This window comes from Pseudoselenomonas ruminantium, assembly GCF_900142515.1.
Taxonomy (GTDB): Bacteria; Bacillota; Negativicutes; order Selenomonadales; family Selenomonadaceae; genus Selenomonas_A; species Selenomonas_A ruminantium_D.
The window spans coordinates 1-44,458 of record NZ_FRBC01000025.1; the positions used below are offsets into that span (position 1 = coordinate 1).

At 50.0% G+C, this 44,458-nt stretch carries 47 protein-coding genes, 1 tRNA gene, 1 rRNA gene and 1 riboswitch; of the genes, 4 read left to right on the top strand and 45 right to left on the bottom strand.

Annotated features, from left to right (window positions below; translation table 11 throughout):
* Positions 1-123, bottom strand: a 16S ribosomal RNA gene (locus BUB68_RS15465); the annotation flags it as partial.
* Between the two features lie 540 nt (positions 124-663).
* On the opposite strand from BUB68_RS15465, the gene BUB68_RS11695 reads away from it, so the two are divergent.
* The gene (locus BUB68_RS11695; RefSeq protein ID WP_073091575.1) at positions 664-948 is read left to right on the top strand and encodes a hypothetical protein; all 285 of its coding nucleotides are present in this window, start codon (positions 664-666) and stop codon (positions 946-948) included.
* A 71-nt stretch (positions 949-1,019) separates the two neighbouring features.
* Here BUB68_RS11695 and BUB68_RS11700 read toward each other — a convergent pair.
* The 3 genes from BUB68_RS11700 to BUB68_RS11710 all read right to left on the bottom strand — a co-directional run bounded on the left by BUB68_RS11700 (position 1,020) and on the right by BUB68_RS11710 (position 5,525).
* Positions 1,020-1,096, bottom strand: a tRNA-Pro gene (locus BUB68_RS11700).
* A gap of 80 nt (positions 1,097-1,176) precedes the next feature.
* Positions 1,177-4,293 (bottom strand): efflux RND transporter permease subunit, encoded by a 3,117-nt coding sequence (locus tag BUB68_RS11705; protein WP_073091578.1) that lies wholly within the window; start codon positions 4,291-4,293, stop codon positions 1,177-1,179.
* A complete protein-coding gene (locus BUB68_RS11710) occupies positions 4,290-5,525 on the bottom strand; it encodes an efflux RND transporter periplasmic adaptor subunit (protein WP_073091581.1) in 1,236 nt (411 codons plus the stop codon). Before BUB68_RS11710 ends, BUB68_RS11705 begins: the two co-directional genes overlap by 4 nt.
* A gap of 178 nt (positions 5,526-5,703) precedes the next feature.
* On the opposite strand from BUB68_RS11710, the gene lgt reads away from it, so the two are divergent.
* A complete protein-coding gene (gene lgt / locus BUB68_RS11715) occupies positions 5,704-6,504 on the top strand; it encodes a prolipoprotein diacylglyceryl transferase (protein ID WP_073091584.1) in 801 nt (266 codons plus the stop codon).
* A 13-nt stretch (positions 6,505-6,517) separates the two neighbouring features.
* On the opposite strand, the gene BUB68_RS11720 is transcribed toward lgt, so the two are convergent.
* The 4 genes from BUB68_RS11720 to cobO all read right to left on the bottom strand — a co-directional run bounded on the left by BUB68_RS11720 (position 6,518) and on the right by cobO (position 10,746).
* The gene (locus tag BUB68_RS11720) at positions 6,518-6,883 is read right to left on the bottom strand and encodes a hypothetical protein (RefSeq protein ID WP_073091587.1); all 366 of its coding nucleotides are present in this window, start codon (positions 6,881-6,883) and stop codon (positions 6,518-6,520) included.
* A gap of 141 nt (positions 6,884-7,024) precedes the next feature.
* Complete coding sequence (gene metK / locus BUB68_RS11725) at positions 7,025-8,215, bottom strand: methionine adenosyltransferase (protein WP_073091590.1); 1,191 nt, start codon at positions 8,213-8,215, stop codon at positions 7,025-7,027.
* Positions 8,216-8,311: 96 nt separating this feature from the next.
* Positions 8,312-8,415, bottom strand: a riboswitch (SAM riboswitch).
* A gap of 63 nt (positions 8,416-8,478) precedes the next feature.
* Positions 8,479-10,131: a dihydroxy-acid dehydratase gene (gene ilvD / locus BUB68_RS11730; RefSeq protein ID WP_073091593.1), complete on the bottom strand. Its 1,653-nt coding sequence runs from the start codon at positions 10,129-10,131 to the stop codon at positions 8,479-8,481.
* A gap of 78 nt (positions 10,132-10,209) precedes the next feature.
* Positions 10,210-10,746 carry a cob(I)yrinic acid a,c-diamide adenosyltransferase gene (gene cobO, locus BUB68_RS11735; protein ID WP_073091596.1) on the bottom strand — a complete coding sequence of 179 codons (537 nt, stop codon included), beginning with the start codon at positions 10,744-10,746 and terminating at the stop codon, positions 10,210-10,212.
* An 85-nt stretch (positions 10,747-10,831) separates the two neighbouring features.
* Here cobO and BUB68_RS11740 point away from each other — a divergent pair, with 85 nt between their 5' ends.
* Entirely contained in the window at positions 10,832-12,451 is a 1,620-nt protein-coding gene (locus tag BUB68_RS11740) for an SGNH/GDSL hydrolase family protein (protein ID WP_073091599.1), read from the top strand.
* Positions 12,452-12,496: 45 nt separating this feature from the next.
* Here BUB68_RS11740 and BUB68_RS11745 read toward each other — a convergent pair whose 3' ends face one another.
* The 37 genes from BUB68_RS11745 to BUB68_RS11925 all read right to left on the bottom strand — a co-directional run bounded on the left by BUB68_RS11745 (position 12,497) and on the right by BUB68_RS11925 (position 43,549).
* Positions 12,497-14,206: a methyl-accepting chemotaxis protein gene (locus BUB68_RS11745; RefSeq protein ID WP_073091602.1), complete on the bottom strand. Its 1,710-nt coding sequence runs from the start codon at positions 14,204-14,206 to the stop codon at positions 12,497-12,499.
* A gap of 89 nt (positions 14,207-14,295) precedes the next feature.
* Positions 14,296-15,201, bottom strand: coding sequence for a LysR family transcriptional regulator (locus tag BUB68_RS11750; RefSeq protein WP_073091605.1), 906 nt, complete (start codon positions 15,199-15,201; stop codon positions 14,296-14,298).
* 143 nt (positions 15,202-15,344) lie between these two features.
* On the bottom strand, positions 15,345-16,316 hold the full coding sequence (locus BUB68_RS11755; RefSeq protein ID WP_073091608.1) for a tetratricopeptide repeat protein: 972 nt from the start codon (positions 16,314-16,316) through the stop codon (positions 15,345-15,347).
* Between the two features lie 21 nt (positions 16,317-16,337).
* On the bottom strand, positions 16,338-17,225 hold the full coding sequence (locus BUB68_RS11760; RefSeq protein WP_256625919.1) for an LPP20 family lipoprotein: 888 nt from the start codon (positions 17,223-17,225) through the stop codon (positions 16,338-16,340).
* A 143-nt stretch (positions 17,226-17,368) separates the two neighbouring features.
* Positions 17,369-18,454, bottom strand: coding sequence for a 3-dehydroquinate synthase (aroB, locus tag BUB68_RS11765; RefSeq protein ID WP_073091614.1), 1,086 nt, complete (start codon positions 18,452-18,454; stop codon positions 17,369-17,371).
* Entirely contained in the window at positions 18,447-18,977 is a 531-nt protein-coding gene (locus tag BUB68_RS11770) for a shikimate kinase (RefSeq protein WP_073091617.1), read from the bottom strand. The genes aroB and BUB68_RS11770 overlap by 8 nt, the downstream gene beginning before the upstream one ends.
* Positions 18,970-20,142, bottom strand: a complete 1,173-nt coding sequence (aroC, locus tag BUB68_RS11775) for a chorismate synthase (RefSeq protein ID WP_073091620.1) — start codon at positions 20,140-20,142, stop codon at positions 18,970-18,972. Before aroC ends, BUB68_RS11770 begins: the two co-directional genes overlap by 8 nt.
* A gap of 92 nt (positions 20,143-20,234) precedes the next feature.
* Complete coding sequence (gene pilO, locus BUB68_RS11780) at positions 20,235-20,804, bottom strand: type 4a pilus biogenesis protein PilO (protein ID WP_178139525.1); 570 nt, start codon at positions 20,802-20,804, stop codon at positions 20,235-20,237.
* Positions 20,767-21,879: a PilN domain-containing protein gene (locus tag BUB68_RS11785; RefSeq protein ID WP_143188162.1), complete on the bottom strand. Its 1,113-nt coding sequence runs from the start codon at positions 21,877-21,879 to the stop codon at positions 20,767-20,769. Before BUB68_RS11785 ends, pilO begins: the two co-directional genes overlap by 38 nt.
* A gap of 34 nt (positions 21,880-21,913) precedes the next feature.
* The gene (locus tag BUB68_RS11790; protein ID WP_073091628.1) at positions 21,914-22,354 is read right to left on the bottom strand and encodes a hypothetical protein; all 441 of its coding nucleotides are present in this window, start codon (positions 22,352-22,354) and stop codon (positions 21,914-21,916) included.
* Positions 22,347-22,895: a hypothetical protein gene (locus BUB68_RS11795; protein ID WP_073091631.1), complete on the bottom strand. Its 549-nt coding sequence runs from the start codon at positions 22,893-22,895 to the stop codon at positions 22,347-22,349. Before BUB68_RS11795 ends, BUB68_RS11790 begins: the two co-directional genes overlap by 8 nt.
* Complete coding sequence (locus tag BUB68_RS11800) at positions 22,858-23,280, bottom strand: hypothetical protein (protein ID WP_073091634.1); 423 nt, start codon at positions 23,278-23,280, stop codon at positions 22,858-22,860. The genes BUB68_RS11795 and BUB68_RS11800 overlap by 38 nt, the downstream gene beginning before the upstream one ends.
* On the bottom strand, positions 23,267-23,800 hold the full coding sequence (locus BUB68_RS11805) for a hypothetical protein (protein ID WP_073091637.1): 534 nt from the start codon (positions 23,798-23,800) through the stop codon (positions 23,267-23,269). The genes BUB68_RS11800 and BUB68_RS11805 overlap by 14 nt, the downstream gene beginning before the upstream one ends.
* Positions 23,791-24,402 carry a prepilin peptidase gene (locus BUB68_RS11810; protein WP_073091640.1) on the bottom strand — a complete coding sequence of 204 codons (612 nt, stop codon included), beginning with the start codon at positions 24,400-24,402 and terminating at the stop codon, positions 23,791-23,793. Before BUB68_RS11810 ends, BUB68_RS11805 begins: the two co-directional genes overlap by 10 nt.
* Positions 24,365-24,799 carry a competence type IV pilus major pilin ComGC gene (locus tag BUB68_RS11815; RefSeq protein WP_073091643.1) on the bottom strand — a complete coding sequence of 145 codons (435 nt, stop codon included), beginning with the start codon at positions 24,797-24,799 and terminating at the stop codon, positions 24,365-24,367. The genes BUB68_RS11810 and BUB68_RS11815 overlap by 38 nt, the downstream gene beginning before the upstream one ends.
* Before the next feature lie 210 nt (positions 24,800-25,009).
* Positions 25,010-26,731, bottom strand: coding sequence for a DNA repair protein RecN (gene recN, locus BUB68_RS11820; RefSeq protein ID WP_073091646.1), 1,722 nt, complete (start codon positions 26,729-26,731; stop codon positions 25,010-25,012).
* 15 nt (positions 26,732-26,746) lie between these two features.
* Positions 26,747-27,199 (bottom strand): arginine repressor, encoded by a 453-nt coding sequence (argR, locus tag BUB68_RS11825; RefSeq protein WP_073091689.1) that lies wholly within the window; start codon positions 27,197-27,199, stop codon positions 26,747-26,749.
* 35 nt (positions 27,200-27,234) lie between these two features.
* Complete coding sequence (locus tag BUB68_RS11830) at positions 27,235-28,104, bottom strand: NAD(+)/NADH kinase (RefSeq protein ID WP_256625920.1); 870 nt, start codon at positions 28,102-28,104, stop codon at positions 27,235-27,237.
* A 32-nt stretch (positions 28,105-28,136) separates the two neighbouring features.
* Positions 28,137-28,946 (bottom strand): TlyA family RNA methyltransferase, encoded by an 810-nt coding sequence (locus BUB68_RS11835; protein WP_073091650.1) that lies wholly within the window; start codon positions 28,944-28,946, stop codon positions 28,137-28,139.
* Positions 28,946-30,817: a 1-deoxy-D-xylulose-5-phosphate synthase gene (gene dxs, locus BUB68_RS11840; protein ID WP_073091693.1), complete on the bottom strand. Its 1,872-nt coding sequence runs from the start codon at positions 30,815-30,817 to the stop codon at positions 28,946-28,948. The genes BUB68_RS11835 and dxs overlap by 1 nt, the downstream gene beginning before the upstream one ends.
* Before the next feature lie 19 nt (positions 30,818-30,836).
* Complete coding sequence (locus BUB68_RS11845; RefSeq protein WP_073091653.1) at positions 30,837-31,724, bottom strand: polyprenyl synthetase family protein; 888 nt, start codon at positions 31,722-31,724, stop codon at positions 30,837-30,839.
* Positions 31,721-31,960 (bottom strand): exodeoxyribonuclease VII small subunit, encoded by a 240-nt coding sequence (xseB, locus tag BUB68_RS11850; protein ID WP_073091656.1) that lies wholly within the window; start codon positions 31,958-31,960, stop codon positions 31,721-31,723. The genes BUB68_RS11845 and xseB overlap by 4 nt, the downstream gene beginning before the upstream one ends.
* Positions 31,960-33,165: an exodeoxyribonuclease VII large subunit gene (xseA, locus tag BUB68_RS11855; protein WP_073091695.1), complete on the bottom strand. Its 1,206-nt coding sequence runs from the start codon at positions 33,163-33,165 to the stop codon at positions 31,960-31,962. The genes xseB and xseA overlap by 1 nt, the downstream gene beginning before the upstream one ends.
* A gap of 186 nt (positions 33,166-33,351) precedes the next feature.
* A complete protein-coding gene (gene nusB / locus BUB68_RS11860; RefSeq protein WP_073091659.1) occupies positions 33,352-33,777 on the bottom strand; it encodes a transcription antitermination factor NusB in 426 nt (141 codons plus the stop codon).
* Positions 33,778-33,818: 41 nt separating this feature from the next.
* Complete coding sequence (locus BUB68_RS11865) at positions 33,819-34,064, bottom strand: DUF2273 domain-containing protein (RefSeq protein WP_073091662.1); 246 nt, start codon at positions 34,062-34,064, stop codon at positions 33,819-33,821.
* A 14-nt stretch (positions 34,065-34,078) separates the two neighbouring features.
* Positions 34,079-34,654, bottom strand: coding sequence for an alkaline shock response membrane anchor protein AmaP (amaP, locus tag BUB68_RS11870; protein ID WP_073091665.1), 576 nt, complete (start codon positions 34,652-34,654; stop codon positions 34,079-34,081).
* 28 nt (positions 34,655-34,682) lie between these two features.
* A complete protein-coding gene (locus tag BUB68_RS11875; protein WP_073091667.1) occupies positions 34,683-35,099 on the bottom strand; it encodes an Asp23/Gls24 family envelope stress response protein in 417 nt (138 codons plus the stop codon).
* Positions 35,100-35,265: 166 nt separating this feature from the next.
* A complete protein-coding gene (gene efp, locus BUB68_RS11880) occupies positions 35,266-35,823 on the bottom strand; it encodes an elongation factor P (RefSeq protein WP_014424354.1) in 558 nt (185 codons plus the stop codon).
* A gap of 115 nt (positions 35,824-35,938) precedes the next feature.
* A complete protein-coding gene (locus tag BUB68_RS11885) occupies positions 35,939-37,549 on the bottom strand; it encodes a hypothetical protein (protein ID WP_073091669.1) in 1,611 nt (536 codons plus the stop codon).
* Between the two features lie 7 nt (positions 37,550-37,556).
* Positions 37,557-38,309 (bottom strand): ABC transporter permease, encoded by a 753-nt coding sequence (locus BUB68_RS11890; RefSeq protein WP_073091672.1) that lies wholly within the window; start codon positions 38,307-38,309, stop codon positions 37,557-37,559.
* Positions 38,306-39,064, bottom strand: coding sequence for an ABC transporter ATP-binding protein (locus BUB68_RS11895; protein ID WP_073091674.1), 759 nt, complete (start codon positions 39,062-39,064; stop codon positions 38,306-38,308). Before BUB68_RS11895 ends, BUB68_RS11890 begins: the two co-directional genes overlap by 4 nt.
* 1 nt (position 39,065) lies before the next feature.
* Entirely contained in the window at positions 39,066-40,004 is a 939-nt protein-coding gene (locus BUB68_RS11900; protein WP_073091676.1) for an ABC transporter substrate-binding protein, read from the bottom strand.
* 28 nt (positions 40,005-40,032) lie between these two features.
* On the bottom strand, positions 40,033-40,866 hold the full coding sequence (locus BUB68_RS11905) for a hypothetical protein (RefSeq protein ID WP_073091678.1): 834 nt from the start codon (positions 40,864-40,866) through the stop codon (positions 40,033-40,035).
* Positions 40,867-40,873: 7 nt separating this feature from the next.
* Positions 40,874-41,272: a DUF3783 domain-containing protein gene (locus tag BUB68_RS11910; protein WP_073091681.1), complete on the bottom strand. Its 399-nt coding sequence runs from the start codon at positions 41,270-41,272 to the stop codon at positions 40,874-40,876.
* Between the two features lie 4 nt (positions 41,273-41,276).
* The gene (locus BUB68_RS11915; RefSeq protein WP_073091683.1) at positions 41,277-42,071 is read right to left on the bottom strand and encodes an NYN domain-containing protein; all 795 of its coding nucleotides are present in this window, start codon (positions 42,069-42,071) and stop codon (positions 41,277-41,279) included.
* A 114-nt stretch (positions 42,072-42,185) separates the two neighbouring features.
* Entirely contained in the window at positions 42,186-42,368 is a 183-nt protein-coding gene (locus BUB68_RS11920; RefSeq protein ID WP_073091685.1) for a hypothetical protein, read from the bottom strand.
* The gene (locus BUB68_RS11925) at positions 42,368-43,549 is read right to left on the bottom strand and encodes a type III PLP-dependent enzyme (protein ID WP_073091688.1); all 1,182 of its coding nucleotides are present in this window, start codon (positions 43,547-43,549) and stop codon (positions 42,368-42,370) included. Before BUB68_RS11925 ends, BUB68_RS11920 begins: the two co-directional genes overlap by 1 nt.
* Before the next feature lie 266 nt (positions 43,550-43,815).
* Between BUB68_RS11925 and rpmB the strand changes: the two genes are divergently transcribed.
* On the top strand, positions 43,816-44,007 hold the full coding sequence (rpmB, locus tag BUB68_RS11930) for a 50S ribosomal protein L28 (protein ID WP_014424781.1): 192 nt from the start codon (positions 43,816-43,818) through the stop codon (positions 44,005-44,007).
* Positions 44,008-44,458 lie beyond the last annotated feature (451 nt).

Genomic DNA, 44,458 nt, shown 5'->3' on the forward strand with positions numbered 1-44,458 from the left:
CGCCATCACGACGCTAGAAGTTACGCCTTCAAGCATTCAGTGTTAAAATCCACCTCGTTCGACTTGCATGTGTTAAGCACGCCGCCAGCGTTCGTCCTGAGCCAGGATCAAACTCTCCATAAAATTTATGAAGAACTTAATCAAGCTCTCAATTATCTATTAAAGAAATTGCCGATTGCTATGTTGTTCATACCAATCGATGTTTATTAAGAAACTAAAAGTTTCTTCAAACATCTGGCTTAATCATGTTGCATGATTATTTTGCATTGTTTAGTTTTCAAAGAACAATCATTGTCGCACTCTTCAGAAGTGCCTGTCGCTTCAAGCGACTCATTTATCATATCGCATCGGGTCTGACTTGTCAAGAACTTTTTTAATTTTTCTTTTTTGTCTTGATTCGAAAGCAACCTGTTACAATCCCTTGCCAATCAAGGCTTGCTGAACTGTGTTTTTTTGCTCTCGCTCCCGGCGACTTGTATTATATTACACGACAAAGACGTCCCTGTCAACACCTTTTTTAAAAAAGTTGTAATTTCTGATGAGAACTTATTTGGATCACAGGAAGGATATTCACTCCCCCTGTCGAAGTATTGCAATAAATAATGGATTATCCTGCCGTAAGTAAATGGGATTTGCTAAATCAGTTGGGAGTGTGAGTCACGAATGATTAAGAACATCACCATCTATGTCATCCTCAAACTGGAATATGGCAAAGGTCAGGAAAATGTCTATTCCAGTATCCTCAATGTATCCTCCAGCAAAAGCACAGCGGAAACCTTCAAGGAGCATTATGAAGAATTATTCGCTGATGAAATCCAGAACGAACACGATGGCCGTTTTGTTTCTATCCATATGCACAAGGCTCTGATCCAATTAGACGATGAAATCATCGCGCCAGATATGTTTATCCGCTTTATTGGTGATAAAAAAATCAAAGATACATTCTAAGGTTCATATCCATACAACAAAAATTCCCCGCTGAAGATAAATCCTCAGCGGGGAATGCCATTTTCTAATAATGGTCGGGATGACAGGATTCGAACCTGCGGCCTCTTCGTCCCGAACGAAGCGCGCTACCAAACTGTGCCACATCCCGGCAACGAATAATAGTATAGCGCAGATTGAAACATAATGCAAGTACTTTTTTTCAATCTGCGCTATTTTTTTGCAAAAATTTTAAGAACCCGCTATGGACGGGCCATTTGACTGGTCAATACTGCGTCGTTTTTCCTTTCCCTGATAGAAATACAGGAAGATTATCGGAATCACCAACAGAGTAAACACGGTAGACGTCAAGAGCCCGCCGATAATCACCCAAGCCATCGATACACGCGTCTCTGCGCCATCCGTAAGCGCCAGTGCCATAGGCATCATCCCGACCATCATGGTAATGGTAGTCATGAATATGGGTTTCAAGCGCACACAGCCAGCTTCCACAATGGCTTCCAAAGCGGTATGCCCCCTGTCCATCAACGTCAGCGTATAATCAATCAGCAAAGTGCCATTCTTGGCCACGATACCGTCCATAACCAATATGCCGATCATGGAATAAAGATTCAGGGTATTATGTGTCAACAATAACAGCAGTACCGAGCCAATCAGCCCCAATGGCAGGGAGAACATGCGGATGAAAGGCGTCAGCACGGATTCGTAAAGCACTGACAATAACATATAGATCAGCACTAACGCCAGGAACAGCGCACTCAGCAATTCACTGAAGGTTTCATTCATGCGGCTGGCTTGGCCTTTGAAACGATACGTAATGCCTTCACCCAAATTCTCTGCCTGCAAAGCCTTACTGGCATCCCGCATGACATCTCCGACAGGGCGCCCCCGCAAATTGGCACCGATCTGGATAGAACGCTGCTTATCCACCCGCCGGATACTGACCGGCCCCCGGCCGTCTTTGATATCGGCCACATCTCCCAGATATGCCAATTTTCCATTGGCCCACACAGGAACGCGCGCTACATCCGAAGCCTTATATGCATCAGCATCTTTCAAACGGACTTTGATATTGGTATCCTGTCCACCATTCAGAGCATCATTTTTCAACTGCCCCGCTGATAATCCAGAGATAGCCGAAGAAAAAGCGGTATCGATATCGGCCAGGCTGGTGTTGAAGGCCTTGAGCTTATCCCGGTTGACAGTCAGCTGCAGTTCCGGCATGCCTTCTGTATAGGAACTGTTGACATCACTTACCCCTTTCACATCCCGTCGCAAAATCCGTTCTACTTTTCCCTCAGCTGCTATCAATTCCTGCATATTGTTGCCTCGGAGCTCGACCTGCAAGGCTCCACTGCCGCCACGGCCACCGCCGCCCCCGGAAATCCCTGCTACGTTGGACTGAGTTTCCGTCACCCGAATATCTGCGTTCTTGATCTCTCGGGCAAAATCCCGCACTTCTTTGGTAATCTCCCAGATTGTACGGCTGCGATCACGCCGCCCTACCAATTCCACCTTGATGCGGCCTTCATTGGCATTGCTTGCTCCTCCTGCCTGCGTCATATAATATTTCACTTCAGGAATTTCTGCCAATTTCTGTTCCAGCTGCAAAGCAACCTTATTGGTTTCCTCCGAAGCCGAACGCACCGGGCATTGAATGTTGATGGTGAAACTGGACTCATCCGTCTGCGGCATATATTCCATGCCCACAACGCCTAAGGGAACCAGCGCAATCGTCCCCACAAAAATAACCAGAATGGTCAAAAGAAGTTTTTTCTGATTTCCCAAACTCCAATAAAGTGTTTTACGGTATAATCCGATAGCCCGCTGTTCCATGTTGTCCATAAATGCCCACAAGGGACGATTCTCCACATGATAGCCTTTACGGTAGAACTTCGAGGCCAGCATAGGAGTCAGTGTAAATGACACAAACAGGGAAAAAGCCCCCGCAAAAACGATGGTCAGACCAAACTGCCGGAAAAACTGCCCTGTCATGCCTTCCATAAAGGCAATGGGCATGAATACGGCCGCATCGCAAAGTGTGATAGCAATGGCCGCCATCCCGATTTCCATGCGCCCCTTCTCTGCAGCCTCTTCCGGCGGAGCACCATTTTTCAGATAGCGGATGATGTTTTCCAGTACCACAATACTGTCATCCACCAGTATCCCCACACAGAGGGTCATCCCCATCAGGGACATCATATTGAACGTAAACCCCGCCAGATACATGACAAAGAATGTGGAAATCAGAGAGGTCGGAATGGCAATCATGACCGCTGCCGTGGAACGCCAGCCCCGCAAGAACAGGAACAACACCAATCCGGTGGTAATCAGCCCTTCAACTAATGTCCCCAAAGTATTATGCAGTGAAGTTTCCACATAATCGGCATCATTCGAGACTTCAATAAACTGATACTCCGGGTAATCCCGACGCAGCTTTTCTACAGCGGCTTTGATATTCTCCGCGGTTTCCACTACATTGGCGTCGCTGTTCTTGTAAATCAGCACATTGATGGCAGGTTCACCGTTGAGACGCCCGTAACGCAGCTGTTTCGCATCTTTTTCCCTGACTGTAGCTACCGCAATCAGGGGAATCATTTCCCCTGCGGCATTTGTCACCCGAACCTTTTCGATATCAGCTGCTGTCTTATACTCTGCTACCACCCGCACATCAGACTTTGTAGTCTCTGTGTAGATGGGGCCAGATGGCAGCAGCTGATTTTCGTTGCGAATGGCATTGGCTATTTTAGGCAGGGTCAATTTATAGGCGGCAAGTTTTTCCCGATCCACTTCCACGGCGACTTCCTTATCCCGCCCGCCATGCAGTTCGATTTCCGATACACCACCCGCCTGCTGCAACACATCCTGAAAGACATTTTCTGTCATAGAATATGTGCTCGCCAGGCTGTGCTGGCTCATGACCGCTAATTCCATGATGGGCTTGGCATTGATATCCCGCTTGATGACCACAGGCGCATCCGCTTCATCAGGCAGCCTGTTTTTTATAGCCTCCACTTTTTTAGTCGCTTCAATGGCCGCCATATCCGCATCCGCATCAAAGTTCAGTTCCATCATCACCCGGCCGCGCTCATAACCAGCAATAGATGTGATGGTCTTGACATTGGACACGGAGGACACCGCATCTTCCACCGGCTTGACGATTTCCTGCTCCACAGATTCTGCACTGGCCCCCGGATATTTGACGGTCACCGTCACATAGGGTGTATTAAGCGCCGGCAAGAGTTCTACACCGATACGATAATAGCTGTATAACCCCAATACCACAAAAAAAGCCACAATCATCGAAATCCCAACGGGACGCAGAATCGATAAACGGGTGATATTCATAATTCCGCCACCTTGACTTTCATGCCATTCTGCAATTTATCCTGATTGCTAAGAATAACCGTTTCACCCTCGTTTAATCCCTCTATGATCTCCTCACTATCATCATTCATAAGGCCGATCTTTACTAATCGCTGTTCTACCTTGTCTTCTTTTCCCAATACAAAAACATAGGTTTCGCCATTGCGGGTAACCACTGCTTCCTGAGGGACAAAGATCGTTTGGGGCCGCTGCAAAATATCCACCGCCGTATGGGCAAAAAGCCCGGCTTTTATCGCATCATCCATTTCATCCAAGACCAGACGCACCTGATAGCTCTTGCTATCCTCTCCCATAGCGGGGCTCACAAAAACGATCCGACCACTGAAATTCCTGCCCAGAGCATCGATTGCCACACTAACCACCATACCGGGCTGCAGCACAGCCGCATCATTTTCCGCAATGTTGCAATCGATATTGATATGACTGTTATCCACCAATGTGAATACTTTGCTGTTCGCAGCAGCCAGTGCCCCCACTTCTGCATTACGATAAGTGATAACGCCACTGCGCGGGGCTCTCAATACCATATCATCCCTCTGCTTTTTCAGGGCTTCTGTTGCATAATCCTGCTTGGCAGCGGTCAATTCCTTCGATTCAATCGCTGCTGCTGCCCCATCACTCACCTGATTGGCCAGGATTTCATAGGCAGCCTTGCTGGCTGTATATTCCTTCTCCGCACTATCTAATGTATCCTGAGAAATGGCACCAATGGAAAACAAGTATTGCTGCCGCTCATACTTTCCCTTAGCCAGATCATAGGCATTTTTCTTGCTGATGATGTTGGCATGATAAGAAGCCGAAGCTTCCCGTGCATCTGCCCAGGCAGCACCTGCCGCAGCGGTGTTCTGGGCAATGGAAATATCCAAGTCTCCCAGATCCTGTACCATAAGTACCTGGCCTTCCTCCACCTGATCACCTAAATCCACATTCACTGCTGTAATGCGGCCGCTATACTTAGGTGCCAGATTGATGCTGGCATTAGCTACAGTCTGCCCCGACAAGACAATATGGCGCAGCATATCACGCCGTTCTACTTCCATCACACGCACCTCCGGGATACTGCGGCGCACCTGTTGTCCAGTATCTTTTCCCAGTCCCATATAAAAGTATAAAGCCACTGCCAGCAGGCAGAAACACATTCCACCAGCCAACAATTTTTGCCTGTTTGTCAAGGTTGTAAATTTGTGGCGCATCTTTCTTCCTCATTTCCTTTTGTCTCTAAATTGTGTATCCTAAACTATATTCGTGCTCTTATTCCCAAAATCCTTTAGTACAATCAAAAAGAATTAGATTATTTCCGAAAAAAATGGAAAAAAAAAGTCCCTTACGCTATAATGTGAAGAGCAGATTAGATATTAGGAGTAGAATCATATGCATCAATATTTATTTTTCCTAGGGGATTTTCCTATCCGCTCTTACGGACTGGTGATCTCCCTATCCATTATCCTGGCCACTGGCGCAGGCTATTTCTTCGTCAAGCAAGAGCATACAGGCCAGGAAAAGCATATTGTCGATTTAGGAATTTACTGCGGGCTGGCTGGCCTTTTGGGTGCCAGGCTATGGGATGTTTTCTTTTTTGACTGGAATTATTACTCTCATCACCTTACCGAAATCTTAAATGTCTGGCAGGGCGGTATGGCCATTCAAGGCGGTGTATCACTCGGCGTGCTCACCGGTATCGCTTATTGCCGCTATCATAAACTGGATACCCTGCATCTGATGGATGTGCTGGCACCGGCAATCATCCTAGGTCAGGCCTTAGGACGCTGTGCCAACCTTTTAAACGGCGATGCCTTTGGAGCTCCCACTGGCAGCAGCTTCGGCATTGTCTATCCTGCCACAACACTGGCCGCCCACACCTATGGTGCCCAGCCCCTGTGGCCAGCAGAAATCTGGGAAGGTCAGCTGGATATGGTCATCTTCGCTCTACTGCTGATTTTCCGCGGAACCGTGAACCATGCCAAGGGTCAATGCTTCGCCCTCTATGTGATGCTATACTGTGCCGCCCGCTTCGCTTTGGAATTTCTACGCGGGGATTATGCAGAAAAGGTGCTGGGCTTTATGACCAGCGGCCAGACCACCAGCGCTTTTGGCTTTACGCTGGCCCTGCTCGCCTTTTTATACCTGCAGCACAAAAAGAATCCTGCCACCAAAAAAGGGACTGCATCTTGACAGTCCCTTTTTCTTATATCGCTACAGCCCACTCATCCTCCGGCACAGCTACAAAGCTGTCACCTTTCAATGGCAGATTCAACGGACGCAAATCCAACTCTCTGGGCCGCCATTTTCGGAGGGGCGCTTCGTCCTGTTCTACATAATGGGGTGCAGAAATGCAGGACAACTGGCAGTATCCCAGGTCACGAATCCACTCGTCAAGCCTGGTCTGCACGACTAACATCTGACTCTTTGACATAGCAGGGTTTTCCTTGCATATTCTGGTATTCCCCAATGGGTCGAGCAATATCTCCCCTTTAACCGCATCAGGAGACAAACCAAAGCCAAACAAATCCTCTTCTCCCATGCGCCCTAAACGCTCAATCCAAACCAGCATAGCAATCAACTCCTCTCATTTACGGAATATATGAAATAGTCCCCGTCTCAATGTATTATGATTAGACATTTTCCCTGAATATCCTTCATTTGCGTACAAAAAAACCTCCCCGCAGGGAGGTTTTTCCTATAGGCTTGAAAATCAAAGGCCAGCTTCCTGTTTCAGGACATCTGCCTTGTCCGTGTGTTCCCAAGGCAGGTCCACATCGGTACGGCCAAAATGGCCATAGGCAGCCGTCTGCTTGTAGATAGGACGACGCAAGTCGAGCATCTTGATGATGCCAGCAGGACGCAGGTCGAAGTGCTTGCTTACCAGTTCCTCGATCTTTTCCTCAGCGACCTTATGGGTGCCAAAGGTGTCAACCATGACAGAAACCGGATAAGCTACGCCAATTGCATAAGCCAGCTGGATTTCGCACTTATCGGCCAGACCGGCAGCCACGATATTCTTGGCCACATAACGGGCAGCATAAGCGGCACTGCGGTCAACCTTCGTGGGATCCTTGCCGGAGAAAGCACCGCCGCCATGGCGTGCCCAGCCGCCATAGGTATCCACGATGATCTTGCGGCCCGTAAGACCGGAGTCACCCTGCGGGCCGCCAATCACGAACTTGCCCGTGGGGTTGACGAAGATACGGGTTTCTTCCTTGAGCAGGTCAGCAGGTACAACCGGCTTGATGACATGCTCGATAAGGTCTTTGCGAATCTGTTCCAGCGTCACCTCTTCATCATGCTGGGTGGAGATAACAATGGTATCCACAGCCACAGCCTTACCATCTTCGTAGGCAATGGTAACCTGAGTCTTGCCATCCGGACGAAGGTACGGCAGGGTGCCATTCTTGCGGACTTCTGTCAGGCGGCGTGCCAGACGATGAGCCAAGGCAATGGGCAGGGGCATGAATTCCGGCGTCTCGTTCGTTGCATACCCGAACATCATGCCCTGGTCACCAGCACCGATAGCTTCAGCAGCATCCATCCCGCCTTCACGCGACTCAATGGCCTCATTGACCCCCTGCGCAATATCCGGCGACTGCTCGTCAAGGGATACGAGAATACCACAAGTAGCGGCATCAAAACCATATTTTGCACGCGTATAACCGATTTCCTTTACCGTATCACGGATAATCTTCGGAATATCGACATAACACTGCGTGGAAATCTCGCCAACGACATGAACCTGTCCCGTCGTTACCATCGTCTCGCAAGCAACACGGCCCATCGGATCCTCAGTCAGGATGGCGTCAAGTATGCTGTCGGAGATCTGGTCAGCCATTTTATCCGGGTGACCTTCCGTCACAGATTCCGACGTGAACAGCATGCGTTTCTTACTCATAAGCTTTCCTCCTTAAAGGTTACGTTATCTGCTGCGTTGAATCTCCCCATCGGCAAAAGGAAAAAGCCCTCATAAACATGAGAGCTTTTATCTTTACTCTCATCTTCTAGGACTTTGCCTAAAGGAATTGGCACCGTTTCACGTTCATGATGGTTGCCGCAGCTTCATCGGGCCTATCCCTCCACTGCTCTGGATGAGTTTCTATTCAGCTATGATTGATACTTCAATTTTACATAATTATTTTCCCAATGTCAAGGAAAAGATTATTTCACCACAGCGCCTGTGCTGGCGGATGTAGTCATGCGGGCATAACGAGCCAGATAGCCATGCTTGATTTTCGGTTCTGGCTTCTGCCAATTCTTGCGGCGCTCTGCCAATTCTTCATCACTGACATTAAGCTCCAGCTTGCGGTTGGGAATATCGATGGTGATTTCATCGCCGTCCTCAATCAAGGCAATGGGACCGCCCTCCATCGCTTCCGGAGAAACGTGGCCGACGCAGGCTCCCTGGCTGGCACCGCTGAAACGACCATCCGTAATCAGGCCGACTTTCAGACCACGTCCCGTGATGACTGCCGTCGGATTGAGCATTTCCTGCATGCCCGGGCCGCCCTTGGGACCTTCGTAGCGGATAACCACCACATCACCATCATGGATCTCACCGTTCATGATGGCATCGCAAGCTTCAGGTTCCGAATCATAGCACTTGGCCTTACCCGTATAGGTCAGCATATCCTCAGCCACAGCCGAAGCCTTGACCACAGCATAATCCGGTGCTAGATTACCCTTGAGCACGGCAATGCCGCCTTCCGGACGATAGGGCGTCTCAACAGAATGAATTACCGTGTTGTCCTCCACCGGCGTATTCTTGATGCGGTCGCCCATGGTGCCCGTTACCGTCAGGGCATCCAGATGGATGAGATCCTTCTTCGCCAATTCGTTCATGACAGCCGAAATGCCACCCGCTTCGTTGAGGTCCACCATATGATGCTTGCCGGCAGGGCTTAGTTTTGCGATATACGGCGTACGGCGGGAAATCTCGTCAAAGAGAGGTGCCGGAATCTCAATGCCTGCTTCATGGGCAATTGCCGTCAGATGCAGGACCGTATTAGAAGAACCGCCAATACCCATATCCACCGTAATGGCATTTTCAAAGGCCTTCTTGGTCAGGATATCGCGGGGACGGATATTGTTTTTGAGCAGTTCCATGACCACCGCACCGGCCCGCTTGGCCAGCAGACGGCGTGCCCCCGTGTAAGCGGCGGGAATCGTGCCATTGCCCGGCAGAGCCATGCCCAGCACTTCCGACAGGGAATTCATGGTATTGGCCGTGAAGAGGCCTGCACAGGAACCACAGCCCGGACAGCATTTTGCTTCCAGGTCTTCCATTTCCTCTGCGCTCATATCGCCAGCAGCGAATTTGCCTGCTGCCTCAAAAGCCTGACTGACGCTGACATCGCGGCCTTTGTAACGGCCGGGCAGCATCGGGCCGCCAGACACGACAACAGCCGGGATATTCAAGCGAGCCGCCGCCATCAGCATGCCGGGCACGACCTTGTCGCAGTTCGGGATCAGGATCAGTGCGTCGAAGCCGGAGGCCATGGTCACAGCTTCCACAGAATCAGCGATAAGTTCCCGGCTGGCCAGGGAATACTTCATGCCCGTATGCCCCATGGCAATGCCATCGCAGACGCCAATAGCCGGAAATTCAATGGGCGTACCACCGGCAGCAGCTACTCCCAGTTTCGCAGCCTCTGCGATTTCTCGCAGGTGGATATGGCCAGGAATGATCTCATTGAAGGAATTACAGATACCAATAAGCGGCTTGTTGAGATCCTCGGGACCATAGCCATTGGCATGGAACAGGGAACGGTGGGCGCAGCGGGTGGCACCTTTTTTTACATTATCGCTAATCATCTTTCCACTCTCCTAAGATATTGAATCTAAATATAGTTACAAGTTTACAACTTTACAAGCAAAAATGCAAGTAATGTGTTAAAATTCGATACCTTTTTGTGCCTTAATGCCTTTTTGATACGGATGCTTGATTTCCTTCATCTCCGTGACCAGATCCGCCCGCTCAATCAGAGCTTCACAAGCATCCCGGCCCGTCATGACCAGATGCAGTTCCTCCGGACGCAAGTCCAGAAGTTCCAGCATATCCGCTTCCGTGACCAGTTCATATTTTACCGCATAGTTGATTTCATCAAGAATGATCAAATCCCATTTGCCACTCTGGATTTCTTCCTTAGCGCGCTTTAAAGTTTCCTGCGCCGCCGCTTCATGTTCCTCCTTGGTCGTTGGCCCCTTGTTGGTAAAACCTAAGCCGCATTGGTCGATCTCTATGCGGTCATCGATGTTTTTCAGCGTTTCGATGGTCTTGAGCTCACCATAAGTACAGCCACCTTTGATAAACTGCAGGATCAGCACCCGGAAACCATCGCCCCATGCACGAACAGCCAGCCCTAACGCAGCTGTTGTCTTACCCTTGCCATTCCCCGTGTGCACAATTACTAAACCTTGCTTTTTCATTTTCACATCACCTCAAAAATATGCTATACTAATTATTATAATTATAGGTAATTAAAAAAAATCCTGTTAGTGTTGGTGTTATTTTATGAAGAAATTTTTGTTATTCACGCTTATTATTTTAAGCTTTACCATATTATCAGCCTTTGTAGCGGAAAAAACAGACGTGTTAGGCCTGCGCTCCATGACGCTTTCTTCCTCCTTCGATGAACAGGATGGCAAGCTTGTCCTCTCTTGGGACCCACTTCCTTACCCATGTATCTACAAAGTAGACACCTATAGTCCTACCACCGGACTTGTCGAGGGCGAACCCGCCCAGCATTTCTGGGGCAGTGAATATACTATGAACGCCTCTTATACGGTTCCTGGCGGAGCCATTCCCATGAATTACCGGGTAACAGCCTATGGTATGTTCGGCCAGTTGACGGAACCATCCGAACCAATCCTGAATCCCTTGCATAACAAGGAGCCCTTGAGCCCCAGCATAATCTATCATTACCGTGAGGATCAGCCGGCCAGCCTGATGCCTTTCCTGGTCTGGCATTCTGTCCCCAATGCCGTCTGCTATGAGGTGGAACTGTTAGCGGGCAAACCGGCTCAGGAAGGCGGCACAGCCCCGGACAAGAACAATCACCTGGAAAGTACGCAACAAATCTTCACCAATGGATGGCAGGCTGATTTAAAAAAATACGCGAATCGAAAGTTCATCTACTGGCGGGTACGGGCTTTGGACATCCACCATCAGCCCATTGGTGAATTCTCTCCAGCAGAGGAACTCTATATCGATCCAACCTTGCCCCAGCCTGACCACCCTCTGTTGAATGAATTCGATCAGATGCCAAACTTTACTATGCCCGTTTATCCTGTCTATCAGTGGATTCCCTTGCATAATGTGGAACGCTATGAAGTCGAAATGATGATTCATCCCCCTTCCAGGGAAAATGACAATCAGCCCACCGCTGATGCTGCCTGGCGTAATGTGACGAATTCGGCTACAGCCTGTTATGATGAATACCCCCGCCCCTATGCAGGCGATTATTACTGGCGGGTACGCGGCGTGGACAAGACCGGTAATCCCATCGGCGTCTGGTCCGATACCGCCCATTTTACAGTAAAGCAGCAACCAGAACGGGTGCCAGTAGCTGTTCTGGGCGACAGCATCACACATGGTGGCGGTGCCGTATCCAACTCTCCGGCTGCGCTCGAATACAGCTACACCACCTATTTTGATTTTCCCTGCCTGAATCTGGGTCGCAGCGGTGACACCTCCACCATGACCCTGCAGCGATTCGAACAGGATGTACTGCCTTTCAAACCACTAAACCTCATCATCCTTACGGGCACCAACAGCCTGCGTGCTTCAGACATCCAACCGGGAGTCATCATCAACGATTTGGAAGCAATCCGGCAAAAATGTGAAAGTAACGATATCCGGCCCATTTTCCTTACCCTGATGCCCATCAATCCTGCCAATATCCAATTTGCCTTCCATACCCCCACAGACAAGCAGTGGAATGTAAAACTGAACCAGGTCAATACCTGGATACGCAATCAGCCTTACCATATCGATCTGGAACCCTATTTCTATGATACCACCCATCAGGTCATGGATACCAGCTTCAGTATCGACGGCCTGCATCCGGACGTACGCGGCAAGATGCTGATGGGCGAAATCATCAATCAGCATAAAGATTTGTTCAAAAAATAAATTCTAAAAACAGGGCGTGTTGAGTATTTCAACACGCCCTGTTTTTTAGAATTTGAATTGTTTGAGTGCCTGCTGCTGTTCATGCGCCATGTTAGACAAAGTCTCACTGGCAGAAGCAATTTCCTCAGAGGAAGCAGACTGTTCTTCCGTTGCAGCTGATACCGACTCCATATGCTGGGAAATAACCTGTCCCTTGGCATTGATATCAGACACCGATTGGGATATGTTCTGTGCGTCTTCATCGACAACACTGATAGCCCGATCCATCTGCACCGTCTTTTCTGCACCATTTTCGACCAAATCGCGGATCTGGTCGAAGACCCGCTGCAAATCTTCCACAGATTGAGCACCAGCCACCACAGCTTCGCAGCCCTGATTCATAGACTTGACTGCCTCTTCCGTATCTTTTTGCATGGTCATGATCAGCTGGGAAATCTTTTCTGCAGCTTCTTCCGACTGTTCGGCCAGTTTCCGGACTTCTTCAGCCACAACCGAGAACCCTCTTCCCTGCTCTCCTGCCCGGGCAGCTTCTATGGCCGCATTCAAGGCCAAGAGATTCGTCTGGCTAGCAATATTGGAGATGGTATCCACAATCGCACCGATCTCTTCCGAACGAGCCCCCAGCTTGCCCACAATTTCTGAAGTATCACTGACTGTCTTTTCCACGCCACGGATTTCAGCTACGGATTTCTCCAATACATCATGCCCACGCTCTGCCTCTTCGGCAGCCTGTTTCGAATTCCGGGACACATCACCAGCATGAGAACGCATCTCCTGGATGGAGCCATTGATTTTCTCCAACAGTTCCTGGTTCTCATTGAGCGCCTGCTCCTGATTCATGACCAGCTGGGCGGATTCACCTACAGATTCTGCAGATTGGACCGCTGCCTGTGCCGACTGAAGCGAAGCTTCCTTCAGATTAGCAGATGCCTCATTGATATTCTGGACAGTCTTATAAATCCCTTTCATATAAGATGCCAGATTATCCTGCATTTCCATAAGCGTTCTGGCCAAATGACCGAATTCATCCTGACGTTCAAAACGCACGCCGCTGGACCGGAAATCACCATCGCGCAGCTTTTCACATCCAGATTCCATGAATTTCAAAGCGTTCGTGACACTGTTGGCAATAACCTGGCTGAAAACCGCCTGGATCAGCAATGCCGCAATCGTTACAATCAGGATGGTCATAGCAGCCGTGTTATTATCATCTGTGCTGATTGCATTCTTGGCAGCAGCCGCTTCATTGATCTTAGCCTGCTGTCCATGTAAAGCATCCCGTAATGCCACAGTCGCCGGAGAACCTTCTTTTTCATACACGACCATCGCTTCTTCAGAGTTACCTGCTGCCGACAACGTTATAACCTTATTCATAACGCCTTGATACTTCTGCCATTGGCTGTCAATCTCCGGTATATTAGCCAGTTCCGAATCTTTCATTGCGGTCTTATAATCGCTAATGGCCTTATCGAAATCCTGCTGGGCTTTCTGTTGCTGTTCCTTGACCCGCTGCAGATGTTCCGGATTATCCTTGAGCATCACAGCCTGCAAGGTCTTCACCATCATGACACGGCTCTGTTCCACCGCAGTCCCCAGATGCTGTACCCCTTGCATTTCCCGGTTATACATATTCTCCATGGCTTTATCCGCATTATCCAGAGACCGATAGCCCACCAGACTGATAACGATCATTGCCACCGCCGCCACTGCTACAATCAGCAATAACTTGATAGACACCCGGATATTATCAAACATATCCTATTCCCCCATTTCTTCACATAAAAATACAAAACACTAAGCCAGAATCCCCCTAGCCTCTATAATACGTTATTTCGTTAAATATCTCATTCTCCCTGCAACAACTCAATAAATTTTCGTGCTGCCTGGGATAGATGCTTATTTTTTCCATAAGCTGCCACCAGCTGCCGGTCCTCCACTTCTTCTTCCAGATAGAAGAAACGTGGCTGCTCTGACCAACGGCCATTATTCACAACCATGTCCGTAACCAGAGTAGCTCCCATTCCCGCTGCACAGAGTTCCGCTGCATCAATGATGCTATTAGCTTCGAAGACCACATCCGGACTGCATTGGGTTTCCATGCATAAATTGTTATACAGCTGCGACATCCGCCGGCTTTCCTGCAAGCGGATAAAGGGCTGGCCATGCATCCGCGCAAAAGACATGGTTGGATATGGTTCGCCATCGATATTGCCATATTTTTGCACAAAGGGATGATGAGCTGGCAACGCTAACAAGGTCCGTTCCCGCAACAAGGGAATCCGTTCATAAGCACCTTCCAATGGCTCGTAAAGCAAAGCAAAATCCACCTCGCCTGCCGCCACCGCCATTTTGAGCTCATTGACACTATGTTCCTTCACTATCAGGCGGATTCCCGGATATCGGCGATGAAATTCAATGATGGGCTTCGTCAGATAACAGGACGAGCGGGTACGGGAACTGCCAATGACCAGCGTTCCCGTCTTCAGCCCTGTAAGGTCAGCAGTTTCCTGCAACAATTCATGATAGATCCGTTGCAATTCCCTGGCCTTGCGCACATAGATTTCTCCTGCTGCCGTAAGCTGTAAAGGTGTCTGGCTGCGATCAAATAAAGTCAGCCCGATTTCTCCTTCAATTTTCTTTATCGATTGTGATAATGACGGCTGCGACACAAAAAGCCGCTTTGCCGCCGCCGAAAAAGTCCCTTCGCTGGCTGCCTGCAATACATATTTCCACTCATGCTCATCTATCAAGGCAATCCCTCCTCATTCCTCAACAATCCCTGTCTATATTTTACTCAATCTATCCCTTTCATGCAAATTTTTAATATAGGAAAAGACCAGCCCCAAACGGACTGGTCATCTCTCCTATTCGATATTGCACCAGCAAATTCGACTCAGCGGCGGCGTTCCTTGGCTGCATAAGCAGACTGGAGGCCTTCCAATGCCGGGCGGAAATTCTGGTTGATGGACAAAGCACAGGTGTAGGCATCTATCGCTTCATCATACTGCCCCACAGAATAATACGCTGTTCCCAAATTAGTATAAGTATACATTGAGCCATCACCGTTATCTATGGCCTTTTTAAAATCGCGAATTGCCCAATCATACTTTTCCTGATTCAGATAGATATGTCCCCTATTATTATAGGCTAATCCCTCATTTGGATTTATCTCTATAGCTTTATTGTAATCAGCCATTGCTAAATCATATTTCTCCAAAGCATCATAAGATGTCCCGCGGCTGACATACGCATCATAATTTGTCGGATCCAACTCTATTGTACGTGTATAATCAGAAATTGCCTCTTGCTCATGGTTGAAAATACTACGTAAACCACCACGATTAAGATAAGCTTCCTTATAATCCGGCTTTAATTCAATAGCCTTGCTGAAATCGCGTAATGCCTCTGCATAATATTTATCAGCATAAGCTTTTTGCTCACTATGATGATAATAATCTGCCAGATGTGCTTCTATATGACCACGATTATTGTAGGCCACAAAATTGTTAGGATCATATTGAATCGCCTTGTTATAATCAGCCATAGCCTGTTTATCTTCGCCCTTGTGCTGATAAGCATTGCCACGATTGTTATAAGCATCTGCATAATCCGGACGCAACTCTATAGCTCGACTCAAATCACTGATTGCCTTATCCAACTCCCCTTTGCGCAGGTACGCAGCACCACGATTCTGATAAGCCGTAGCATTATTTGCATCATTAGCTATTCTATTGGTATATTCCTGAATAACAGCATCTGCGTTCCAGTCCTGATTTGCCGCCATAGCCGTCATTGGCATCCCTGTAAGCACTGCGCCTACGATACCAGCCAAAAAGAGTTTACGCCATTTAAAATCATATTTCATTTCAAGATCCTCCTTTCGGCCTTAACGTAAAAATACCACACTCGTCTTATTCAGGAAGCCCGTTGAGCCATTTTCAATCAGGACGCGATTTGCATCAGCTACGGACAATACCGGATTAGCACCATTATCGCTAAGAGAAACAGCCTTCAATACCAGCGGATGGCCGCCAGCACGACCAGCACGGCTCATATCAGAAGCATAATCCACCATACCATCACGAACCACTAAATCATAATTGAGATTTTCATGTCCATAAATGGAAATCCCACGCTCATTCTTGATAACCGGTGACATAACAGACTTTAAGCCCAAGCCACGACAGTCAACAATCAAACCAGTGTAGCCACCAATCGGAGACATCGATGACGACATATTGTTATCTACAGTTGAAAATCTTGCTACATTAGATGCTGCACTATCTGCCGGCAAGGATGGAATCACTTCCGGAACCGGCTGCGGGAATTCCACCGGCTGTGCAGGCGGTTCGATTACCGCACCTGCCAGCGAATTGCTGATACCAAACAGCGGAGCCTCCAAAACGACTTCGTAGCCGCCACCGGGGATCTCTCTTTCGCTGACGACACGTGCACCACGGACGACAGCACTTACCTTCGTCTTCACCACATCGCTAGTGACTTCCAGCATCCCAACATTGGATTCACCAGTAACATCTACACCGCTGATCGTTTCGGCCAACATACGATAACCATCGACGATTGCAGCCCGGCGAGCCAGCATACGTCCCTGAACCGGAGTCCTGGCCGTAGCAGGTGGAACCCCCGTACCAGTCACACGAATGACCTTGTTTTCCCAGTCCACATTCTCCGCAGCAAAAACGGATACCGTCATTGCCAGCAACATCATGCAGACAGTCAAACACACTGTTAATTTCCTGCAAATTTTCTTCATTACATTCATCCTCCCCAAATCTAATCTTCCTATAATTTTTCTAAAAATTATCTTATTTTATTATACAATATGTTCTTTTTACTGACAAGCATTATTAATCTGTATCTGAAGTAATTTGGGTATGGATTTTGTATTGATTGGGACTAAACGCTTATTGCCTGCATAGCCTGTTTTACGATCTCTTCCGGCACATCATTTTTACAGCAAACTCCACCGATGCTCTCCATCAGCACCCAGTTCACTTTACCGCCAATGGTCTTTTTGTCATGAAAGATATCCGCATACATGGCATCCACTGTCACGCCAGCAGCCTGCAAGGGCAGATTGTAGGCTGCCACCAGTTCCTTCACCCGGCCATAGGCAGCCTCATCAATCAAGCCCAAAGCCTTGCTGATATACGCTGCCCCCACCATGCCAGTTGCTACTGCTTCACCATGATTATACCGGATATAAGCGGTTTCTTTTTCGATAGCGTGCCCAATGGTATGACCGAAGTTCAGGATTCGACGCAGGCCAGCCTCTTTTTCATCCTGACTGACCACAGCAGCCTTGATCTCACAGGAGCGGGCAATCATATGCGTCAGCTTTTCCGGTTCCAAAGACAGCACATCTGCCTGATGCTCCTCCAAAAACGCAAAGAATTCTGCATCATAGATAATACCGTATTTGATGATTTCCCCTAAGCCTGTGTAAATTTCCCGCTTGGGCAAGGTCTGCATACAATCAAGGTCCATGAAAACAGCCTGTGGCTGATAGAAGGCACCGATGAGATTCTTGCCCAGTTCATGATTCACCGCAACCTTGCCGCCCACGCTGGAATCCACCTGCGCCAACAGGCTGGTCGGAATCTGCACAAAGGGGACTCCCCGCATATAAGTTGCCGCCACGAAACCAGCCAGATCTCCAACTACACCGCCCCCCAAGGCGAAAACAGGCGACTTTCGGTCAAGTCCCCACTCAATAGCCTTGGTGAAAGCCTCATTGGCTACTTCCAGAGTCTTCGACTGTTCTCCGGCTTTTATCTGCACAACGGCAATATCCAGCCCAGCCTGGGTCAATATATCCTGCATCTTCCTGCTATACAAAGGCCCCACATTGGTATCCGTAACCAACAACCCTTTAGCTGAATAATCCTTTTGTTGGATAAAATCGATGATTTCCTGTTCAATATTATAACCGATCACAATATCATAACTATCCGATCCTAAATCCACCCGTACCTTACGCATGCAATACTCCCCTTGTCTTAAGCGCCTTCACGATGATTTCCACCACCTGCAGTGGCGACAGATCACTAGTATCCACGGCAAAATCCGCCTGAGCATAAAATTGCTCCCGTTCAGCCAATAACTTAGCCACAGCCTGCCGCCGGTCTCCCTTATCCTCTTTATCCAGCACAGGACGGGTTCCCCTGCAGCTCGTACGTTCCAGCACTGTATCAACGTCAGCCTTCAGGCACACCACCGTGCCACCAGTCTTAAGCGCTTCGATATTGGCAGGATTCTTCACCGTGCCGCCCCCCGTGGCAATCACTGCATTGCGGCGCTTTCCCAGACGCACTGCCCATTCATGTTCTAATCTGCGGAAGTGCTCTTCACCAAATCGAGCAAAAATCTGGGGTATGGTCAATCCCGTATCTTCCTCAATCTTCGCATCCATATCAATAAAAGCACAGCCTAATCTTTGCGCCAGCATCTTGCCCGTGCTGGTTTTACCCGTGCCCATGAAACCAATCAATACCACATTACGCATGGAGCCACCAAACCTTCCCCAAGCGTTCATTATATGCCTGCAATGATGCCTTGACATCCGTCAAAGCATCAGCACCGAATTTCTCACACAACGCCTGCGCGATGACAAACGCCGTCATCGCCTCTCCCACAACAGAAGCTGCTGAAACGGCACAGGTATCACTGCGCTCCTTGCAGGCCAAAACGGCTTCCCGGCTGGCAATATCAATGGATTTCAGTGGTGTCATCAAGGTGGGAATAGGTTTCATCGCGGCCCGCACGACCAATTCTTCCCCATTCGTCATACCACCTTCCAGTCCACCAGCCCGATTGGTTGTACGGTAGATCCTGCCATCATCATCCGTAAAAACTTCATCATGGATCTGGCTGCCAGGCAAGTGTGCGCAGGCAAAACCTGCGCCGATTTCCACCCCCTTGATTGCCTGTATGGACATCATAGCAGCAGACAGACGGGCATCCAGCCGCTTATCCCACTGGATATGGCTGCCCAAACCAATTGGCAGGCCCCGCACCAGCACTTCGAAGATCCCGCCCAACGTATCACCTGCTTTTTTGGCCTCGTCAATACGTTGCTTCATTTGACATTCTGCATCTGCATCATAACAATTGAGTTCTGAATCTGTGGGCGTACCGATTTTTGACCGGTCAATATTGGCTGGATCAACCTTTATACCGCCAATATTGGTCACATGAGAGACCACCTCTATCCCCAGCTCCCGCAGGAAAGACTTGCAGACAGCGCCTACAGCCACTCTCATGGTCGTTTCCCGGGCACTGGAGCGTTCCAATATATCCCGCACATCCTGCCGGTCATATTTCATCACACCAGTCAGATCCGCATGGCCGGGACGAGCCGCCGTTACTTTTTCTCCCTCCGGATTGCCAAAGGCAGCCATACGCCCATTCCAATTGGCAAAATCCTTGTTGATGACCTGCAAGGTGATGGGGCCGCCCAAGGTCTCATTAAAGCGTACGCCGGACAAGACTTCTATTTTATCCGTTTCAATCTTCATGCGTCCGCCACGGCCATACCCCTGCTGTCTCCTAGCCAATTCTTTATCTATCGCAGCTTTTTCCAATCGCAAGCCTGCAGGTATCCCTTCCAAAATAGCTGTAAGTCTGGGACCGTGGGATTCTCCTGCCGTCATAAAACGCAATTCACTCATAAACACACCTCAATTAGTATCAAATTTAAACCGTTATTACTAGTTTAGATTATCATAGTGTATAAATCAAGCCTCCAAATACGTATTTTTGTCTATTTTTCGGGTACAGCATAAATATTCAGCGCTAAATCCGTCGACAATTGGTCGTTTTCCACTTTAACGCCCAGCTCCCGCACAGATGCCAGCCGTTCCCCCGCTTGCAATTCCCGCATGAATTTCAACAACGCGAAGTAACTTCCCTGCACGCGGATATGAATCGTCAACGACTGCCACCCCTCATGTTGTACCAAAGCTCCCGGCTTTATCTGTTTCAGCTGCAACTGAGACTGTCTGGCCAACCGTTCCAATTCCAGCAAAAAAGAGGCCTGCCCCATTGTTTCCGGCAGTGCGCGGAATACTCTCTCCTTACGCTCATCCATTTCCTTGCGAAACGATTTCTGATCGAGATGGGCATTATGAAAATTAACCACATCATTGATCTCGCTTCTTGCCTGCTCAGCTTCCCTGCGATATCCATCAGCCGCCCGCTGTAAGGGAATATGAACGGTCACCACAAACAGCAGGTACAAAAAGCCACATCCGGCCGCTCCTGCCGCAGCCAGTTGCCACATCTTCATCCTGCCATTACAGGCTCTTAGTTTCGCGATTATCGTCTGCCCCATCGTTTTCCTGCCCCTCATTGGCTACCAAAGAAAAATCTATCCTTTCCCTCTTCTCATCTGTCCCCTTGCGCAAAGCCGAATCTTCCAATCTCACCCCATGCGGAAAAATATCCGGATCTTTTTCAATACATCCGATAAACTCAGCCAGAGCATCATACGTGACAGCCTGCCCATTAAGCCGCAGGCACCTGCCATCATCCGTAACCGTAAATCCCGTAAGGAACACGCCTTCGCAAGTATCCATTCCCAAATGCACCAACAGACTATACCAGGATGTCGATGTGTCCTGCAAGCTTCGCCATAATTGCTCCCGCTCTTCCACACAACGGCGCTGCGCTACCGCCTCTTCCATCTCCTGTTTTTCCGGTCTCAAGCGGTTGAGTTCCTCCCTCTGCATACACGCTGCATTTTGCGCCTGTTCATAATCATAAACATCAAAAGCCAGCCATAGCAGCAAAGGGAAAAACAACAACAATAAGCAACCGCTCACCAGACGTCCTGCAGCTAATGACCTTGCCGGATGATGACAAAAGCCCTGCTGCCGTTGAGGATCTGCTAAATACGCAGCCACCCCCTGTCCTGCACCACCCGTCTTTTCGCCAGCAGCAGTTCCTCCGGCAATCACATCTGCAATGGTCAGTTCCACTGAAGCAAAGTCATTCTTTATCTCCTGCAGATATTCCCGACGCACTCCCCAAATCACACAGCGCGTTCCCTCTGCCAGTTCCGCCAATGGCATACATATACAAGCAAAATCTGTTGCGCTGAGCCCTTTGTCCGCCAACCTGTCATCCAATTCCCAAAAAGCCGCCTCAGTCTGCTGTTCTGCATTCAAATGTGGCGGCAGATTAAACACATAGCCCAGCAAATCATCTTCCGGTATCACATATAGGAGTGGTACATCCTGCCAGCCTCTTTTTGCCAGTTCCAACGCTGCCAGATCTGCCAGCTGCGCCCTGGAAATCTCTGCCTCACTCCCTGTCAGGCTGCAAGCTTCATCCATCTGCTGCCAGCTGTTCTCCTGCCAAATAAAATGCAGCAAGCGCCAAGGACCATCTCCTTCTTGTTCAATCACCGTATATTCTCTATCCTGTGGATAAAAAAATGTCTTAATCCGTCCACCCCAGCCACTTATAATGTTCCTTGTCATTTACTTTTTCTATAACTCCCTTAGCAAAACGATGTGATTCCAAGATATCGTTTTCTTCTGTGCCGCGCTGAAACGCACAAGCTATCAGATACACCTTTTTCACTTTCCGCAAAGCGTATACCCGCGTTTCGATATCGGCATCACGGACAGCGACTTGCTCAGACAGATCAATCTTCTGCCCATCTGACAAAGAATCAAACCTGCTTTCATAATCCGTTATATCTCCCCATACCGTCTCTACGGCACTCTCCGCTGCAAGCCGCAAGCGCATTTCTTCCCTATATTGCCGAAGGTTTTCCCCTTCCTGCCAGCCAAAATTACATAATCCCCGCCCCATAAACAGCAGTGCCATAAGCAGGCATAACATGATGACAGACACCGTGCCCCTCTGCCTATTCACGCTTTTCACCTGTTTCACTGCAACCTGCCGGCAGGTAAACGCAGCTGGATAATCTGTATTCATGTTGAGTCACCATACTTTGCGCTGCTATCTCCAAATGATAGATCCCAGGATTTTCTATATCCTCATCAATGTCAAACGCTATGATTTTCACGCCAGCTAATGCATGATCTCCGGTCATAGGTGCATCATCCGTGCCAGCCACCAGCTTATCCAGACCATACATGGAATGCAGCCAATAACTGCTCTCAAAAGTAGGTTTATCCTCTTTGGATCTTTTCAATGGATCCTGTTTTTTCACGAAGGCATACCCCTGCCAATAGATCAGTTTCCGGATTCTCTCAGACTCCAATGCCTCTTCCATGATCCGCTGAAAGGCCATCTGCACTTCCTGCTCCATCTCCATATCTGCCAGCTGGACAAAATAGAAATGCACCGTCCAGGAAAATATGGTCACAGCTGTCATCATAAGCAAAGCCAGCAAGGGAATGGATACCGCTGCCTCAAGCAGGACGGTTCCCCGTTCCCGCTTGGACTTCATGTCTTGACAAAACTCGCTTAAACGCCACGTTCTTGTCACAGCCTTGCACCTCCCATCTGACAGTCACCTGCAATTCATAATGCCTGCCTTTCTGTGAGATATGGCTCTCGATTTGATAGGTACGATTGTTCTGCCTCAAATCCTGCTCATTCCCCAGATAAGGCAAATCCGGCGGCAATATTCCATCCCGGTCCAGCCTGCACTGAGCATACGAAATCTGTGCCCGAGCCAAAAACACAGCAGCCGTCTGCTCTGCTGCAGTATTCTTTACCGACACCGCTTTGGCATAGAGTCCCAAGGAACTGGCCATCAGCAACAGAAACACGCCCGTCAGCAGAGTCTCCAACATAAAATAGCCTTCCTGAGCCTGGCTACTTTTTTTCATGATTGTCACGCTCCATTCTGATACGCCCCCCTTTACTGACCATGATCCTGCATCCTTCCTGTTCATAACCGCCAAAAAAAATCAACAGCGTGATCATACCTTCCGTAAGCTGCGGACTGCCATCAGCCCTGAAACCAACCTGTATCTTATCATCACCTGCAATATAATCCTGCTGCTCATCTAATTTTGCCACCTGTATGCCAGGCAAATATAGATGACGCTCAATGATATAGGCCCCGCCTGCCGTGATCCTATTGCCCCCAGGAAAAAGGTCCAGCCGGGCATACCTGCGCCGAAGGTCCTTAGCACCATACCCCCATGCCGGTTCTGCAATCGTCCGACTAAGTGACTGGCAACGGCGAATATCCGTCAACAGGTATTCCGCCTCAAATTCCACCGCCACCTGCCGATAGAATTTGAACATAGCAGGCAATGCCTGTGCGGAAAACAGCAGGATCAATGCGAGGAAAAGCAATAATTCCAGCATGATAAAGCCTTTCTGCTTTTCTCTTACCACCATAACCACAACCTTACGACTTCCCCGCAGCGATCAGCCAGTGCAAACGCAACAATCGCGCCAAGGGCCAGGAACGGTCCAAAGGGTACTACAGACTCTTTGCTGAGTCTGTGCCGTAGAAGCAAATATACACTGCAAAGCCCGCCACTCATAAAAGCAACATAAAGCGCTACGCATACACCCATGCCCCCCAGCCACCAGCCGAGAAGCATGGCCAGCTTTATATCGCCCCATCCCATGCCTTTGGGAACCAACCAGCGCAAAAATCCCAATACCCCGCCTCCCAGCACCACTCCCAGACCAGCATCCATCCAGCTCAGCCTGCCTGTCAGCAACGGAATCCCTCCTAAGATCAATAGACCAGCCAGCAATCTGTCATAAATAAGCAGATAACGGAAATCCAGGATGGCCAGCAGCAGCAGCCAGGCAGCGAACAAAAGCCCTAACAGTATTTCCTGACGATTGAATCCGTATAATAATCCGCCAGAAATCAGCATTCCCGCTAACCAGGGCCATTGCATCCCCCGGCACAAGGACCAGGAAAAGACCTCGGGAACTTCATGAAGATCATGGCTGGCTTGATTGTCCATTTTTAGCACTCCCATAGCCAAACTCTCCTGCAGTATGCCCTTCACAAGTTGCCCGCATACTGCTCAGCGCAATCCCTTCTTCATTCACGGATTTCAATATATAGGAAGTGCTGTTCACGGTCAATTCCGTACCATCGGACAGCTTGCATTTACCATGAGGAGGTTTCAGCTTATCAGCATCATTGATATATTCTTTCAAATCCGATACAGTCTGTGGATTTCTTCCCATTTCCAATTGATAAACTGCAATCGCTGCGTCCAGTGTTGACAGATCGCTCTGCACTTTAGCCGTATTAGCCGTAATCATAGTCGATGCAAACCTCGGTACAGCCATAGAGGCCATCACACCTACAATCATCACGGCAATCAACATGCCTAAAAGCGAAAAACCTGATTGTCCATTGATACGCATACAAATACCTCCTTAACTAGTCATTTTGTGTATCTTTTTATTAAGCTTTTCTACGTGAGCCAAAATTATCCTGCATTTTTGAAAAATATTAAAGATTTTTCTGCCAAAATACGTGCTTCCCTGCATCATATCTGTGATCATCCGGAACCTTTCGCCAAAAAGGGCCTTACATTCCTCTCACGAGTTATGTAAGGCCCATCGGCTATGCTATTATTGTCCCTTCGTCTCTGCCACAAAGTTCTTTTTGATCAATTTCGCATGGCTGACCATTTCCTTGGCATTATCCAAAGATGCCGTGGTTACGTCCACGCCTGAGGCCATGCGGGCAATCTCGCTGATGCGTTCGCGTTCCGTCAGCGGGCGCACCTGTGTGACGGTTGATTCGCCAGCGCTGGTCTTAGCAATATAAAGATGATTGTCGGCCATGCAGGCAATCTGCGGCAAGTGCGTGATACAAAGCACCTGCTTATACTGCGCCACCAACGCAATGCGCTCAGCCACCATCTGAGCCGTACGGCCACCGATGCCTGTATCGATCTCGTCAAAGACCATACTGGGAACAGAAGAATCCCGCGAAGCCGCCACCGTCTTGATAGCCAGCGCAATACGGGAAAGTTCACCGCCGGAGGCTACCTTGGATAAAAGCTTTTCTTCCTCACCCGGGTTGGCTGAGAAATACATCGCCACATTATCAGCACCGTTAGCCAGGTACCTTTCCGCAGGTGTAACCCTTATATGGAAAGCCGCCTGCAGCATGCCCAGCGCTGTCAGCTGGCTGCCAATAGCAGCAGCCAGTTCTCCTGCCGCCCGCTGGCGCATCTTGGTCAGATTGTCCGCCTTGGCCCGCAGTTTTTCTTCCAAAGCCGCAATCTCTTTTTCCAGTCTGGCCATATCGTCATCATAATTTTCGATGTCGAGCAATTCCTGCTGTACTTTCTGCTGGTGATCCAGCACGTCAGCTATCGTAGCACCATATTTCCGGCAGAGCCGGTCAATCACGTCCATACGATTCTGCAGACGGTCGAGTTTGGCCGGCTGGAATTCCAGCGACTCGCCATAATCCCGTAAATCCGAAGCTGCTTCCTGCAAGGAAATATACGCTTCTTCCACCATCGAGTAAGTATTTTCCAAGGAATCATCATAGCGGCTCATATCCTCAAGATTTTTCTTGACCCTGGCTACTGCCGCCAGAACGGCCTGTCCTCCGCCCGCTCCCACATCCAGAAGATTATAGGATTCCTCCACGAAACCGGCAATCTTTTCAGCATGGGAAAGCTTACGGATTTCAGCATCCAACTCCTCATCCTCATTTTCCCTGAGTTCCGCTTCACTGATTTCCTTGTCCTGCCAGCGCAGCATATCGAGCCGCTGAGCATATTCCCGGGCGGCCTGCTCCTTTTCCCTGTGTTCCTGCTGCTTGTCCCGCCAAGCGGTATAGATTTGCTTATAACCTGCCAGTGCTTCGGTCAGGTCCGGATCATATTCATCCAGCAGGGCAAACTGGCTTTCTTCCTTCAACAAGGCCAGATTCTCATTCTGTCCATGAATATCGACCAGGAACGCGCCGATCTGTTTCAGTATGGTCAGGGTCACGTGACAGCCATTGACCAATACCATGCTGCGCCCCCCTCGGGTCACCTGGCGGGTGATGATCAGCATGCCCTCCGAATCATCAATAGCCTGCCCGGAAAGCAATTCATGGAGACCCAAGGATTCATCATCCAGCGTAAAAACCGCTTCCACCCGCAGCCAATCACAGCCAGTACGGATTGCATCCGAAGACACCCGCTGTCCCAGGATTGCTCCCAGCGCATCAATCAGGATAGATTTGCCAGCACCGGTTTCTCCCGTGAGGATGTTAAGCCCTTCACCGAATTCCACCTGCACATGTTCCAATAGTGCAAAATTCCAAACCGTTAATGTTTTCAGCATTGCTCAGCTGCTCCTTTACTGCAAAAAAGATAAGAGCCTTTCGGTAACAATAGCAGCGGCACTTTTCGGTTTGACGATAATGAAAATATTGTCATCTCCAGCCACCGTTCCCAGTACTTCCGGCCAGTTGGCATGATCCAGAGCAGAAGCCACCGTATTGGCTCCACCGGGCAATGTCTTGACCACCACGATATTCTCACTGTAATCACAATTCACTACTGTATCCTGAAAGAGCCGCTGCATGCGTTCTTCCGTAAAGATAACTGTATTTTTCATGGGATAGGCATAACGATACCGCCCATCACCACTGGGAACCTTTATCAGCATCATTTCCTTGATATCCCGTGACACCGTGGCCTGAGTTACCTTGATGCGCTGCTGACGCAGAGCATCGGCCAGTTCCTCCTGTGTTTCGATGATCTGAGTCTCGATGATATTTTTTATCACCGCCTGACGCACACTTTTCACGCTTTCACCCTCCCGTCTGTTCATCTTTATCCGACTCATGATTCCACCCCATAATTTTTCCATAGTTTGGTTCTTAGAATCTGATAATAGTCTTTATCCTCAAATTTGATAATCCCGGCCCGGGCCGTAGACTTCATTACCGTCACTTCATCTCCTGGAAGCAGCCGAAAACTCTCCTGCCCATCAAAGGTCACGAGGATATCCTGATGGATGGCTGCAATCTTGATATGCACCACATCATCTTCCCCCACCACCAGCGGACGCATATTAAACGTATGCGCACAAATCGGCGTTACCAGCAATGCCTGAATGGACGGACTCATGATAGGGCCGCCTGCGGACAGGGAATAGGCCGTGGAGCCGGTGGGCGAGGATATGATAACGCCATCTGCCTTGTAATCCATCAGATGGGATTCATTGATGGACAGTCCCAGATGCAGCATGCGCGCCACACCGCCCTTGGTCACCACCACATCATTGATGGCATGGCCAAGGAAGCGCTCCTCCCCATCGGACTTGGCAAAGCCAGCCAAAAGCAGGCGATGTTCAATGCGGTAATCGCCATCCAGCAGCTTTTGCAGTTTCGTTTCCAGCTCGCCCAGCTCGATATCGGCCATAAAGCCCAGTGTGCCGATGTTGATGCCGCAGACAGGTACCGCGCTGGCACCATAGCGGCGGCAGACCCCCAGCAATGTGCCATCACCGCCAATGGACAGGGCAATATCCGCCTGCTGTTTTTCGATATCCGGCACCCCTAAATATTCCAGTTCAAAGTATCGCGACTCATCTACAGGAAGCATCAAGCGCACATCTTTATCCTGATAAAACTGCAAGATCCGCCGCAGCACTTCCGGTGACTGCGGTTTGCTCACATTGGGAAATATGGCAATGGTCTTGATTGGCATAACACATCGCTCCTTAATTGGCCCTTTTTCGTTTATTTATCCAGTTCGCCGTGGGCTTCGGCCACTACCTGAAGAATGCGCTCTTCAGTGACCGTGTCCTCTTTCGTCTGGTCTTTTGACAAGCGGACGAGATATTCAATGTTGCCCTCCGGCCCTTTGACTGGCGAGAATGTCAGCGCCATCGTACAAAAACCGATTTCGCGGGCAAAAGCCGTGACCTTGCGGATAACATCCTCATGCACCTTGGGATCGCGTACCACACCCTTCTTGCCGACATTTTCTCTGCCAGCTTCAAATTGGGGCTTGATAAGTGCCACGACTTCACCATTATCATTCAGCAAGGTATGGGTGACAGGTAATACCTTAGTCAGGGAGATAAACGCCACATCAATCGAGGCAAAATCCAACAAAGTACCGATATCATCCGGTGTCACATTACGGATATTCGTGCGTTCCATATTGACCACGCGTTCATCGGTACGCAGTTTCCATGCCAGCTGACCATAGCCCACATCGATGGCGAAGACCTGCACGGCGCCATTCTGCAACATGCAGTCGGTAAAGCCGCCGGTGGAAGCGCCGATATCCGCACAGCGCTTGCCTGTGATTTCCACGCCGAATTCAGCCATAGCCTTGGCCAGTTTCAGGCCGCCGCGGCTCACATAGGGAATGTCATTGCCCAGCAGGCGGATTTCCGCCTCGGCTTTGACCGTAGCACCGGCCTTATCCACTTTCTGATTATCCACGAGGACCTCGCCTGCCATAATCATGCGCTTGGCCCGTTCCCGGCTGCCAGCCAGTCCGCGTTCGACCAAAAGTATATCTAATCTCTGTTTTGCCATTACTTCAATCTTTCCTTTATTCGTTCTGCCATCTGTTCCGGCTGCAAGCCGCAGAGCGTTAAGAGCTCTTCCTGTGTGCCCTGCTCCACAAACCGATCCGGCAAGCCCAGGCGCAATAAATCCACGCTGCGCGCCAGGCCACTGTCTGTCAGGTATTCGGCCACGCCAGAGCCAAAACCGCCTACCAACGAGTTTTCTTCCACGGTTACCAAAAGGTTCACATGGCGCAGCCGCTGAATCATCTCCGTATCCAAAGGCTTGGCAAAGCGCATGTTCACGACAGCAGCGGAAATCCCTTGTTGCTGCAGAAGCTGCGCTGTTTCCATAGCCTTATACGTAATCGGCCCTAACGCCAGGATCGCCACATCACTGCCATCCCGCAAGATCTCAGCCTTCCCCACCGGGACATCACGGAACCCAGCCTGCAGTTCCACACCTTTGCCATTGCCACGGGGATAACGTACTGCTGTGGGTCTCTCCATTTTGACCGCCGTAGCCAGCATATCCCGTAGCTCTGCCTCATCTTTAGGCACGAAGATTGTCATGTTGGGCATATGCCGCAGGTAGGACAGGTCAAAGGCGCCATGATGAGTGGGCCCGTCGGCACCGACCAACCCGGCCCGGTCCAGGCACAACGTCACCGGTAGGTTCTGCAGGCACACATCGTGCATGAGCTGGTCATAAGCCCGCTGGGCAAAGGTGGAATAGAGTGCCACCACCGGATGCTTGCCATCCGCAGCCATGCCAGCCGCCAACGTCACTGCATGTTCCTCGGCGATTCCCACATCAAAGAAGCGGGCGGGATATTCCTGGCCGAAGGCCTTGAGGCCTGTGCCGCTGGGCATAGCCGCTGTGATAGCCGTGATATTGCTGTCCTTGTCCGCCAGTTCAATCAGCGCCTTGCTGAAGACCGAAGTATAAGACGGCGCACCCTCTTTCGGCAGGCATTTGCCTGTTTCCTTATTGAATCTGCCGATGCCATGGAACTTATCCGGTTCCATTTCTGCAGGCACATATCCCTTGCCCTTTGTCGTATGGATATGGATCAGTACCGGGCCATTCATTTCCCGGGCACTTTGCAGGATTTCCTGCAACAGGCTGATATTGTGCCCATCTACCGGCCCGATGTAGTGAAAGCCCAATTCCTCAAAAATGCCGCCGGGCACCAGCGCAGCCCGGACACTGTCCTTGACCACCTGCGCCGTGCGGAATGCCTTGTCCCCGATATGAGGAATGCTCATGAGCAGGCTGCCCATGTCCTTTTTGGCCTTATTGTATTGCGGCGTGATGCGGATGCGGGACAAGTATTCGCTGAGACCGCCGACATTCTTGTCAATGGACATTTCATTGTCATTCAGGATGACAATCAGTTTCTTGCCCAAATCGCCCGCCTGATTCAGTGCTTCAAAAGCTTCTCCGCCAGTCAGGGCGCCATCGCCGATTACGGCAATCACTTCATTGTTCCGGCCGCTCAAGTCCCGCGATATCGCCATCCCCAGAGCGGCAGAAATCGACGTGCTGGCATGGCCGACACCGAAAGCATCATAATTCGATTCAAAGCGGTTGGGAAAACCGGTGATCCCACCCTTCTGGCGCAGGGTATGGAACCTGTCCCGGCGGCCTGTGAGTATCTTGTGGCTGTAAGCCTGATGCCCCACATCCCAAATCAGCTTATCCTTAGGAAAGTTGAAGACGCTGTAAAGAGCCAATGTCAGCTCCACCGTCCCCAGACTCGGTGCCAGATGTCCCCCATTATCGGCCACCGTCTCCACGATAAACTCCCGCAATTCCTTAGCGAGCCGCTCCAATTCGCTGACGCTGTAACGTTTGACGTCAGCTGCTTCCTTGATTTTTTCTAAAAGTGGATACATGATCATCCGCACTTCCCCATTATTTATTGCGTTTTACCAGATAGGCCACCAGTTCCCGCAGGAAATCTGCCTCATCCCCAAACATCTGCAAGGCATTCACAGCCGTATCCACAGCCTCCTGCGCCAGTTTCTGTGCTTCTTCCAGCGAAGTCAGCGTCACATAAGTGGACTTATGGTTCTTCTCATCACTGCCCACCGGCTTGCCAATCACGGCTTCATCACCGATGACATCCAGGATATCGTCGGTAATCTGGAAAGCCAGGCCGAAGTTATCCGCATATACCGTCAGAGCCTGCAAAGCTTCCTCGCTGGCACCGCCCAGGATAGCGCCGCTGCGGATAGCGGCCCGGAACAGCGCCCCGGTCTTGCCCAAATGGATTTTTTTCATGGTCTCCATGGAAATCTGCTTATTTTCCGACTCCAGGTCAAGTGCCTGTCCACCGCCCATGCCATCGGGACCGGCAGCAATGCTGATTTCCCGTACCACCTGTACCAGCGTTTCAGCCTTGACTCCCTGCTGGCGCAACATGACTTCAAAGGCCAGAGTCAGCAAGGCATCCCCGGCCAAAGTGGCCATGCCTGCACCATAGACCTTATGGTTGGTGAGTTTGCCCCGGCGGTAATCATCATCATCCATGGCCGGCAGGTCATCATGAATCAGCGAATAGGTATGAATCATCTCCAGAGCGCAGGCTGTGGTCAGATAGTCCGTCCCCTTTGCCCCCACTGCATCGGCTGCGGCCATCAGCATCACCGGGCGCAGGCGTTTGCCGCCAGCCATCAGGCTGTATTTCATGGACTCACAGAGCGTCTTGTCCAAAGGATTTTCTTCATTCAATTCTTTTACCAGCTGCGCCTCTACCAAAGCACTGCGTTCCTGCCAGATTTTCTTCAATTCCATGGTCATTCCCCTTCTATGTTCAATTCTGCTTCCGCAATCTTATTGCCGTCTTTTTTGATTACCAGATCCATGGCCGCTTCGGCCTTGGCCAGTTCCTGCAGGCAGGCTTCGCCAAGCTTCATGCCCTCCGTGTAATTGGCCATCAGCTCCTTGAGGCTGGTATCGCTCTGTTCCATCGCTTCCACGATGGCTTCCAGCTTGTCCAGCGATTCCTCAAAGGAAAGTTCTTTTTTTCTTGGCATTACCTGTCACCCTTTTCCTTTATTGCAAGTGTCCGCACGAAGATACTACCGTCCCTGAGCGTCACCTTCAGTTCATCATTCACCGCCACATCCCTTACACTCGTGATGAGTTTATCCTGCCTAGTCAGGAGGCCATAGCCCCGGCCCATCACGGCGGCCGGATTGATGGCCGCCAGACGGTTCAGAAGCAGGCCCAGACGGTGCCGTTTGGCCTGCATATCCGCCTGCGCCGATTTCTGCAAACCGGCCAGCAGGAAGTCCAGCCGCTGGCGCCGTTCTGCCAGCATGGCCTGCGGCTCCCGCAGCACACGGCTTTGCAGGATATTTTCGAGCCTTGCCCGGCGGGCGGCGATGGCCCCCTGCATCTGACGGGTCAGTTGCCCGGTCAGGTTCTCCACCTGACGTCTGACTTCTGCCCGGTCAGGCACGGCCAGCTCCGCAGCCTGCGACGGTGTGGCTGCCCGCACATCAGCGGCAAAATCTGCCAACGTGAAGTCCGTCTCATGGCCTACGGCGGAAATCAGCGGCACCTTCGCCGCCGCAATGGCCCTGACCACCACTTCCTCATTGAAGGCCCATAAATCCTCCATCGAACCGCCGCCACGTCCCGCAATGATCACATCCACGGGATATTTGCGGGAGAAAAAGCCAATGCCGGCGGCAATCTGTCCTGCGGCGCCTTCCCCCTGTACCTGCACAGGATAAAGCACCAACTGCACCTGTGGCCAGCGCCGCTTGGATACCCGGTAGATATCTCGAAGCACCGCGCCAGCGGAGCTGGTCACGACGCCGATCTTTTTGGGAAATGCCGGCAGGACTCGTTTTCTTGACGCGTCAAACAGACCCTCCGCGGCCAACTTTTCCTTGAGCTGTTCAAAGGCCAGAGCCAGATCTCCCGTCCCTTCAGGCAGGAGGCTTTCGACATAGAGCTGATAAACGCCGTCCCGCTCATAGACCGAGATGCTGCCACCTGCCACTGCCTGCATGCCGTTCTGAGGCACGAAGCGCAAGGCTCCCGCATAACTGCGGAACATCACGCATTTCAGCGCGGAATTTGCATCCTTCAGCGTGAAATAGCAATGGCCGGAAGGATATCTCTTGAAATTGGAAATCTCTCCCCGCACGGCAATGCCCCTAAGCACCGGTTCTCCAGCCAGCAGATCTTTTATATAGCGATTCACATCGCTGACGGAATGAACAGTCACAACACGCAAGCCCCCCATACGCACGAAACTGGAGCTATGAACAGCCTGCACCCTGGGGAAGGTGTCAGCTATCGGCTGACGGAAAGGGCATAAGGCACATCTGTCCTCAAAAGCCCCTTCCACCGCTTACGCGGTCCCCCTCCCCCCATAGGGGGCGGCTCTTTTCACAGCTCCAGTATTGGTCAATCACTGAGCCTTCATCATGGCTCCGAGTATGCCGTTGACATAACGGCTGGAATCATCCGTACCATACTTTTTCGCCAGTTCCACAGCTTCATTAATCGCAATATTCGGTGTGAGCTTTTCCTCCGCGAAACGAATCTCAAAGGTTGCCAATCGCGTGATATTGCGGTCCACCGTTGCCATACGCTCAATTTTCCAATCCTTGGAACTGGTGGCAATCAGGCTGTCGATGTCTGCTATATGTGCTCTGGTTCCATGTACCAGCGCCTTTACAAACTCCCGGTCATGAGCACTCATTTTTTCGGCCTCGCCCAAAACCGTATCGATAGCGAGCGTTTCATACTGCTCCTGCTGATCTGCCTCGCCCGGATTCAAATCTAATTGGAAAAGCGCCTGCAGGGCTGCTTCCCTTGCTTGTCTACGACTCATTACTTACCTTCCTTAAATCCTTACTTTTCACAAACACGTCTTCATCGCTGAAAACGTTCAAACAACTGCCATGCCTTTTCACGTACACGTTCTACGGCATCTTCTCCGTTATCCAGCTGACACCCGATAAACAGGCCAATCAGGCCGCAACAGATTACGAAAAAGGTATGCCAAAAACCAAAGATCAGAACGGCTGTACCCAGAAGCATGCCAATCCCAAAACCTAAGGTCTTTCCGCGGTGATCCTGCCATAACCGGGTCAGCATATGCTCAAATTCTTCCTTCACTATGCCTCACCGCCTTAAACCACACGATGTTTCTTTTCTGGCTCCGCATCAGAAACTTCCGATACCACCACATTCACAGGAACATCTTCCAATGCCATAGTACGACGGAAATGTTCCTGTACCCGGTCTGTAAGCGTCTTAGCCACTTGAGAAACGTCCGCCTCCCGGCCCACGGATAGATCCACATCCAAGGACAGGCTGGCCGCTCCTCCCTTCTGAGTCTTAGCCTTGATCTTCACCCGGGCATCACGCACGCCATGGACTTCCCGCGCCATGCGGTCAGCCAGGCTGCGCATAGCCTCCAGTGCCACCCGGACCTCACCACGCGGGCCCGCATCAATGACATACTCACCTTTGCTGATTGATGTGTCACCTGGCTTGCGCGAAAAAACTGCCAACAACAGTTTCACCGAAATCAGCAAAAACACCATACAGACTGCCAGTGTCTCCTGCTGAGCCAAAACATAATGAAGCTGCTTGAGCCATACATTCTCCGGCAAGATCTGCACAAATGCCGCCAACACTGCTCCCGACAACGCAAGCCCTGCCAACGAAAGCAGCAACAACAAAAACCGATTGATTACGCTCATAGATTACGCCTCTTCCGCCATACGGCCCTTAGCGGACGCGCACCTCTTCCGCCTTTTCCTCTTCATCGGGGAAACCTACGCCCTGCACATGGACATTGACTTCCACTACGGAAAGGCCCGTCATATTCTCAATGGCCTGTTTGACATTTTCCTGCGCAGCCAATGCCACATCCGGTATGCGCACACCGTATTTTACGATGATATAGAGGTCAACGGCAGCTTCCTTCTCTCCGACTTCAACCTTTACACCTTTGGCGAAGTTCTTGCGCCCCAGCATCTCAGCAATACCGCCGGCAATGCCACCGCTCATGCCGGCAATGCCTTCCACTTCCGTAGCAGCAAGGCCAGCAATAATGCTGACAACTTCATCAGCAATGCGAATCGAGCCCAGAGAATTGTCTTTTTTTACCATTTCTTTTGCCTGTTCCATTACAAATCCCTCCATACCATCTGACTCACAAAATAATATCTGTGTCTATTATATCATATCTTTCGCGAATAAATAGGCAAAATCCTGCAAATTTATGCAAGTTTATGGGAAATTACATGCAACGCTAAAAACTGCCGCACCATTGAAATGATGCGGCAGTAACCGAACATCTTGAACTTAATTATGCACGTTCGATGTAGTTACCCGTGCGGGTATCGATGCGCAGCACATCGCCCTCGTTGATGAAGAGCGGTACGCGAACTTCGTAGCCAGTCTCGAGCTTAGCCATCTTCGTTGCGCCCGTAGCCGTGTTACCCTTTACGCTGGGTTCGCATTCCGTAACTTCGAGGTTAACGGAGTTCGGCAGGCTGATGCCGATGATGCGACCCTTGAAAGTCTGGAGATTCACTTCCATGTTTTCTTTCAGGTAGTTCAGAGCATCGCCGAGCGTCTCGGTGTTGAGTTCGCTCTGTTCATAGGTTTCCGTATCCATGAACGTATACATGCCATCCGCTTCATAGAGATACTGCATCGTGCGGGTCTCGAGGTGAGCAGCCGGCATCTTTTCATTCGGGTTGAACGTACGTTCTACCACTGCACCAGTCTCAACGTTCTTGATTTTCGTGCGCACAAAAGCAGCGCCCTTACCCGGCTTTACATGCTGGAAGTCCACAATCTGCCATACGTTGCCATCGATTTCAATGGTCAAACCCGTGCGAAAATCAGTACTATTAATCATTAACTTACGCCCTCCAATAAATTTGAATGCTTTTCTAAGCGGTTCAATTTCAATATAACGATACAATTATAGCACAACTGCCTGCTACTGTTCAAGGGAATTTTAATCGGCCTTTTCAGTAAACCATCCGATGTACCTGAGCGGCAAAATCCGTTACGCTGACACCAAAGACATTGGCAAAAGCTTTTTTGCCATCGCCGCTGGCTCGAGCTGCCTGTGCCCAGATATACAAACTCTGCCAGCCATAACGCTGCACAAGTTCTGCTGTCCCATATTCGCTGAGCCGCGCCACTTCATTGCTATCATACTGCTTGTCCATATCACGCACAGCATCTGCTGTAAGCATCTTATCCAGCGCGGGCAATGGTGTCTGCCGGCGCAGCTCCTTGCGCCAGCTGCGCTGATAAGCCGACAGGTCCCCCTGTCCACTTTCAATGAGACAAGCAACGCCTGCCAGATAACTGCTGCCACGGAACAACCATTCCACGCCGCTTTCTTCTCCCCCGAGCTCCTGGATAAGCAACAGACGAGCCACCAGGCTGCTACTGGCAAAAATCAGCTGCTGCGTATCATCAGCCTTGCTGATATTGAAAAAAATCGTACTGCCATTCTCTGCCCAGATACTGCCAGATGCCATCTGCCGAGCAGAATCCAGCCCCACCTGAGCATATTCCTGCATCGCTGCGACAAAATCATCTTCACTGCCTACCAAAACGACCTGATAATCGCCATGCAAATCGCGCCCCCAATGCGTGCGCAGCCATTTCCGCCCCGCTGACAGATGCGCAGCAAAATCCTGCCGCTGTCCTTCCGTCACGCCATTCCGCGCAATCAGCTTGATATCTGCCGGCCTGCTGCGTTCCTGCTGCCACCATGCCACAAACTCCTGCAAAAACGCCTGCATCTCTATGCCAAAGGTCTTGGCAAAAGCGTCCTCTGCACTATCCTTCTTCAAGGTCTGATAGTACGTTACGATCTTCTTGTCCGGCTGCCCTGCACCATAATGCTGCAATAAATAATAGGTCATCACATCCGACAGGCTATAAGAACGCATATCCGCATTCAAAAGCTGCAATCTTTCCTCTTCCGAAATATGCTGCAGACAGCTTATATCTGCCATCTGCTTAGCTGTAAAAAGCGAAAACCTAGCATCCAGATACCATTTCTCGACAGAACGCCCGCCAAGTTTTTCGCAAAGCTGCGCCCCTACATAATCCGCCGATCCCTCATCAAGCCAAAACAGGGCTTTCTTCTCTTCATGACTCCCATCACTCAGCTCATACTGAATTTGATGAAAGAGCTCATGCCCCGTCGTACTATATCGGTCACTTACCGTTTTCAATGAGTTTTTATCGCCATTGATCGCACAAAGCTGTTTGCCGGCTAAAGCCTGCCCGCTGGTATACTGCGCCTTTTGCCGGGCAGACTCAGCAGACTCGTGCATACGGCCTGTCATCAGTTCCTCATACTTTTTCCGGTCTGCACCGACCCAGACATCAACCGTGCGCTTCATTTTCAGCTGCATGGCCCCTTCAAGGAACTGGGGAAAATATGCACTGGCCTTTTGGACATCCTGCAGGATTTCCACATCCGTCTCTCCAAAACTGTGCACGTTCACTACAGCATCCCCCTGTTGCCCTGTCCACATATCACAGGAAAACTGCGCCCCCATAAGCAGTCCCAGCAGCACCATCGGCAACAGCACTATTATTCCTAACGTCTTCATGATAACCTCATTTCATCTGCCACCGGCAAACATGTCCTTCGATAAGATCCAAAACCCCAAAAAGCAATAACCCCATGAGGCTGAGAATCACAATTCCCGTATACATCTCCAGATAGTTTACCCGCAGCCAGGCATCCATGATAAAATACCCCATACCATACTGTGTACCAAAGGTCTCCGTAAAAAACAGCACGGACACCGCTGTGGCCATCGCCACCCGGATTGCCGTGATAAAGTTAGGCAAAGTCGCGGGCACAAGTATGTAACGGAATACTTGCCAGAATCCAGCCCCCAGCGAATACAAGGGATAATACGTTTCTGCTGGGATTGCACGAATGCCGTCCCGCAATGCCACGACGATCTGAAATACCACAATCAAGAAGATCATGATGATCTTCGACAATTCACCTACGCCCGCCAAGAGCATCAACACCGGCAACAAAGCAATCTTGGGAACCGGATATGTCAGATATACCAACGGTGCCAGATAACGATCTGCCCGCATAAAATATCCCATAATCAAGCCTAACGGATAGCCGATTGTCACAGCCAACAATATTCCTGCCACGATCCGCCACAGGCTGTAAGCTGCATGGATGGCTATTTTGTCAGCAAAAATCTCACTGAGCCGTCCAAATACCAGATCTGGTGCAGGGATAATCGGTAACTGTATCCAAAAAGCTGCTGCCTGCCATAACACGAGCAGGAAAACCAGTCCACATAGATAGGCTTGGAATACCACTTTACTCTTTTTCATCATACTGGCCTTGCCCCCATGGCTTTGATTTTTTCCCGCAGCTCCTGTCCCTTGACAAAAAAATCCGGTAAATCCTCCCAGCTTCGGCTGCCCTGCCACCTGTTATCCATGACTTCCGCTACAGTGCCAGGACTGCTGGACATCAGCACGATCTGCTGTCCCAGGTACAATGCCTCTTCCACATAATGGGTCACCAACATAGTGGTAATGCCCGCATCTTCCCATAAATCCCGGAACACATCCTGCATCTCTTCCCGCGTAATGGCATCCAGCGCGGAGAACGGTTCATCCATCAGCAAGATATCCGGTTCCAGCAGGAACACCCTGGCCAGGCTTACCCGTTGTTGCTGCCCACCACTCAGCTCCTGCGGATAGCGGTTGAGCAGATTCTCAATCCCCAGCTTCTGGCAGAGGTCGTGCATTTGTTCCTTCTTGTCCGCAGACCAGCCACCTTTCAATCGGCAGGCCAAACGGATGTTTTCGCCTGCCGTCTGCCAAGGCAGGAGGCCATAATTTTGAGGCATAAAACCAATGCACAGTTTCTGCGGGTTTACCTTTTCGCCATTGATACGCACGGAGCCGGTGTAATTCCGGATCAATCCCGCCACCACTTTCAACAGCGTAGATTTGCCACAGCCAGAAGGTCCGATAACAGCACAAACCGTTCCTTGCGGAACGGTCAGGCTGACATCTTGCAATGCCATATTCTCTTGTCGTGCGCTTTGATAAGCTACTGCCAAATTTTCTATTGCAATCATATCACTTATTCAGAACATCTACTACAAAATCAGCATAAGTATAATTTTTCTTAATCAAGCCCTTGGCCTGCAGCCACTTCACACAGTCCACCACATCGCTTTCCTTGGGCAGGGCAGCATGATGATACTCAGGCAGTTTCATTGCCTCTTTGGCCGCTGGCGGGAATCCGCCTTTTTCTATGACTAAATCCATGTATTCTTCCCGCGGCGTGTTATTGAGATAATCCACCGCCTTGTTATAAGCCCGGTACATGGCCGCGAGTTCTGCCCGGCAATCATTGGTGGTCTTGGCCGTGAACATGATCACGCCGGGATTGATGCCCAATTCATCAGAACCTGTTATGAACTGACAGCCATTGTGCACCGCGATGCTAGCCATGGGTTCCGGCAACGTTGCCGCTGCCAGTTTACCATTCTGCAGCATTTCCAACCTGGCAGGAATCTGCGGGATGATCACCTTATTGATGCTGTCCCCGCTCATGTTTTCTTTGGCAAGGATCTGATCTGTAACATATTCAATGATCGTGTTGCGGGAAACCGCCACGTCCTGCCCCTTAAGGTCCGCCACAGATTTTGCAGCAGACTGGCTGCCTGCCACCAGTTTATAACTGCCATCTGTAAAAGAAGTCACCTTCACGTTAAACCCGCCATCTTTGGCAAAAGCTACCGCCAGCATATCAGAAACAGCCCCATCCAGATTTCCGCTCTGCAAAGCTGAATCCCTGTCCATGGCACTCTTATACTGCTGGATATTAACCTCCAGCCCCTCTTCTTTAAAGTATCCTTTTTCCTGAGCAATGATAAAGGGCAGGGAATCCGTATCCGGCATCAGGCCAATATTCAAAGGCTGTCGTGCTTTTTCTGCCGTCTTATCTGCACCGCACCCTGTGAGAGCACCTATAGACAATAGCACCACCAGTAAAACAAATAGCTTTTTCAACGCAAATCCTTCTTTCCATTTTTTGTGGTCATTTTGTGGTCAGCCAATCCGACAGGACATCTGCACCGATCTGAACATAATGTACGGCTTTATCGATTACGTCCTTATTTTCCACATAGGCACTTTCAGCCTTAGCTTTTATCCGGCTGGCTTCTTGCTGCATCTCCGCAACAGTATCAAGCTTGGCATCCACATCATCCAGCATGTTCTGTGCCTCAGCAATGGACTGTTTAAGCTTGGCCACATCGCTATCGGCCTGAGCAGAAACCTTCTCATTTTCCTGTATCTGCTCCTTGCGCTTAGCCTCTTTGCCCGTGACCCGGTCCATCAACTTACCAAAAGCAGAATCCGGCATATTTTCCTGAATGGCTTCATTGCGTCCCTTTGCCCGGCTGGACTGAGCTTCCAGTTCCCGTTCCCGGCTTTGGAGTTCCTGTTTCTGCCGTTCCAGTTCCTGCCGCCGCGCTTTGAGATCAGCTTCCTGATCCGCCAGTTTCTGCTCCCGTTCCCGGAATTGCTGTTGTTCCATGGCATGCTGATTCTGTCTGGCTTCAGACTGATCCTGACTGTACCCGGCCAACAGGAAACCGCCCAAAAGCGCCACCGCGAAGCTGATTGCCAGGATCAGCCCCCGCTTCCTGCCCGGCGTAAAAATCGTTCCAGAGGAAACCTGCTCCTTGCGTGGCAATGCTGGTTCAGGAGGTAATTCGCGCACACCAGCGGGCTTTTCCGTCTTACTCATTTGCTGCGGAAATGCGGGCTGGATTGTTTCCGTATCTTCCGTAACCCGTGGCAACGGCTGCGTATCAGACTCCTTTAGCTGTGGCATCAGCTGTGTTTTATCCAAATCATTTTGTTTCATTAATGTCCTACTCCACTTTCTCACGTTCTGTCAGAGCGCCATGCTCTCTTTGCATTGTCTCACATAAACGCCGAAGTGTCCATAGTGTATTGAAAGGTGTCACCACCGCCTTGAAACGGATATGAGGCACACCAGCATCCTTCAGAGCCATCAGTACCTCATCCAGCCGCTTGTTCCGGATATTCTGCAGGACCATTACCTCATGTGGAAAAACGAAATCATCCTCCCCCTTGGACTTAGCTGGCTGAAAGCCTTTCGCTCCCAGCAAATAACCTACTTTTTCCCGCCAGGCATCTGCCGGCAGAACTTTTGTGATGATTCCCAGCTTATGCAGAGTCTTGCAGGCCACAGCCAATTTATCTTCATCTTGGAATCGATAGAACAATACCTGTTCCTGACGTTTCATTGACTCAATCCTCCACCCAACGGGCTATCCCCCGCATCAACAAATAAGTTACTAATTCGTCCATCGACACACCTTCCGCAGCCTGCCGTTCCGTCAAAGCCTGCCGCAAAGTACGGGGCAGATTGACCATCAGGATCCCCTCTTCCAGCGAGGCTTCCTTGACTTTTTTCACCGTTTTGGCGGCCTTAGTGGTTTTAGCTGTTTTAGCAGATTTTGGCGCGGTCACTTCCTTCATTGCCTTTTCTGCTGTTTCATCAGATACGGCCTTGACCGTTTTCTTGGCTCTTGGTTTTTTTTCCGTTACAGCCCTGGGCTCCGCAATCTCCTTGGCCACACTTTTCTTACGGGTTGTCTTTTTTTCCTCCGGAGGATAGACGAAGAATTCATCATAGGCATTGCGCAAAGCTTCACTAGCCTGCTTAGTCCCCACACCAATGATATAAGATGGCGTGTCTGAATTAAGATATTCCGCAATCTTCACAAAATCTGAATCCGTAGTAATGATGAAAAAACGCCGCACCCCTTCGTCATAAAGCAGCTTGGCAGAATCATAGATAGCTGAATCCAGAGAATTCTTCCCCTGATAGGTCCGGCTGATTTGCCGGAAGGTAAAGCCTGGCCGCCGCAGCAATCTTTCCCAGCGCTTCTGTTCCGGCCGCGCTTCCCAGTCAGATACCACGATCGTGCGGCAAGGCTGATACCGCCGTGCCTTGCTCAGAGTGAAATTCAGCATTTCAAAGGGAGCATTTTCGATGTCATATAAAATTGCTACAACTTCATTATTAGAAACCAATGTCATAAAATCCTTCCTTCAATGTCATTATACATATATTTTATTGTATTCGCTGCCAAAAGAAAAAATCCTACTAAAAAATTGCCTGACTAGTCAAGATATGACTGGTCAGGCAATCTGTCAAGCTTCTTCCTGCATAGCCTTTATGCCCTGCTGAAATTCTTCCATACTCAGCGTAAAGTAAGAGAGCTCCTGCAGGATCTCATACACTTCCTGCTGGCTTTTTGCCGCATCCAGCCGCATCGCTAAAGATTCCTCGGTCAAGGCATGGAACAGCATATGCTTGATTTCTTCGATATCCATTATACAGCCGCCCTTTTCTTCACATCATCATCTTCCGTCAGACGGGCCGCATATTCCGGCTGGTCCTCAAAGATGATGGTCGGAGCCAGATAGAAACCGTTGAACCGCGTAGCGCTGACGCTGGTATAGGAACCCATTTCCGTCACGAGCACCTTGTCCCCGATCTTGAGTTCCGGTGCCATGAAATCACGATAGAGCACGTCGATGCCATCACAGCTCGGGCCACCGAAAGTCGACGGCTTCCTGGCGCCCTTGCCAAAGCAATGGAGCGGATAAGTCCAATGGTCATACATGATGCCAGAGAAGCAGCCATAGATGCCTTCATCCAAAATATACCAGGGCTGCTCTCCACGGGTCTTCGTACCGATGACAGAAGTAACAAGATTCACGGCCGTACCGCACATATAACGGCCCGGTTCCGTCCAGACTTCCGTATCCGGGAACAGACGGTCAATCTGCTTGTTGATTGCTTCCATCATGGCCGCCAGATCCACATTGAGACCCTTGGCATCGGGAACGGGGAACCCACCGCCGATGTCGAGGTCTGTCAGATGCATGCCCATTTCCTCAGCCTCATCAAAGAGCCTGCGGGCCACCAGCAGGGCTTCCTCATAAGCTGCCGTAGACAGGGACTGGCTGCCCACATGGAAGCAGATGCCCATCGCGTGCAAGCCGGCCTCCTGTGCAGCCTTGAGCAGATCCAATGCCTCTTCCACGGGTGCACCGAACTTCGTATTCAAATCTACCAAAGCCTTGTTGTTGCGGACAGCAATGCGCACCAGCACATCGGCCCCCGGCACAGCCTTGGCCATCTTGTCGATTTCCGACGGATCATCAAAGGTAAAACGGCGTACATTGAAATCCCTGGCCGCTTTCAGCCCCCGGGCATCCTTTACCGGGTTGGCATATATCATCTGCGAACCATCTACGCCCAGCTCATGGAGCATCTCCATCTCACCAGCCGAAGCCACATCAAAGTGTGAGCCAAGGCCAGCCAGCAGAGATAAGATCTCCGGCGTAGGATTCGCCTTCATCGCATAGAACACTCCCGCCCGCGGCAAATGACGGCGCATAAACTGGTAGTTTTCCTCAACCTTGTCCAGTGAAGCCACCAAAAAGGGCGTCGGGATACGCTTGGCAAGCGTTTTTACTTCTTTTTCGCTAAGTCTGAAATTTTTCATAACACAACCCATTCCGATAATAGATTTAAGATGAATTGACAACTGTTCATCTCATAGGTTACATTGTAATATAAATGATACAAATTAACAATATAAAATGAAAATAAAAGCTGCATTCTCCCAAAACTGCGCAATAACTACAATACGGAAAAATTTTTTCAGGGGTGTCAAGTAAAAATACTTGCACCCCCCTGCTTTTTGTGCTAAAATACCATTATTGTGTGTTAGGAGCAGTAGGCTCCCACAGGTTTAAGGAGGTGTAACACATGGCAAGTGTTTGCGAAATCTGCGCTAAAGGCGAACTGTCTGGCAACAATGTCAGCCATTCCCATCTGAAGACGAGACGCACTTGGAAGCCGAACATCCAGCGTGTACGCGCTGTCGTTGAAGGCGAAGTTAAGCGTGTCAACGTCTGCACGCGTTGCCTGCGTTCTGGTAAGGTTCAGCGTGCCCTTTAATTTGCGCATAATATCACCAAAAGCTGATATATCATAAAATAACCCTATCGCGATTGCGGTAGGGTTATTTTATTTCCTGTCCAAATGTTGTAAGATAATGGTATGCTGTATTTATAAACAAACTTAGCAATATATGTTAAATATCTTTATAAATTTTGTTGCTCATTAACTGCTCTCGACAAGCCGAGTATCGGATTAGTCCGAACCAAGCAAGCGGTCTACGCAGCAACTACCACAACTGGACGCAGCACTACGCCCTCTACCTCATAGGCTTATGCTATTTGAGGTTACTTGTTTTTGCTATTTTCATGTAGGCGGCTTTGCCGCTGAACGAGGTGTCTACGTCAACCTTGGACATTTTTACAAGCCGTAAGGGCGATGTCTCCTCGAATACGTAGAAACGAGGCTCTTTTCTCGGCTCAACCTTTCTAAAGTGCAGTTCCCGTAGGTT

Coding starts and splice junctions, on each gene's coding strand:
- BUB68_RS11755 (WP_073091608.1), bottom strand. CDS start 16,316: ATGAAATATGATTTTAAATGGCGTAAACTCTTTTTGGCTGGTATCGTA.
- rpmB (WP_014424781.1), top strand. CDS start 43,816: ATGGCAAGTGTTTGCGAAATCTGCGCTAAAGGCGAACTGTCTGGCAAC.
- pilO (WP_178139525.1), bottom strand. CDS start 20,804: ATGGGGCAGACGATAATCGCGAAACTAAGAGCCTGTAATGGCAGGATG.
- BUB68_RS11895 (WP_073091674.1), bottom strand. CDS start 39,064: ATGATTGCAATAGAAAATTTGGCAGTAGCTTATCAAAGCGCACGACAA.
- BUB68_RS11835 (WP_073091650.1), bottom strand. CDS start 28,946: ATGGCAAAACAGAGATTAGATATACTTTTGGTCGAACGCGGACTGGCT.
- xseB (WP_073091656.1), bottom strand. CDS start 31,960: ATGCCAAGAAAAAAAGAACTTTCCTTTGAGGAATCGCTGGACAAGCTG.
- BUB68_RS11720 (WP_073091587.1), bottom strand. CDS start 6,883: ATGCTGGTTTGGATTGAGCGTTTAGGGCGCATGGGAGAAGAGGATTTG.
- BUB68_RS11920 (WP_073091685.1), bottom strand. CDS start 42,368: ATGGATATCGAAGAAATCAAGCATATGCTGTTCCATGCCTTGACCGAG.
- BUB68_RS11925 (WP_073091688.1), bottom strand. CDS start 43,549: ATGAAAAATTTCAGACTTAGCGAAAAAGAAGTAAAAACGCTTGCCAAG.
- BUB68_RS11815 (WP_073091643.1), bottom strand. CDS start 24,799: ATGCGTATCAATGGACAATCAGGTTTTTCGCTTTTAGGCATGTTGATT.
- aroB (WP_073091614.1), bottom strand. CDS start 18,454: ATGCGTAAGGTACGGGTGGATTTAGGATCGGATAGTTATGATATTGTG.
- BUB68_RS11845 (WP_073091653.1), bottom strand. CDS start 31,724: ATGACCATGGAATTGAAGAAAATCTGGCAGGAACGCAGTGCTTTGGTA.
- BUB68_RS11805 (WP_073091637.1), bottom strand. CDS start 23,800: ATGGTGGTAAGAGAAAAGCAGAAAGGCTTTATCATGCTGGAATTATTG.
- BUB68_RS11740 (WP_073091599.1), top strand. CDS start 10,832: ATGAAGAAATTTTTGTTATTCACGCTTATTATTTTAAGCTTTACCATA.
- cobO (WP_073091596.1), bottom strand. CDS start 10,746: ATGAAAAAGCAAGGTTTAGTAATTGTGCACACGGGGAATGGCAAGGGT.
- dxs (WP_073091693.1), bottom strand. CDS start 30,817: ATGTATCCACTTTTAGAAAAAATCAAGGAAGCAGCTGACGTCAAACGT.
- BUB68_RS11770 (WP_073091617.1), bottom strand. CDS start 18,977: ATGCGTAATGTGGTATTGATTGGTTTCATGGGCACGGGTAAAACCAGC.
- nusB (WP_073091659.1), bottom strand. CDS start 33,777: ATGAGTCGTAGACAAGCAAGGGAAGCAGCCCTGCAGGCGCTTTTCCAA.
- BUB68_RS11910 (WP_073091681.1), bottom strand. CDS start 41,272: ATGAAACGTCAGGAACAGGTATTGTTCTATCGATTCCAAGATGAAGAT.
- BUB68_RS11710 (WP_073091581.1), bottom strand. CDS start 5,525: ATGCGCCACAAATTTACAACCTTGACAAACAGGCAAAAATTGTTGGCT.
- BUB68_RS11695 (WP_073091575.1), top strand. CDS start 664: ATGATTAAGAACATCACCATCTATGTCATCCTCAAACTGGAATATGGC.
- BUB68_RS11915 (WP_073091683.1), bottom strand. CDS start 42,071: ATGACATTGGTTTCTAATAATGAAGTTGTAGCAATTTTATATGACATC.
- lgt (WP_073091584.1), top strand. CDS start 5,704: ATGCATCAATATTTATTTTTCCTAGGGGATTTTCCTATCCGCTCTTAC.
- aroC (WP_073091620.1), bottom strand. CDS start 20,142: ATGAGTGAATTGCGTTTTATGACGGCAGGAGAATCCCACGGTCCCAGA.
- BUB68_RS11760 (WP_256625919.1), bottom strand. CDS start 17,225: ATGAAGAAAATTTGCAGGAAATTAACAGTGTGTTTGACTGTCTGCATG.
- BUB68_RS11705 (WP_073091578.1), bottom strand. CDS start 4,293: ATGAATATCACCCGTTTATCGATTCTGCGTCCCGTTGGGATTTCGATG.
- metK (WP_073091590.1), bottom strand. CDS start 8,215: ATGAGTAAGAAACGCATGCTGTTCACGTCGGAATCTGTGACGGAAGGT.
- ilvD (WP_073091593.1), bottom strand. CDS start 10,131: ATGATTAGCGATAATGTAAAAAAAGGTGCCACCCGCTGCGCCCACCGT.
- BUB68_RS11830 (WP_256625920.1), bottom strand. CDS start 28,104: ATGCCAATCAAGACCATTGCCATATTTCCCAATGTGAGCAAACCGCAG.
- BUB68_RS11810 (WP_073091640.1), bottom strand. CDS start 24,402: ATGGGAGTGCTAAAAATGGACAATCAAGCCAGCCATGATCTTCATGAA.
- BUB68_RS11745 (WP_073091602.1), bottom strand. CDS start 14,206: ATGTTTGATAATATCCGGGTGTCTATCAAGTTATTGCTGATTGTAGCA.
- efp (WP_014424354.1), bottom strand. CDS start 35,823: ATGATTAATAGTACTGATTTTCGCACGGGTTTGACCATTGAAATCGAT.
- BUB68_RS11875 (WP_073091667.1), bottom strand. CDS start 35,099: ATGGAGGGATTTGTAATGGAACAGGCAAAAGAAATGGTAAAAAAAGAC.
- recN (WP_073091646.1), bottom strand. CDS start 26,731: ATGCTGAAAACATTAACGGTTTGGAATTTTGCACTATTGGAACATGTG.
- BUB68_RS11800 (WP_073091634.1), bottom strand. CDS start 23,280: ATGAAAAAAAGTAGCCAGGCTCAGGAAGGCTATTTTATGTTGGAGACT.
- BUB68_RS11795 (WP_073091631.1), bottom strand. CDS start 22,895: ATGAAGTCCAAGCGGGAACGGGGAACCGTCCTGCTTGAGGCAGCGGTA.
- BUB68_RS11905 (WP_073091678.1), bottom strand. CDS start 40,866: ATGAAACAAAATGATTTGGATAAAACACAGCTGATGCCACAGCTAAAG.
- BUB68_RS11885 (WP_073091669.1), bottom strand. CDS start 37,549: ATGAAGACGTTAGGAATAATAGTGCTGTTGCCGATGGTGCTGCTGGGA.
- BUB68_RS11890 (WP_073091672.1), bottom strand. CDS start 38,309: ATGATGAAAAAGAGTAAAGTGGTATTCCAAGCCTATCTATGTGGACTG.
- amaP (WP_073091665.1), bottom strand. CDS start 34,654: ATGAGCGTAATCAATCGGTTTTTGTTGTTGCTGCTTTCGTTGGCAGGG.